This window comes from Paraburkholderia sp. NMBU_R16, assembly GCF_013282575.1.
Lineage (GTDB): Bacteria > Pseudomonadota > Gammaproteobacteria > Burkholderiales > Burkholderiaceae > Trinickia.
Genome location: NZ_JAAAYE010000024.1, coordinates 1 through 56,616, shown reverse-complemented (window position 1 = coordinate 56,616; position 56,616 = coordinate 1). Strand labels below are relative to the sequence as shown.

The following is a 56,616-nucleotide window of genomic DNA, read 5'->3' as shown; positions in this document are numbered from 1 at the left end:
AAAGACCGGTTCGAGCTGATCGAGAAAATTCCGCTCGCCTGCGCGCTTGCGCCGATAGGCGCCCAGCACGAGGTTGTCCTCCACCGACATCGTCGAAAACAGCTCGCGCTTTTCCGGAACGAGGCATAGGCCGAGCGCAACGCGGGCTTCGATGGGCAAACTCGTCACGTCGGCATCGCGATACCGCAACTCGCCCGCCGAGTGGCCCGTCAGCGGCAGCGCACCCATGATCGCATTGAGCAGCGTCGACTTACCCGCACCGTTGGGACCGATCACGCTGACGATTTGCCCCGGCCACACGGCAATCGAGACATCGTGCAGTGCTTCGACTTTTCCGTAGCGCACCGATAAACCCGCCACAGCGAGGATCGGCCCAGCCATCGTTGCGTCCATGTCAATCCACTCCGCCGAGATAAGCCTCGAGGACCGCTGGATCGTTCTGAATATCCCGCGGCAGCCCTTCGGCGATGCGCGTGCCGAATTCCATGACCACGAGCCGGTCGGCAAGATTCATCACGAAATCCATGTCGTGTTCGACGAGCAGCACACTCATGCCTTCCGCCTGCAATTTGCGCAGCAACTCGGCGAGTCTTTGCTTCTCCTGGTATCGCAGGCCGGCCGCCGGCTCGTCGAGCAGCAGCAGCGCCGGATCGCAGCACAGTGCACGTGCAATTTCCAGGATGCGCTGCTGCCCTAGCGAAAGGCTGCCTGCCTCCTCGTACAAGTGCGCCTCCAGACCGACTCGCGCCAGCTGGCGCGCGGCCTCGGCCATCAGGCGCGCTTCCTCCGCGCGATTGAGCCGCGCGATGCTACGCCAGACGCCGGCCGATCCGCGCAAGTGCGCGCCGATCGCAACGTTTTCGAGCACGGTCATCCCGGGCAGCAGCTTGACGTGCTGAAACGTGCGCCCGATCCCCCGCCGAACGATTTCGCGCGCGTTGAGCGTATCGATGCGTTCGCCCGCAAACCGAATCGTGCCGTGCGTCACCGGCGACACGCCTGTCACGAGGTTGAACGTGGTCGACTTTCCGGCGCCGTTCGGTCCGATGAGTCCGACGATCTGCCCCGCTCTCACCTCGAAACTGACATCGTCGACGGCCACGAGACCGCCGAACGTCTTGCGCGCCCGCTCGACGACAAGCAACGGTTCACCGGCCTTTGGTTTTGTGCGTTGCGGCAAAACTGCTGCCTGTTCAGGCACGCGCGCGGCCGGGGCCCTCGGGAAGGCCCGTGCCACGAAGGGCCAGACGCCTTGCCGCGCATGCTGCAGTAGCAGCACCATGAGAATGCCGAATACGATGACTTCGAAATTGCCGCTTTGGCCGAGCAGCACGGGCAGGATCGATTGCAAATAGTCCTGGAGGATCGTGAGGATGGCGGCGCCCAATATCGCACCCCAGACGTGCGCTACGCCGCCCACGACCGCCATGAACAGATATTCGATGCCGTGGTTGAGCCCGAATGGCGTGGGATTTACCGCACGCTGCAAATGCGCATAGAGAAACCCGGAAATCGAGGCAAGCACGGCCGAGTAGACGAAGATCACGACGCGCATCCACGCCGTATTGACGCCCATGGCCTCCGCCATCGTGCCGGCGCCGCGCAGCGCGCGGATGGCGCGTCCGGGCCGGCTGTTCAGCAAGTTCTGCACGGAGAGTACCGCTGCGAGCACGACGATCCAGATGACGTAGTAGATGCTGCGGCCCGAAGCGAGCGACACGCCGAACAGCGAGAGCGGCGGGATACCGCTGATCCCGTCGTATTTGCCGAGCGCTTCCAGATTCCCGAACAGGTAATACAGCGAGAGCCCCCAGGCGATGGTCCCCAGCGGCAGGAAATGCCCCGATAGACGCATCGTGACCGCGCCGATGACGAACGCGACGAGCGCCGTCAGCGCGATGCCGACAAAGAGCGCCACCCACGGGGAGATGCCCAGCCGCGTGGTCAGAAACGCACTCGCGTAGGCACCCACGCCGACGAACGCCGCCTGGCCGAAGCTCGTCATGCCGCCGATGCCGGTCAGCAAGACGAGGCCGATGGCCACGATCGAATAGAGTCCGATGTAGTTGAGCAGCGTGATCCAATACTCCGGCGCACTCAGCGGCCCCGGCAACACCGGTAGCGCGAAGATCGCCACGAGAAAGAACCAGAACGGCTTGGCGAGCCAGGCCGGGCGCCTCGTCGCAGTCATGTCAGTCTTCGTCCTCTTCGACGTGCGGGCTTGCCAGGCTGCGCCAGAGCAGTACCGGGATGATGACGGTGAACACGATCACCTCTTTGTAAGCACTCGCCCAGAACGACGAATACGATTCGAGCAGTCCGACGAGCAGCGAGCCGGCGGCCGCGAGCGGATAGCTGACGAGGCCGCCGATGATCGCCCCGACGAACCCCTTCAGGCCGATCAGGAAGCCCGAGTCGTAATAGATCGTGGTGAGCGGCGCGACGAGCACACCCGACAAGGCGCCGAGTGCGGCTGCCAGCGTGAACGCGAGCCGTCCGGCTTGCGCGGTGCCGATGCCGACGAGCCGCGCCCCCAGACGGTTCACCGCGGTGGCGCGCAAGGCCTTGCCTGAAATCGAGCGGTCGAAATAGATGTACAGCGCGACGATGAGCGCAAGCGTCGTCAGCACGACCCATACGCTCTGCCCCGCCATCGTCAGCGCGCCGACCGTGAATGTCGCATCCGAGAACGGCGTCGTGCGCGATCCTTCCGCGCCGAACATCCACAGACCGAGCCCGACCATCGCGAAGTGCACCGCGACGGCAACGATCAGGAGCAGCAGCGTCGAGCCCTGCGCGATCGGCTCGTACGCTAGCCGGTAAATGAACGGCCCCATCGGCACGACGATAAGCAGCGTCAACGCCACTTGCGCGAGCATCGGCATCGGCTGCGCGCTCAAACGCACGTTGACCAGATAGACCGCCAAAGGAAAGATCAGATATCGGCCCGCAAGCAGCGCGACATGGCGAATCATGCCCTGCGTGCGGCCAGGCCGACGCAGCAGCCCCAGCGCTTGCGTGACGAAGCATGCCGCGCCGAGCGCCATCAGCAGGAGCGTCGTGGGCGGCAACTTGTTTGCCTGCAGCGCCGCGAGCGTGAGTGCGCCGTAGGAGACGAACTCCCCTTGCGGGATGAAGATGACGCGCGTCACCGAAAAGACAAGCACGAGCGCCAGCGCGAGCAGCGCATAGACGGCACCCGTCGTCACGCCATCCTGAGCCAGGATGGCCGCGATCGATAGATCCATGCTTCGTTGTCCCGACCTATTCGCCGACGACCTTCCACTTCCCATCGACGATCTGCACCATCACGCGTGCACGCTTGTCGAAGCCGTTGTGATCGGTCGGGGTAATCGTCATGATGCCGTGCGAAACGGGCAGGCTTTTGATTCCTTCGAGCGCGGTGCGCAACGCCGCGCGGAACTCCGGCGTGCCGGGTTGGGCGCTTTTCAGCGCGACGGGGATCGCCTGCTGCAGCATCTGGCCCGCGTCCCACGCGTGGCCGCCGAACGTGACGACCGACCCGGCGCCGTACTTGCCTTCGTAGGCGCTCTTATAAGCGAGCGCCGACTTCTTCACGGGGTTCGCATCGGGCAGTTGATCCGCTACGAGGATCGGACCGACCGGCAGCACTTCCCCGTCGCAGTCCTTACCGCACACGCGCAGAAAATCGTTGTTCGCCACGCCGTGCGTCTGATAGACCTTGCCCGTGTAGCCGCGCGCCTTCAGTTCCTTGGCCGGCAACGCGGCCGGCGTGCCCGAGGCCGCGATCAGCACCGCATCGGGCCGCACGCCGATGGTCTTGAGCACCTGCCCCGTCACCGAGGTATCCGTGCGGGCATAGCGCTCGTCACTGACGAGCTTGAGCCCGTGTTCGCCCGCGGCTTTCGTGAACGCCTGATGCCAGCTTTCGCCATAGGCGTCGGTAAAGCCGATGAAGCCCACCGTCTTGACCCCGTGCGAGCGCATGTAGCTTGCTATCGCATCGGCCATGAGACTGTCGTTTTGCGGCGTCTTGAACGCCCAGCTGCGCTTGGCATCGACGGGCTGCACGATGTTGGCCGAAGCGGCCATCGAGATCATCGGCGTTTTCGCTTGGGAGACGACATCGAGCATGGCCATCGAGTTCGGCGTGGTGCTCGAGCCGACGATGACGTCGACGTGGTCCTCGTCGATGAGCTTATGCGCGTCCTGAACAGCCTTGGTTGTATCGGATGCATCGTCGAGCACGATGTACTGCACGCTCTTGCCGCCGATTTCCTTCGGCAGCAGCTCGATGGTGTTTTTCTCGGGAATGCCGAGCGATGCCGCCGGCCCCGTGGCGGACAAGACAACGCCGACTTTCACCTGCGCGAACGCGGTACCCCAGGCGCAGACCAGTGCCGCGATCGTGCCGTTACATACCCACTGCTTCATCGTCATTGCGGATCTCCAGACGCTTCGTTCGAAAGCGTTGTTGTTGTAGCCGGTCTGTCCGGCGATCTGAATCGATTCGTACACCGAAAGAAAAACGCCAATCGTAGCGTGAAGCGCGGCGCGCAGCGGCAAAAACACGCAAGCGTTGCCGCACCGCGGGCCACACTGGCGCGACGGCGCTGGAAAAGAAAAGGAAACGGGGGGAAAGCGGTGCGTTTCGTTCGATGGCGAAACGCAACGATGCGAATGGCGACCGGCCTCGGCAGCTCGCGTGCCGGTGCTGAAAAGCGAACGGCAAAATAAAAGCGCTGTTGGATCTCTCCAACAGCGCCTTCGTCCGGGCACTGAGTGCCTCGATTGTCTCCTCGTTCTCCACCTGCAAATTCGGTGCATCAGAACTGGAACGAAGATTAAACGCCCCCGTCTGGGGCGACAACCTAGCACTTTCCCTAGTGGTGTGCATTCGCGCGCGATTCATACGCATTGCGCACGCGAAACGCACTGACTTCGCACTCACGCACGCAGCATACGCACGCGGGACACGATCTCACCGACGATGCCGCGCCGGAACGCGAGTACGCATACGATGAAGATGAAGCCCACGACGATCGTCGTCGATTCGCCGAGCGTGTTGAACCAGGTGATGCCTGTCGCCGACGCGAGGACCGCGCCGATATCGCCGAGCCGGTCCTCGAGCGTGATGATGATCGTCGCACCGAGGACGGGCCCGAACAGCGTGCCCATCCCGCCAACGAGCGTCATCAGCACGACGAGCCCCGACATCGTCCAATGCGCATCGCTGAGCGTCTCGAAGCCGAGCACGAGTACTTTGAGCGAACCCGCGAGGCCCGCGAGCCCGGCCGAGAGCACGAAGGCGAGCAGCTTGAAGCGGTCGGTGTCGTAGCCGAGCGAAACGGCCCGCGGCTCGTTCTCGCGAATGGCCGTCATCAGTTGTCCGAACGGCGAATGAACGATGCGTACGATCAGCGCAAAGGCGAGCGTCACGACCACGAGCACGAGGTAATAGAGCGCGACATCGGAAGACAGATCGATCGCCTTGAACAACGTTCCGCGCGGCACGCCTTGCAGGCCATCCTCGCCGTGCGTGAACGGCGCCTGCAAATAGATGAAGTAGATCATCTGCGCGAAGGCGAGCGTGACCATCGCGAAATAGATACCCTGCCTCCGAATCGCAAAGAGTCCGACGACGAACCCCAGCAGCGTCGCGGCCGCGGTGCCGGCGATGACACCGACGAGCGAAGGAAAGCCGAGCGACTGTATCGCGAAGCCCGTGACGTAGCCGGCGGTGGCAAGAAACATCGCATGGCCGAACGACAGCAACCCCGTATAGCCGATCAGCAGATTGAAGGCCGCCGCGAAGAGCGCGAAGCAAAGCACCTTCATGACGAACACGGGATAGACGCCGACCCACGGCGCGATCAGGAGGCCCGCGAAGAGCAGGCCATAGAGCGCTTTTCTCTGCATCACCGTTCCTTGCCGAAAAGACCCGCGGGACGCACGAGCAGCACGAGCGCCATGATGACGAAGACCACAGTGGACGAGGCCTGCGGATAGAACACGCGCGTGAACCCTTCGACGACACCGAGCATCAAACCCGTCAGGATCGAGCCCATGATCGAACCCATGCCGCCGATCACCACGACCGCGAACACGGTGATGATCATCGATTGCCCCATCAGCGGCGAGACCTGAATGACGGGCGCCGCCAGCACCCCCGCGAAAGCCGCGAGCGCCACCCCGAAACCGTACGTGAGCGTGATCATGAGCGGCACGTTCACGCCGAATGCCTCGACGAGCTTCGGGTTTTCGGTGCCCGCGCGCAGATAGGCGCCAATGCGCGTCTTCTCGATGACGAACCAGGTGACGAAGCAAACGACGAGCGAAGCCACCACGACCCATGCGCGATAGTTCGGCAGCAACATGAATCCGACGTTCGTTGCGCCCGCAAGCAACTCGGGAACGTCGTAGGGCTGCCCCGAGGAACCGTAAAGCGAGCGGAATATCCCTTCGATGACGAGCGTGAGGCCGAACGTCAGCAGCAGACCATAGAGATGGTCGAGCCGGTAGAGCCAGCGAAGCATCGTGCGCTCGACCACGATACCGAACGCGCCCACGACGAGCGGCGCCAGCACGAGCATCGCCCAGTAGGGCAGGCCGAGATAGTTGAACCCCATCCAGGCGAGCATCGCGCCAAGCATGAACAACGCGCCGTGCGCGAAGTTGATCACGTTGAGCATGCCGAAGATGACCGCCAGCCCCAGGCTCAGGATCGCGTAGAACGATCCGTTGACGAGCCCGAGCAAGAGCTGGCTCAGCATCGCGGGCAACGGAATGCCGAAGATGTCCATTTAACCTGCCGTCGAAAAAGGGTAGCCGCGCGCGAAAAGCGCGGCGCGCATCGTCATCGCGCGCCGCGCACTACGTCTACTTCCAGAGGTCGCACTGCGTTTCCGCCTTCGTACCGAACGCCTGGTCGCCCGGGATCGTCGCCTTCAGCATGTAGTAGTCCCATGGCTTCTTCGACTCGCCCGGCGTCTTCACCTGGAACAGATACATGTCGTGCTGCATGACACCGTCGGGGCGCACCGTACCCTTCGCATAGAAATCGTCGATCGGCTGCTTGTGCAACTGAGCCATGACCTTGTCGGGATCGGTCGAACCGACGGCCTTCACGGCGTTCAGATAAGTCATCGTCGCGGAGTAGTCGGCCGCTTGCAGGCTCGAAGGCATCTTGCCCGTCTTCTTGAAGTACTTCTCGGCCCATTCGCGCGACTTCGCGTTCTGATCCCAATACCAGCTGTCCGTCAACAACAGACCTTGCGCCGTCGGCAGCCCGACGCTGTGCACATCGTCGATGAACATCAGCAGTGCCGCGATCTTCATCGTCTTCGTGATGCCGAACTCCTTCGCCGCCTTGAGCGAGTTCACGGTGTCGCCACCCGCGTTGGCCAAGCCGAGCACCTGAGCCTTCGATGCCTGAGCCTGAAGCAGGAACGACGAGAAATCGGAGGCCGAGAGCGGATGGAAAGCATGACCCAGCACCTTCCCGCCGTTCTTTTCGACGACCTCGGTCGTATTCTTGTCCAGCGATTTGCCGAACGCATAATCGGCCGTCAGGAAGTACCACGTCTTGAAGCCCTGCTTCACGATCGCGGAGCCCGTACCGCGTGCGAGCGCGGTCGTGTCGTATGCGTAGTGGATCGTATAGGGCGTGCACTGCTTGTTCGTCAGCGCATCGGTGCCGGCGCCGATCGAGAAGTACGGCCGCTTCTTCTCCTTGATGACCTCGTCCATCGACAAGGCGGTCGCCGAGTTCGTCCCGCCGATCAGCATATCGAGACCTTCGGTGTCGATCCACTTGCGCGCTGCGGAAGCGGCGATGTCGGCTTTGTTCTGGTGGTCCTGGGTCAGCAGCTTGATCGGCAACCCATTGACCTTGCCCCCGAAGTCGTCGATGGCCATCTGGATCGCCGTCGCGCCACCCTTGCCGTCGATGTCGGCATACAGTCCCGACATATCGGTGACGAAACCGATCGTGACTTGAGTCTCAGCCGCGGTAGCCTGCTGCGCCGCGAGCCCGGCGGCGAGCGCGGTGGCGGTCAGCGCGAGTGTGCGTGCAGTGCTTGCGAACAAACTGCTTCTCATCAGAATCTCCTTCGCTTATGGTTGTTCGTGCAACTATTTTGACGCATGCGCCGCGCCGCGCCGCATGCAAGGAAACGCTTGTGGGGCCTTAAACGCCGAGCAGATCGTGCAGCACGGGCATCTTGCGTTCGAGCTCGCTCGCTTCGAAGTGCTCGACGATGCCGCCGTGTTCCATGACATAGAACCGGTCCGCAAGCGGTGCCGCGAAGCGAAAGTTCTGCTCGACCATGACGATGGTATAGCCGCGCGCCTTCAGTGTCAGGATCATGCGCGCCAATGTCTGCACGATGACGGGCGCGAGCCCCTCGGAGATCTCGTCGAGCAGCAGCAGGTTCGCCCCGGTGCGCAAGATACGCGCCACGGCCAGCATCTGCTGCTCCCCGCCCGACAGCCGCGTGCCCTGGCTTGCGCGCCGCTCCTTCAGGTTCGGGAACATCGTGTAGATCTCGTCGATCGGCATCGCGTCCTTGCCTGCGCCCACCGGCGGCGGCAGGATCAGATTCTCTTCGCAGGACAGGCTCGAAAAGATACCGCGTTCCTCGGGGCAGTATCCGACACCGCAGTGCGCGATCTTGTGCGTGGGCAAACCGATCGTCTCGCGCTCGCCGATGCGTATCGAACCTGTACGGCGCCCCGTGAGGCCCATGATCGCGCGCAGCGTCGTGGTGCGCCCTGCGCCGTTGCGGCCAAGCAGCGTCACGACTTCGCCGCGGTTCACCGTGAGATCGACGCCATGCAGGATGTGCGACTCGCCGTACCACGCTTGCAGGCCCGCAATGGTCAGTGCGGGCGTGCCCTGCGGCGCGGCGGCTGCCGCTCGCGCATCGGCTTCTACGTTTTGATGCGCCATCTGGTTCATCCGTGCGCCCCTGTGAGGGCGGCCTCGGCGCTGCCCATGTACGCCTGCATCACGAGCGGATTCTTCGAGACTTCCGCATAGCTGCCTTCGGCCAGCACCTCGCCGCGCTGCAAAACCGTGATCGTATCGGAGATGCCCGCGATCACGTTCATGTTGTGCTCGACCATGAGGATGGTCCGGCCCGCCGAGACCTTCTTGATGAGCGCGGTCACGCGATCGACATCTTCGTGTCCCATGCCCTGTGTCGGCTCGTCGAGCAGCATGAGTTCCGGCTCCATGGCCAGCGTCGTCGCGATTTCGAGCGCGCGCTTGCGGCCGTACGACAACTCGACGGTCGGCGTGTCGGCAAAATCGGTCAGACCCACTTGCGACAGCAGATCGTGGGCCTGCGCGTCGAGCGCCTCCAACGTGCGCTCCGAGCGCCAGAAGTGGTATGCGGTGCCGAGCGTACGCTGCAAACCCACGCGAACATTCTGCAAGACCGTCAAATGCGGAAACACGGCCGATATCTGGAACGAACGAATGATGCCCCGCCGCGCAATCTGGGCGGGCCGCTCGCGCGTGATATCGACATGGTTGAAAACGATTTGGCCCGCGCTGGGTTCGAGAAACTTGGTCAACAGGTTGAAGCAGGTCGTCTTGCCCGCGCCGTTCGGGCCGATCAGCGCATGGATCGAGCCACGGCGCACGCGCAGGTTCACGCCGTTCACGGCCGTGAATCCTTTGAATTCCTTGGTGAGCCCGCGCGTTTCGAGAATCGTGTCGCCGAGAATCATGTCCCCTTCCATGCCGAAGTTGGGCGTTGCGCCGCTTTATCACGCGCGCCGGGTGGGCGCGTCGCATCGGAACGGGGTTTGGGTGTCAAGACGCAAGCCCCGCCATTTTTTGGCATGGTGCATCATTGCGGGAAGGTCGGCCCCGCACCATGCGGCATCGGGAATTGTCCCCCCAATGATGCAGCGCATTCATCGGGATTTGCACTTAGGTTTGTTTACGTAATGCGGGACACGAAACGCCGGCCTATTCCTGTTCGGGCGTAATGGCCGCCTGCTCCAGCGAGCGAGCGAGCGCCTCTCTGACCGGGACAGGCAATTTTAGGGACTCGATGGAAATGTCGGCGAGCAATCCCGGATCGACCTTTGGATTGGACGAACCGTCGCCTCGGCCGAGCATCGAAAGAATTTCCGCGTAATGCGCGGCGCGGAGTTTCCGTCCGTCCCATGCCTGTCGTGCAGCTGATAGCGCCTGGCGTTGCTCGCTTTGCTCGCCTTGCGAAGGCGGCAGCATGCCGGCAATCCGGACGAGCGCTGCGAGCCAGTGACGCTGGCTATGGGCGGGGAGGTGCGATGACAATGCCAGCATGTCCGAAAATATCGTCCGCAGCTCCTCGACGTTGCTCGGGTCGACGGCTCGATGGGCCGGATGCTCGACCGCCCCCTTCCGGGCGCCGCCCGGAACTTCGCCGAGCGGCGGCGGTTCGTCGAACAGCCCGTCGAATGTGATCGAACGCGCGATCGAGTCCAGGATTTGAGCGTAGCTGCCGTCGTCCATCGTTGCTGCTCCCCAGGACTGCCGCGCGCGATCGAGCGTCTTTGCGCGCAACGCGGCCGCGCGTGCCTCCTCCTTTGTTGCTGAAACCCGCAGACCGCGCATGGCACCGCCGATTCCCCGTACCGGACCGAGGAGTTTTGCGAGTGCACCGTTATTCGCACGATGCGTCGGCGCGTGCGCCGGTGTTTCGGGAGGGTGATTCACCGGATGAGCCGGCTCACCGTCACCTCCGCCCGTCGCACGGGGGCCAGTCCGTCCAATATCGTTTCCCATCAGCGAAGCTCCGCACTGTTTGATTTCGACAGTGGGAACTCTAGCCATTGCGCCAACGCAAATGGCCGGTTTTCACGAAGCGAACACCGCTGCACCGAAAAGGTTTTCATCGTCGCTCGCCGTGCATTGGCTATGGGCTATGTCTTCGCGTCGGTGAGACGCCCGACTAATTGGCCAGCCAATACGTCCGCTGTACCGGGCGCAACCTGTGGATCGGCATTAATTGCGGATATGCCTTGATCCGCTCGCCGGTCGGCGCGTCATCTCGCTCGCACGCTCCGCGATCATCAATGTCGGCGAATTCGTGTTGCCCGATGTGATCGTCGGCATCACCGACGCATCGACAACGCGCAGCCCCGCTACCCCGATCACGCGCAAACGGGAATCGACGACAGCGGCGGGATCGTCGGCGACGCCCATGCGGCAGGTTCCGACCGGATGAAAGATCGTCGTGCCTACCGCACCGGCTGCCTTGACGAGCTCGTCCTCGGTCTGGAATTCGATGCCCGGGATGATCTCCTGCGGCATGTAGCGCGCGAGCGCGGGCGAAGCCACGATGCGCCGCGTGAGCCGCAGTGCATTGGCGGCCACATGGCGATCGTAGTCGGTCGACAGATAGTTGGGTGCAATGAGCGGCGGCGTGCTCGCATCGGGCGATTGGATATGGATACTGCCGCGCGAAGTCGGCCGAAGATGGCAAGCCGATGCGGTAAACGCATTGAAGCGATGCAGCGGCTCGCCGAAGCGGTCGAGCGAGAGCGGCTGCACGTGATATTCGATATCGGGACGCGTGATCGACACATCGTCGGGGCACGACTTGGCGAACGCGCCAAGCTGCGAAGGCGACATCGACATCGGGCCGCTGCGCGAGAACGCATATTGCGCGGCGATCCACAGCTTGCCCCACCAGTGGGCCGACAGCGTATTGAGCGTGCGTACGCCTTGCACGCGGTAGGCCATGCGCAACTGCAAGTGATCCTGCAAGTTCTCGCCGACGCCCCGCAGATCCTGCACGACACCGATACCCAGCCGCTGAAGACGCGCGCCATTGCCGATGCCCGACAGCTCGAGCAGCTGCGGCGAATTGACGGCACCGGCTGCGACGACGACCTCGCCGCGCGCACGCGCGACGAACTCGCGCATTCCCCCGTCACTGCCGCGGCTGCCGCGCCGATAGGCCACCCCGACACACCGCCTGCCCTCGAACACGAGCCGATTCACGTGCGCATCGGTGACGATCGTGAGATTGGGCCGAGCAAGCGCCGGCCGCAGAAACGCCTTGGAGGCATTCCAGCGCACGCCGCGCTTCTGATTGACTTCGAAATACCCGACGCCGGTGTTGTCCCCGCGATTGAAATCGTCGGTGGCGGGAATGCCCGCTTGCCGAGCGGCCTCGTGAAATGCCTCGAGCACTTTCCACTTCAGGCGTTGCCGCTCGACGCGCCAGGGACCGCCCACGCCGTGCCATGTGTCGCCGCCGGCGTGGTGATCTTCGCTGCGCTTGAAAACCGGCAGAACCGCATCCCACGACCATGAAGCGTCGCCTGTGATGCGCGCCCATTCGTCATAGTCCTCGCGCTGACCGCGCATATAGATCATGCCGTTGATCGACGACGAGCCGCCGAGCACACGTCCGCGCGGATACGATAATGCGCGCCCGTTCAGGCCCGGTTCGGCGCAGGTGCGATAGAGCCAATCGGTGCGTGGGTTGCCGATGCAGTACAAATAGCCGACCGGAACATGAATCCAGTGATAATCGTCCTTGCCGCCCGCCTCGATCAGCAGCACGCTTGCGCTGCTGTCCTCGCTGAGCCGCGCGGCAAGAACGCACCCCGCGGTGCCCGCGCCGACGACCACATAGTCGAATTCGCCGGCTGAAATCGTCTCTTTGTCCATGGCGCACTCCCCGCGGTTGCTCGTCGCTCGCAAGCGTACGCGCCCGTGATCGTGGAAATCCAATGAGTTCTGTTCAATTGCGATATAAGCCGCGCTAATATCGCGGCATGGACCTGACATTGCTGCGTGCGTTCGTCACCGTCGCCCGCGTCGGCAATCTGACGCGGGCGGCCGCGCAGCTGCACCTCACCCAGCCGGCCGTCAGTCTGCAACTGAAGAATTTGCAGGAAACGCTCGGCGTGGCGCTGTTTTCACGTACGGCGCACGGGCTCGTTCTGACGCGCGACGGACAAGTGTTGCTGCCCCATGCGGAACGCGCGCTCGCGGCGGCCGGCGATGTCGAGCGGGCGGCGGCGGCACTACGTCAGGAAGTGCGCGGCAAGCTGCGTATCGGTACGATTCTCGATCCCCATTTCCTGCGCCTGGGCGGGTTTCTGAAGCAGCTCGTGGAAACCTATCCTCAGATCGAAACAGCGCTACGCCATGGGATGTCGGGCTGGGTGGCGCAGGAGATCCGCGCCCGCGAGCTCGATGTCGGCTACTACATCGGCCAACCGGTCGAAGACGGCATGCCCGAAGGGCTCTTCCATACGGCCACACTCACGCGCTTTCAATACCGCGTACTGGCGCCGGCCGGCTGGAAGGACCGTGTGAGCCGGGCAAGCGATTGGCGCGCGCTGGCCGCCCTGCCGTGGATATGGACGCCGGCCGCATCGGCGCATCAGCGCTTGTTGTCGCGCCGCTTCGCCGAAGCCGGGGCAAGCCCCGTCAAAGTTGCCGAGGTCGATCAGGAAACGTCGATGCTCGATCTCGTGAAATCCGGCGTCGGGCTGACGCTCGCGCGCGATTCGATCGCCCTTGCGGAAGCACACGCGCATGGACTGACGATAGTCGAAGGCATTACGGTGCCGACCGAACTCACGTTGATCGCGCTCGCGGCGCGCATGGACGAGCCGCCTATCGCTGCCGCGTTCAAGCTCGCGGAAGCGCAATGGGCGACTTGAGCGATCGAGCCGATCAGCCGGCTTTGCGGCGCATGTCCGACGAAAAGCCGCGCTGGGCACATCACTGCGGGATCTGTGAAAAAATGCCTGTTGGGCTGGCGACCGTCGCGGCGAGGATAAGCGCCGCCGGGCCGCCCCACTGAGAGGAAATTCCCATGATTCATAAGCTGACTTCCGAGGAACGTGCCCGGCAGATGACCGAGCTGCAGGGTTGGCTGCCCGTCAACGGCCGCGACGCCATTCACCGCCAGTTCAAATTCGCCGATTTCAACGAAGCGTTCGGGTTCATGACCCGCGTGGCCATCAAGGCCCAGGAAATGAACCACCATCCCGAGTGGTTCAACGTCTATCAGACCGTGGATATCACGCTATCCACGCACGAAGCGCAAGGCGTCACCGAGCGCGATCTCGTGCTCGCACGCTTTATCGACGACGTAGCGCGTACGATGCAGCGCAACTGAGAAATCAGCGCGGGCAGCTCATCACCACGTCATCACCAGGCCATCAACCGTCGCTCCGCCCCGCCTCGCCGTCCATGGCCTGGCGATACCCATCCCAGGCCGCGCGGGCGGGCGGCTCCAGCGCTTCCACCGGGATATGCGCCCGACGCTGTACAATCAGCAACGCATACGGCTTGGAGAGCGCACTGGCCTCCTTGCACAGGCTGAGTTCGTCGCCGCTCGATGGCGAGCGGGCGCGCCAGAAGTTGATCGCCGCTTCGAGTTCGTTGATCGTGATATCGGACATGGTTGAGGTGACGGCTGCATGGGTGCCCGGGCGGACCCGGCTTGGCAAGCGGCTCGCGCTCGACTGTGGCGACGAGGCTCCAGCGAACCGCGTGCCGGCACGTTGACCCCAGCGCGCGTTGAATGCGTAACCCATTGTACTTGAGCGACTTCCATGCGACTCCTCCTGATCGAAGATGACCGCCCGATCGCGCGCGGCATCCAAAGCAGCCTCGAACAAGCCGGATTCACCGTCGACATGGTTCACGACGGGATTTTCGCCGAACAGGCTCTCACGCAAAACCGCCACGAGTTGATCATCCTCGATCTCGGCCTGCCCGGTATCGACGGCATGACGCTGCTTTCGCGGTTCCGGCAGGGCAACCGCCACACGCCCGTGATCGTGCTGACGGCACGAGACGACCTGAGCGACCGCGTGCAAGGCCTCAATGCCGGCGCCGACGATTACATGCTCAAGCCGTTCGAGCCCGCCGAGCTCGAAGCGCGCATCCGTGCCGTCATGCGCCGCAGCGGCCCCGCCAACGACGTACCGCGCCCGGAAGTTTCGCTGGGCGGCGTGCGCCTGTCGGGTGTCGATCGCCGCATCTTCAACGAAGACAAGGCGCTGGAGCTTTCGCCGCGCGAATTCGCCGTGCTCGAAATGCTGCTGCTGCGCCATGGCCGGGTCGTCAGCAAGGCGCAGTTGCAGGACCATCTGACTCACTTCGGGGGAGACCTCGGGGATACGGCCATCGAGGTCTACGTGCACCGGGTGCGCAAGAAGCTCGAAAACTGTCGCGTCGAAATCGTGACGGTGCGCGGCTTCGGCTACTTGTTGCAGGAGATTCGTCAGGCGTCCTGAATGTAGGGCCCTGGCCGGTCGAACATGCCTCACGCCGCCGCGACAAGCTTGCGTCGTTCTCTCTTGCGGCGGCTGGCGGCGCCGCTGTGTCTGCTCGCGCTGATGAGCGGCCTCATCGCGTATTGGCTCGCGTGGCAATACACGCAGCACGTCATCGATCGGTCGCTCGCCGACCTGGCTACCGCCATTTCCAAGCAAGTCCAGATCGCCGGCCCCAACGCGCGCATCGTGGTTCCGCCGCTCGCGCGCGCGATGTTCTCCGATCCCCCGCAGCATTTGATCTACCGCATCAACGACGGCGAGCGCGATCTTGCCGGCGATCCCGATCTTCCGCTCACGGGCTCGAGCGTGCGCGACACACGTTACGCATCGATCTTCGAAACGCATCATCACGACATGCTGGTGCGCGTCGCCCAAGTTCGCGTCGCGCAGGACGGCGGCAAAAAACCGATCGTCGTCGAGGTCGCGCAACCGCTACGTCACCGCTATCGCATCGCGGCGGAATTCCTGGTCGCGATCATGATGCCGCTCCTGCTGCTGCTGCTCGCCGGCTGGGGCATCGTCTGGCGCGTCGTCAATCAGCAACTGGGCCCCCTCACGACGCTTGCCGATTCGCTGAACCGCCAGACGCACATGTCGCTCGAGCCCGTCGACGAAACGCATGTGCCGCTCGAAATCCGCCCGTTGACGAGCGCGTTGAACGCCCTGCTCGACCGCTTGAAGACCGCACTCGACGCCCAACGAAAATTCATCGCGGATGCCGCGCATCAGTTACGCACACCGCTGACGGCCGTCAAGCTGCATGCGGAACAAGCCGTGAAAGCCCGCGATCTCGCGCAATCGCTCGCATCCGTGCGTGAGTTGCGCGTGGCGGCGGATCGCGCCGTGCGGCTCTCGAATCAATTGCTGTCGCTCGCACGCGCAGAACCGGGGGCGCAGGCCACGCGTTTCGTCGATGTCGATATCGCGGCGCTCGCATTCGAAACGGGGGCGGAGTGGGTGCCGCGCGCGCTCGCGGCGCGCGTCGACCTTGGCTTTCAGCGGCTCGACGATCCCACGAACGATTCGTCGCTCGTGGTAAAGGGCAATCCGGTGCTGTTGCGCGAAGTGATCGCCAATCTGCTCGACAATGCGCTCAAGTACGTGCCGAGCACCCGCCTCGATGGCGCAAGGGTCACCGTCACCGTTACGCGCACCGTGACGCCGGCCAATACGCCTATTGCCGAGATTGCCGTCGAAGACAACGGCAGCGGCGTACCCGTGGCACTACAAGCCGATCTGTTCAAGCGCTTTTTCCGCGGCGACCGGCAAGACAGCGCCGACGATGCGGCTGACGGCGGCGCGGGTCTCGGGCTCGCCATCGTGCGCGACATCATGGATCTGCACGGCGGCAGTGTTGATTACGCCGATGCCCCGGACGGCGGCGCACGTTTCGTGGTGCGCATTCCGCTTGCGCCCAACCATGACGATCGCGAGCCGAGCCGCGAATCCGGTCCCGTTCGCGAGGAACGGACGAGCTCTTACCGGCTCTGATCAAGCCTTGCCGTTTCGCTTCGGCGCGAGCATCGTGCCCCGACACTTGCGTGCCCCGCAATGGCACGCGTATTCCTTCTTGAGCTTCTTGGTCTGGCGCTCGTCGATGACGAGCCCGTAATCGTAGAACAGCTCCTCATCGGCGGAAATGTCGCGCAGCGCCTGAATGAACACGCGCCCTTCGATTTCCTCGGCCTCACAGTTCGGCGCGCACGAGTGATTGATCCACCGTGCGCTGTTCCCGTCCACGTTACCGTCGATCACACGCCCATCTTCGAGTGCGAAATAGAACGTGTGATTCGGTTCGTCCGGATTGTGCGGATGCCGGCGCACCGCCTCTTTCCATGAGATCCGTTGCCCTTTGTATTCGAGCAGGCGCTCGCCAGCCCTGAGCGGTTGAGCGGCAAAAACCCCCTTGCCATGCACCCCCGAGCGGCGCACGACCAACTTGCGTGAACTCATCGACGAATCCTCTGAATAGCTTGCATGTCGCCATCGCGGCGCGGGAGCGTCGCCGCCTATGCGAGCATTTTCGATCACGGGATCGCTGGTGGGACCAGAACAGCGATCGATATGAAACGCGGCGCCCAAATAGGCGCCGCGTCGACACACGACGTGACACACGTCACAAAGCGAAATCGTACACGTTGACAACATCTTCGTTCAACGTTGTCCGCAATAAAACGGGAAACGGACCACCGCGGGCCATAATCGCCGGGCTCGAGCGCGCCGCGCGAGAAGCCTCGCCGCGCGAAGTCTGTCAGGTCTGTTGCGCGAAGATCTTCCAGATCTTCTTCTGCGTGGGCAAATCGGCCAGTTCGTGGCGCTCGCAATCGAGGCGTAGATTGATGTCGCCGATGTCCTGCCCGAACGCAGTGCATCGATGCGGCGTCTTCTTCGGGTTCTTGCTCGCGGCGAGGTGGCAGCATGTCATGCACATCCGATGCGCGGGCATGTCGCCTTGCACCTCCAGATGACGAATCATCTTGAGCAGCGTACGGTAAAACACGGCCTGTTCGTCGTCGGCCAGTTTGCCGACCGCCGAATTCAGAAATTCCGGCCACTGCTGCGCCCGCTTGGCCGCCGTACGGCCCCGCGCCGTCAAGCGAACCGCCAGTGCGCGGCCATCGTCGAGCGCACGCCGCTTTTCGATCAGCCCTTTCGCCTCCAGCGTGCTCACCGCATCGCTCGTCGTGGCGGCCGTCAGCGCCGTTTCGCGCGCGATCTCGCCAAGGCGCAGCGGCGCCTTGCGCTGCATGAGCAGCATGAGGATTTCGCCTTGCGTCGGCGTGAGTCCCACACTTTCAGCCCATTCCCACGCCTGGCTGCGCATTGCCGTGCCCAACCGTAACAGGCTGTGGGTCACGCGCCCACTCGCCCGTTCTGTAAAAACACCTTCACTCATAGTCATTGTTCGCTTTCGCCAGTGACAGCATTGCCGCTGCCGATCCGGTTACGCGCGCGCAGTGCCTCTCGACACGCCGCAACCTTCCGTGGGACGACCCGCCCCCTCTCTTGGGGCCAACTGATTTTACTCTTCGATACTTCGCGACAGGACGCGGAAAAAACGCCCATTTTCGCGACGATCGGCGAAAACGTGCCGCCACAGCATGCCGATGCGCCGTTCGAGCTTATGACGCCATATCGGTCCAAAGCGACGAACGCGCCATTTTAAGCGAGTAAAGCCGACCGCACAGCCACGTATTGGCAACCAAGCTGTGGATAACGTTTGTATAACCGTGCTGGCCGATTGTGGCGTCTTTCTTGATAACCTTGCCGCCTAAGAAATTGCGCCAAAGTTATCTGCAGACCAAAAGCGCTGCGCACCGCTCGTCCACCCGGTTATTGCAACGCTATCCCCTTGAGACCGCACGCAAAATCGAGGTTGTCCACAGAAATGAGCGTCGCTTGTTAACTACTACTACGTTTGTATACGAGTCACCACGGTAAACCTAAACACTGCGCCACTGGATGCATTGCTGGCGGACAACTTCGTGCAGCGACTTTTCTTTCGATGCCACGTCGCGCAGCCACGCGGCATCGTTCACTTGCCCGGTGGCGATTGCGGCGATTTCGTTGAGCGCGGCCGTCGATTGAAGTGCGCGCGCATGCGGCGCAATGACATCGAGCGTTTGCAGGATATCTTCGAATATCGTGCGTCGTTCGCCGGTTTGCGGATTGATGCAGGTGCCGCCCAATCCGAAGCGGCACGCCTCGAAACGGTTGAACGTATAAACGAGGTAGTCGTCCTCTTTCGGAATGAACGGTTTGTCCGTGAGCAAGTGACGCGCGAGCGTCTGGATATAGCAGGCGATCGCCGCAGCCCGATCGACCGATAGCGGCGTGTCCATCACCCGCACCTCGATGGTGCCGTAACCGGGCTTAGGCCGGATGTCCCAGTAAAAATCCTTCATGCTGTTGACGACGCCTGTCGCGACCATCTTCGAAAAATATTCTTCGAAGGCATCCCAGGTCAGCACGAACGGCGCGCGCCCCGACAGCGGGAATGCGAATACCGAGTTCAGGCGGGCCGAATGAAACCCGGTATCGACACCCTGCACATACGGCGACGATGCCGAAAGCGCGATGAAATGCGGGATGAAGCGCGACATCGAGTGCAACAGAAAGAGCGCACTGTCAGGATCGGGGCAGCCGATGTGCACGTGTTGGCCGAAAACCGTGAACTGCTTTGCGAGGTACCCGTAGAGTTCGGACAGATATTGAAAACGCGGCGCATCGAAAATTTGCCGTTCGCTCCATTGCTGGAACGCGTGCGTGCCGCCCCCGCAAAGACCGACGTTGAGATGATCGGCCGCCGCGACGAGCGTGTCCCGGATCGAGCGCAGCTGCGCGAGCGCCTCTTCATGCGAGGTGCAAATGCCGGTCGAAAGCTCGATCATGCTTTCCGTGATCTCGGGCGTGATGTTGCCCGGGCCTTTGTAATCCTTGACGAGGCGCATGAGGTCCGACGCCGCTTTGGTCAGATCGTAGTCGTGCGTATTGACGACCTGGATCTCGAGCTCGACGCCGAATGTGAAAGGCTTGGAATTGACAAAGGTTTCGAGTGCCATGTGCGTGTCCTGTTATGCGGGCAGATACGAGCAAAAGATGCGGCGTGCAGCGCAACCCGGACGCCGGCGCGCCGGGCGCAGCGGCGCTTACTCGCGGCGCTCGCCGACGAGCGTCAGGCTGCGGTAGACGATCCACGGTCCCACGATCTGCAGCACCACGATCGAACACATGACGATGGCACGCAGCGTCGGATCGAACTGCGGGTAGAGCTGATAAGTGTCGTCGGCCAGCAGGTAGGCAAGCGCCGACATCGGCGCGAGCGAGACCCCGAGCGCGATGCCCTGGTTCCACCCCAGACCGCTCGGTTTCGCGAACGCCAGCACGCCGACGAGCTTCGCAACGAAGCGCGCGACGATGAGGCCGAGCGCCGCCACGCCACCGAGCACGATATCGTGCCACTCGAACGAAGTCAGCGTCAGCACGAAGAGAATCACCGTCAGCAGCCATCCGGCCGTGCCGAAATGCTGAGGCCACAGTTGCGGCTTCTGCTCGAGGTTTTTGACGATGATGCCGGCGGCCAGGAGGCTGAGGATCGTCGAAAGCTTGAAAATATTCGCGATCGCGATCGCAAGCAGTACGAGGCCGAACAGCGCAACGAACGAATGCTCGTCCTGCATGTTCATGCGTTTGAAAAAGAACATGCAGGCGCGCGCGAGGAGATAGGCGACGACGAGCGAGCCGACAAGCAGATAGACCGGCTGGATGATCGTGGCAAAAACGTTTCCGTACACTTCCTGGTGCAGCCAGCTCGAGACGAGCTTTTCGACGACGACCGCATACATGCTGTTGAGCGCCGTCAACGTGAGAAGCCGCTGCGTCACCTGCCCTTCCGCGCGCAACTCCGTCTTGAGCTGAATCACCATGGCAGGCGAAGTCGACATCGAAATGGCGGCCAACACCGTTGCGACGGGCGGCGCCACCTTGGCGAACAACAAGACGATCAGCACGAGGGCGAAGGTGAGCGTCGCCTCGGCGAGGCTCGAGGCGATGAGCCATGGGTTACGGCGAATCCACCGAAGATCGAGACGGCTGCCCAGTTCGAACAACAGCAGGCCCAGTGCGACGTCGAGTAAAAGCCGCGACGTCGCGCCCATGCCGGCATCGATGGCGCCGACCCCGGCCGAACCGGCGATCAGGCCGATGACCGCATAGCCCGAAATCCGCGGCAGGCGCCATGCGCGATAGCAGAGCTCGCCGCAGAGCCCCGCGACGAGCAAGGCGAGTCCTGCCCAGAAGACCGCATTCGTCGCGAACGGCCAGCTCGGAAGGAAGGAAAACGCCGATTTCATGAGATAGCTTCTCCTTTACGGACAGTCCGCTCCGCGTCAGAGGCACGAAGCGGCATGTCGGATCTGTGTATTTGCCGAACCGGCGCACCGCGCCGGCGGGTTCGATGAGGGTCGCGGGCGCTGGGCTTCGAGCCGCGCGCACCGACGGTGTGCCGGCGAGCTCGCTCCCCGGCGGGACAATTAGGACGGGACGCTGCCGCTCTCGTCTGTGATTCCGATTCGGCTGGCGCCGTTCCGTTGGCGAGTGGTGCCTCGATTCGCCAACGCTCAACTCATGCTGGAAGAAACGCGGATTGTGCCACAGCTTGCTCGATTTGGAACGAATCCACATCGAACGGCTGTCAATTCGGTAGAAATGATCGTCAACGAGAACCGAACAGGAAAATTCATCCGATGGTTGCGGTCGATATTGCACCCCTGCGGCTCGTCGTTTCCTGCAGCGGCACGCGTGCCTCTAGGGTTTACAGGTTTACGTATGTATACAAGTAGTAGCAGTTAACAAAGCCCGCCCATTTCTGTGGATAACACCCGTTTACCGAGACGAATCAAACAGTTGTCGACCGCATAACCGCACGGGCAGCATGTGCGGACGACGGCCGTTTCCGAGAACAACTTTCAACGCTTCTGCCGAATCGGCAAGTTGTCCCGTTTACGTCCACGCGCCGTTCACAGCCATTTCATGTCGGCTTCAACGGCTTATCCACAGCTCTCGGTGGATAAGCTCGCTCTCGTCGGATTCCGTCTGCGTCCGAGATCGCGGGCTTCACTGCAGGTTCATGACGGCTGCACACTGCCCCGCCGCAAGGCCCTCAAAAGGTAGCGTGCAGGATCCAGGTCTTCCGCCAGCTCGCGTTCGATGGGCCACGGCTCGCCTTCCAGCTGTGAGGCGACCAGCTCGGCGGCGAGCGTCGACCAGACGAGTCCGCGCGAACCGAGAGCAAATGCCCCATAAAGGCCCGGCGAGCGATGCAGATCGAGTGGCCACGCACCGGCCAATGCGCTGGCGTGCCGCGCGCACAGCGCTTCATCGGCGAGCGGCCCGACCATCGGTAGGCGATCGCTCGTCACGCAGCGGAATGCGACACGGCTGGGCAGACTCGATGTGTCGAGCGCCGCAAGTTGCTCTCCCCACGCCGGCACGAGTTGCGCGAGCCGGGCTATGTTTTCCGCGTTATCGAGTTCGCGTGAAGTGCTGTCGGCGTCGTCGATCCCGTAGGTTGCGCCCGCAAGCAACCCATCGGCGAGCGGCACGGCATAACCTTCGCCGATCAACGGCACACGCAGCTGCGTACCGATAGGTAGCCGCGTCAATTGCCCACGCACGATCCGTGTTGGGGCGTGACGCAGACCGGCGATCCGCGCCGCTTCGTGAGCGTTGGCGAACACGACGACTTCGGCGCGGGCGAGGACCTGGCCGGTTTCATCGAGCACGCTCCAAGCGGACCCTTCGCGTTCGATTCGCGAGACCCGGACTCCCGCACGCCAATCGAGCGCGGTGCCGGCCTCGGCGCACAGCGCGGCACATAGCGAGGCGGGATCGAGCGAGCCGCCTCGAGGGTAGAACCAGCCGTCGTGACTGAGCGTCACACCGGCGAGGTCGGTGGCTTCGATGGACGACACATGTCGAACGAACGTCTCCGGATAGCGATAGGAATCGATAGCATCGGCCAGCGAGCGCGCTTCGTGCGCATCGGACGGCAGATGCAGCAGGCCTCGATCGGTACGGGTGAAATCGTGACCGCGCGCTTCGAGCGCGCGCCAACTCTGCAACGCCATGAGAAAGCCCGCGCGCGAGATGCGCGTCGCGACGCTTTCATCGCGCGAGAGCAATGGATGAAAGACGGCGGCCGGATTGCCCGACGCTTCGCTTGCCATTCGGGTGTTCCGGTCGAGCAATGTGACGTGCCACCCTCGCGCGGCCAATCGCTCGGCGAGCGCGCAGCCGGCCATGCCCGCACCGATGACGACGGCGTGACGTTGCACAACCGAAAACGGCAGCGGCGGTTCGTGCCGGCGAACACGCCAGCGGGGCGCAAAGCGGCCGACGAGCATTTCGCGCTTGCCGGCGAAACCGGCCGCTTTTTCGCAGGCGAAGCCGGCGCCTTCAAGCCCCCGCCGAACCTCTCCCGCGCAAGTGTAGGTGGCGAGCGTGGCGAAGGTGCCGGCCACATGCGTCAGCGACTTGAAGACGGATGGCGCCCACATATCGGGATTCTTGGCCGGGGCGAAGCCATCGAGATAAAAGGCATCGGCGCGCAGCCACAGCTTGGGCAGCCATTCGAGCGCATCGCCGAACACGATCGTCAGCGTCACGCGGCCGCCTTCGAACGAGAGCCGATGGACGCCACCGATGAGCGGCGGCCACGCTTTCACGAGCTCGGCGGCGAGCGGCCCGATGGTTGTGTCGGCAACGAGCTTGTCATGCAAAATGCCCAAGTCGGCGGCGGAAAACGGATGCTTTTCGACTGAGACGAACGCAAGCCGCTCGCAACGCGCGGGATCGGCACGCCATGCGGCCCAGGTGGCGAGGAAATTGACGCCGATGCCGAATCCTGTCTCGAGGATCGTGAAAAGGCGTTGTCCTTGCCAGCGTTGCGGCAATGCATTGCCGCCGATGAACACGTGCCGCGCCTGCGCGAGTGCGCCTGACGCGCTGTGATAGATGTCGTCGAAGCGTGGCGAGTATGGTGTGCCGTCGCCGCGAAAAGCGAGGGTGGCGGGCACGAGTGGATGTGTCATGGCAGGGAGAACATGCAGCGGTTGCGGCCGGCCCGGCTCGATCCGGGCATGCGGCACGAGGTTCGAATGAGTGCGAAGCGGCGGCGGGCGCCCTCCTCCGGGCTTTCCCAGAACGTTGGCAAAATCCAACGTCGCAGCTCGCCGATACCCCGAAAGCCCTTGGCAGACGGGCTTTTCGGGTACGACAATGCGGGAAACCCAGCACCGGCAAGGTTAAGAAGCGTTAAATTCTTTGAAACCCTTGCCGTTATTGGGTTTGCGCTGAGCTATCATAGCAAGCGCCGCACGACGGCCGCGCGCTGGGTTCGCGGCAGCCGGGGGCGCTCGCTTCGCCACAGCTACTCGACGGCACAGCTTGCGTACGTATAACGGCGCGTGTTCGCGCTGTCCGTGTCATTTCAATCTGATAAAGAGGAACGTTAATGAACAAACAGGAACTGATCGACGCCGTCGCGGCTCAGACGGGCGCTAGCAAGGCTCAAACCGGCGAAACGCTGGATACGCTTCTCGAAGTGATCAAGAAGGCAGTCTCGAAGGGCGACGCGGTTCAGCTGATCGGCTTCGGCAGCTTCGGTTCGGGCAAGCGCGCTGCCCGCACCGGCCGTAACCCGAAGACGGGCGAGACCATCAAGATTCCGGCCGCGAAGACGGTCAAGTTCACGGCTGGCAAGGCATTCAAGGATGCGGTCAACAAGCGCTGATGCTTGCAGCTCGACGTTTGTTCGAGACCCGCCCTCAGGCGGGTTTTTGTTTTTTATTGAGTGCGTAAGCGTCGCGCCGCTCGGCCCTCGTTGCTGACGAGCGATTCCTAACGAACGATCTGCCCCGTGCCGCCGTGCTCTTCGTCATCGGCGTCGAGGTCCCAGGCCGGGAATGGATCGGTAAGCGCGGGCCAGCCAAGCGGTCCGAGCGCATATTCGTCGTCGGTCAAAAGACAGGCATCGAGCTTGGCCTGCCACTCGCCGGCGTCGAGCGAGACGCCGATCAAGACCAGTTCCTGGCGACGATCGCCGATCGACATATCGTCCGGTGCGCCGAGCCAGTCGGCCGCGATTTCCGCAGCGAGTTCCTCATCGTCGGGCCACTCGTCGCGTGGCTGGGCAGCCCACCAGAAGCCCGCCGGCCCGTGGCGGCATGCACTGCCCGCTTGCGAAAACGAACCTACGACGTCGTTACGCGTGGCGAGCCAGAAAAAGCCCTTGCTGCGCAGCACGTTGCGCCATGACGCGCTATCGTGCAGCAGTCCCCAGAGCCGCTCGGGCGAGAAGGGTCGCCGAGCGCGGTAAACGAAGCTGTCGATCCCGTATTTTTGCGCTTCGCCATGCGGTTCATGCAGATGCCCATGCTCATGCGAACCGTCATCGTGCGCATGATCGTGTTCATGGTCGCTGTTGAGCGTTGCGAGCCAGCCGGGTGCGCTTGCCGCTTCGTCGAAATCGAAACGCCCCGTGCCGACGACCTCGGCGAGCGGAACGGCACCGAAGGTGCTGACGATCTGCCGCGCGCGCGGATTGAGCCCGGCGAGTATGCCTTGCAAGCGCGCGAGCGAATCGGCATCCACGAGATCCGCCTTGTTGACGATGAGCACGTCGGCGAACTCGACTTGCTCGACGAGCAATTCGACGAGCGTGCGGTCGTCCTCATCGCTCGATGCGAGTCCGCGCTCGGCGAGCGCCTCGGACGATTCGTAGTCGCGCAAAAAGTTGAGTGCGTCGACGACGGTGACCATTGTGTCGAGGCGCGCCACATCGGTGAGCGTGGCCCCGTCGTCGTCCGCGAAGGCGAAGGTCTCGGCGATCGGCATGGGCTCCGCCACGCCCGTCGATTCGATGACGAGCGCATCGAATCGGTGCTCGTCGGCAAGACGGCGCACTTCGGCGAGCAGGTCCTCGCGCAGCGTGCAGCAAATGCAGCCATTCGACAGTTCGACCAGCCGTTCCTCGGACTGCGAGAGCGCGGCGGCACCGCGCACGAGCGAGGCGTCGACGTTGACCGAGGCGAGATCGTTGACGATGACCGCCACGCGCATGCCGGCGCGATTGGCGAGAATGTGGTTGAGCAGCGTGGTCTTGCCCGCGCCGAGAAAGCCCGACAACACGGTGACGGGCAAAGTGGGCTGGTTCATGAGGGTGGACATCGAGTGGGCGAAAAGTGCAAGACGCCCGGAAATGAGGCGGCGCAGCGAGCATTGTGCACCAAACGCCCGAAGGCCGGTGCCGCCGGCCCTGCGCTGCGCGCTTATCGCGACGCGGAAACGAGCTTCCAGCGCGTGAGGATATCGGCGATCTGCCGCGCGTACCGGTCGCGCAGCGAGGGTGTTTCGGAGTGATAGGCGCCGATTGCCTGCCAGCTGTTGCCGTATTTGTTCATCTTCTGGCGCAGGTGCCAGGCGGCAACATAAACGTTCTTGCACGGCTCCATCAGCGTGCCGGTGGAGATACCGTACTGCGATAGCGTGGGCAGGTGAACCGAATTGATCTGCATGAGGCCGTAATCGACGGAGCCGTTGTCGTTCTTATGGAGCGCGTCGGGATGGTTATGCGATTCCTGCCAGGCGATCGCGCGCAACACGAGCGGGTTGACCTTCTGGTAGCGCGCGGCTTCGTCGAAGCAATCCGCGCGCGCGGCACCGCTTGCCGACCAGCCGGCCAGGCCGAATACCAGAATGACGATTGTCCGTTTCATCGCCGGACCGACCCTCCCAAGCTATTGTTGTTCGAATTACCCGGATGGCATATGCGCGCGCCGATCGAGGGAAAACCCGAGGCCCGCGCGAGCGTGCGATCCGAAATACCGCTCGTATCATAGCGGCTGGCGCCGTATGCGCACAGCAGGCCAGCAGACATAAGACCGTTGCCCGCCGACAAAAAGGTAACGATCGGTTAGCGCGCGGCGACGCCGACATTTTCCTTACGATGGCGCACCGAGGCTTGTCTCGCGATCGCCAGCCCGTGAATCGATGCCCAAGTTCGGGGTTTGTGATTGTCGGGACATGAAAAGCTGCTAATGTTCGACCTGAACTTTCGGCGGCGGCATGACCGATGGCGCGAGGGGGGCTTTGTGCCAATGGCCGCAACCTAGCAATCTCGCATTGATTCCTATTCCATGATAAGAAACCGTAAGGCATTGCGCCGGATCGCAGCCGCGTTGCTGATGGCCAGTCTCGTCGTTGCGCAGGGCGCGCATGCGGAAGTCACGCTCAACTTCGTCAACGCCGACATCGACCAGGTGGCCAAAGCGATCGGCGCGGCCACGGGCAAGACCATCATCGTCGACCCGCGCGTCAAAGGGCAGTTGAATCTCGTCTCGGAACACCCCGTCCCTGAAGAGCAGGCGATCAAGACGCTCGAATCGGCGTTGCGCATGCAGGGGTTCTCCCTCGTGCAGGACCACGGCGTACTGAAGGTCGTGCCCGAGGCCGATGCGAAGCTGCAGGGCGTGCCGACCTACTTCGGCAATTCCACGCCGGCGCGCGGCGATCAGGTCATCACGCAGGTCTTCGAGCTGCATAACGAATCGGCGAACAACCTGCTGCCCGTTTTGCGGCCGCTCATTTCGCCGAACAACACCATTGCCGCCTATCCCGCCAACAACACGCTCGTCGTGACCGATTATGCCGATAACGTGCGGCGCATCGCGTCGATCATCGCGGGCGTCGACAACGCCGCGGGTCGTCAGATCGAGGTCGTGCCGCTCAGGAACGCGATCGCCGTCGATGTGGCCCAGCAGCTTTCGAAGCTGCTCGACCCGGGCGCGATCGGCAGTACCGACGCAACGCTGAAGGTTTCGGTCACGCCCGATCCGCGCACGAATTCGCTGCTCTTGCGGGCGTCGAACAAGGCGCGGCTCGCCGCGGCGAAAAAACTCGCGCAGCAGCTCGACGCGCCCAGTTCGCAGCCCGGCAACATGCACGTCGTGCATCTGCGCAACGCCAACGCGGTCCAGCTCGCGAAAACGTTGCGCGGCATGATGGGCAAAGGCGGCTCCGAGGGAACGAGCGGTTCCAGCGCCGAATCGAACGCCGCCGGCTCGTTCAACGAGAGCGCCGCAGGCGGCGGTTCCACCTCGACGGGAACGCCCGGCGTGCCGCCGCTACCGACGTCGTTCGGCAGCTCTTCGAGTTCGGGTTCGATGGGCGGCAACTACGGCGCCGGTGCCGGTGGAGGCGGTGGCGGCCTGGGCGGCAATCGCAGCTTTTCGAGCAATCGGCAAGGCGGCGGCAACGAGGACAACAATCCGCCCGGCGGCATGATTCAGGCCGACGCGGCCACCAATTCGCTGATCATCACGGCGTCCGATCCGGTCTACCGGAACCTGCGGGCCGTAATCGACCAGCTCGATGCGCGCCGTGCGCAGGTGTATATCGAAGCGCTGATCGTCGAGCTGCAAGCGTCGAGCGCTGCCAATCTCGGCATTCAATGGCAAGGCGCGCTTCTGTCGAACAGCGGCAACAACGGTGTGTACGGGGGGTCGAATTTCGGCGGAAGCACGAGCAACATCGTCAATCTGACGGCGCTGGGGGCAGGCGTCGCGTCATCGGGCAACCTCTCGAGCGCGCTCAGCACGTTGAATCCGGGATCCAGCACCCCGATTTTGCCGAATGGGCTGAACATCGGCCTGCTGCATCGCTTCGGCAACATCTTCGGGCTGGGCGGCTTGCTGCAGGCCCTCAGTCAGTCGAGCGACGCGAACGTGCTGTCGTCGCCGAACCTCATGACGCTCGACAACGAGGAAGCGAGAATCATCGTCGGCCAGAACGTGCCGATTCCCTCGGGGTCCTACACGACGAATACGAGCTCGGCGACGGGCGTCAATGCCTTCAATACATTCGACCGGCAAGACGTCGGCACGGTGCTGCATATCAAGCCGCAAATCACCGACGGCGGCATATTGAAGCTGCAGCTGTACACGGAGGTATCGTCGGTCGATCAGGCGACGATCAACAACAGCGCGTCGAACGGCGGTTTTTCGATCAACAAGCGTTCGGTGCAATCGACGGTGCTTGCCGACGACGGATCGATCGTCGTGCTCGGTGGGCTCATCGGCGACAACTACAGCGCGAGCAACTCGAAGGTGCCGCTGCTCGGCGACATTCCCTGGATAGGTCAGTTGTTCCGCAGCGAAAACAAGAACCGGCAAAAGGACAATCTGATGATTTTCCTGCGCCCGGTCATCGTGCGCGATCTGGAAGACAGCACGGCCATCGCGGAAAACCGCTATGACCTCATGCGCGATCAACAGCTCGGCTATCAAACCGACAACCGCCTGATCCGCGACAAGAACGTGCCGCAGTTGCCGACCGTCCCGCCAGGCCCGACCGAGGGCGCCCGGCCATCGAGCAACCTGTTCGACTTGCGGCGCATGACGCCGCAGCCGAGCGCGGCGATGGCGGCTCCGCCCGGGGCCGTTCAGCAAGGTGGCGCGGCACCGGGCACGGGCAATGCGAATCCGTCTGTCGGCGGTGCCCCCGCCACGGCGGATCCGTCGACGGCGAATCCGCCTCAGCAAGGCGTTCGCCCGTCGAACCCGGGCGTCTCGCAAGGAGGAAGCTGATGGTCACGCAGGCGGCGTCGGAACCGGTGACCGAGCGCGAGGCGCCCTCGCCGCTCGCCGCTCGCCTGTTGCCGTACGGCTTTGCCCGCAACGGCCAGGTTCTCGTCGCTCATCAAGGGCCGGAAGGCATCGAGGTCTGGATCAGCGACCGCACGAACGCAGCGGCACTTGCGGAAGTCGCGCGTAATTTCGGTGCGCTGACCGCGGTGCGCTTGCCCGCCGACGAGCTCGCGCAGGCCATCAACCGCGCCTACGAGCGTCATGACGGCAGCGCCGCGCAGGTCGTCGGCGAAGTCGAAGGCGAAGTCGATCTCTCGCGTCTCATGCAGGACATTCCCGAGGTCGAGGACTTGCTCGAATCGGAAGACGACGCGCCGATCATCCGCATGATCAACGCGCTGCTCACGCAGGCGGCGCGCGAGCATGCGTCGGACATCCATATCGAGCCGTTCGAGAATGCCTCGGTCGTGCGATTTCGCGTCGACGGCACGCTGCGCGATGTCGTGCGCCCGAAAAAGGCGTTGCATGGCGCATTGATCTCGCGCATCAAGATCATGGCCCAACTCGATATCGCGGAGAAACGGCTACCGCAAGACGGACGCATTACCTTGCGCGTCGGTGGCCGCGCCGTCGATGTGCGCGTGTCGACCCTGCCTACCGGGCACGGCGAGCGGGCGGTACTGCGCCTGCTCGAGAAGGACGCCCAGCACCTGAATCTCGAGGCGCTGGGTATGGGGCCTGATACGCTCGAGCGCTTCGATCGCCTGATTTCGCGGCCGCACGGCATCGTCCTGGTGACGGGCCCGACGGGCTCGGGTAAGACGACGACGCTTTATGCCTCGCTGTCGCGGCTCGAGACGGCCTCGAGCAACATCATGACTGTCGAGGATCCGATCGAGTATGACCTGCCGGGTATCGGGCAGACGCAGGTCAACGAGCGTATCGGTATGACGTTCGCTCGCGCGCTTCGCTCGATCCTGCGCCAGGATCCGGACATCATCATGATCGGCGAGATCCGCGATCTGGAAACCGCGCAAATCGCAGTGCAGGCGTCGCTCACGGGCCACCTCGTGCTTGCGACGCTGCATACGAACGACGCCGCATCGGCCGTGACCCGACTCACCGACATGGGCGTCGAACCGTACCTGCTTGCCTCGTCGCTGCTTGGCGTGCTCGCGCAGCGGCTCGTGCGACGGCTTTGCCCCGTTTGCAAGGAAGAGCGCGTCGAAGAAGGACGCACGCACTGGCATCCCGTCGGCTGCGACAAATGCGCGCGCTCCGGGTACTCGGGCCGGCGCGGTATCTATGAGCTGCTCATCATCGACGATGCGATTCGCACGATGATCCACCACAATGCTGCCGACGCCGAGATTCTCAAGGCTGGCCGCGCCCAAGGCATGCGTACGCTGCGCGAGGACGGCGAACGATGGCTCGCGTCGGGCGTGACCTCGCTTGAAGAGCTGATCCGCGTGACGGGCGGGGCTTAACGCGCATGCCGGCATTTCGATTCGAAGCCATCGATACGGTCGGGCACGCCCAAAAAGGCGTGCTCGATGCCGACAGCGCCCGTTCCGCACGCGCGCAGCTGCGCACGCAGGGCCTGACGCCGCTCGTTGTCGAACCCGCGGGTAGCGCGGCGCGCGGCGAGCGCAGCCGGCGCCTCGCGCTCGGACGCAAGCTGTCGCAGCGCGAGCAGGCGATTCTCACGCGTCAGCTCGCGAGCCTCCTGACGGCGGGGTTGCCGCTCGACGAGGCCCTGGCCGTGCTGACCGAACAGGCCGAGCGCGACTACATCCGTGAGCTCGTCGCCGCGATTCGCGCCGAGGTGCTCGGCGGACATTCGCTCGCCAACGCGCTCGAGCAGCATCCGCGCGATTTTCCGGATATCTACCGCGCGCTGGTTGCCGCGGGCGAGCACACGGGCAAGCTGGGGCTCGTGCTTTCGCGGCTCGCCGATTACATCGAGCAGCGTAACGCACTCACGCAGAAAATCGTGCTGGCCTTCACCTATCCGGCCATCGTCACGATGATCGCATTCGGCATCGTGACGTTTCTGCTCAGTTACGTCGTGCCGCAAGTCGTGAACGTGTTCGCCAGCACCAAACAGCAGTTGCCGTTCATCACCGTGTTCATGATGGCGCTCTCCGGGTTCGTGCGGCATTGGTGGTGGGCGATTCTGATCGGGGTGGGTCTCGTCGTGTTCGGGGTGCGCGGCATTCTCGCGCAACAAGCGCCCCGCCTCGCGTTCGACAGATGGCTGCTGACCGCGCCGCTTGCGGGCAAGCTCGTGCGCGGCTACAACACCGTGCGCTTCGCCAGCACGCTTGCGATTCTGACCGCGGCGGGCGTGCCGATCCTGCGCGCGCTTCAGGCAGCCGGTGAAACGTTGAACAACCGCGCGATGCGAGGCAATGTCGACGATGCCATCGTGCGCGTGCGCGAAGGGACCTCGCTGTCGCGTTCGCTCGGCAACGTGAAAACGTTTCCTCCAGTACTCGTGCACCTGATTCGTTCGGGCGAGGCGACGGGGGATGTGACGACGATGCTCGATCGCGCGGCCGAGGGCGAGGCGCGCGAACTCGAGCGCAGGACAATGTTTCTGACGAGCCTGCTCGAGCCGTTGCTGATTCTTGCGATGGGCGGCGTCGTACTCGTCATCGTGCTTGCGGTGATGCTGCCGATCATCGATCTGAACAATATGGTTCAGTGATCGCGACCGCGAGCGCGTGACGACGCGAGCAAGCGTATCGGGTGTACCTTGTGGACCGGCTATTCGGGTTGGCGGCGTTTCAGCGCACGTAGATCGTGGGGCCCGTGACGGTACTCGGCAAAAATACTTCGGAGCGTGCGCCGTTGTGATCGACGATGATCGAACGCGCGCGCACTTGCGCAAGCGTCGAGTCTTCGCCGAGCCGGCCGCCGAGCGAAATCGCGTGCGGCGGTTCGTCGCCGACACTGACGATGGCGGCGGCGCCTTTGCTCAGCGCGAGAATGCCGAAAAGCTTGATGCTCCGGTTCACTTCGCGCGTGAGCTTGCCGCCGAAAAGCGTCGTGGCGTCTTCGACGGACACGGCCGGCGCCACCGATGCGGCGGGCGGCGCGGCGGGCGGCCGGGCGGTGAAAAGCACGGCCCAGTACGTCAGTGTCGCGCAAAGAATCGCGAAGGCGACGAAAGATAGCAGGCGGACTTGTAGAGTGTTCATGCAGCCATTGTACGAAGTATTGATCGGTTTGCGCGTGACCTGGCGCGCGGACGGTCCGACATTACAATCACGGGCCGAATCGAGCGCCGGACGCAGCGGCGTTTTTGGCCCAACTTTTTGAGAACGAGGTAGGAATGATGCAACGATGGACCCGACGTCATATGGAGCTGGAATCGGCGCGTGCACGGCGCCAGCGCGGTTTTACGCTGATCGAAATCATGGTCGTCATCGCGATTCTCGGCATCCTGGCCGCGCTGATCGTGCCCAAGATCATGAGCCGTCCCGACGAGGCACGCCGCGTCGCCGCCAAGCAGGACATCGGCTCGATCAAGCAGGCGCTCGATCTGTACCGGCTCGACAATGGCCGCTATCCGGCGCAGGACCAAGGGCTGCAGGCGCTCATCAGCAAGCCGACGACCGATCCGGTGCCCAATAATTGGAAGGACGGCGGTTATCTCGACAAGCTGCCGACCGACCCCTGGGGGCATCCTTACCAGTATCTGAATCCCGGCGTACACGGCGAAATCGATGTATTCAGCTTCGGCGCCGACGGCAAAGCCGGCGGCGAAGGCAACGACGCCGATATCGGGTCGTGGCAGTAAGCCCGTTGCGATGCCCCATGGACGCTGCATCCTGGTAACCGACGATGCCCGATTCGACGACGAGCAGCCCCTGTTTTCGTGAAGCCACGTACGCGCGCGGGCGTGGCTTCACGCTGCTCGAAATGCTCGTCGTGCTCGTGATAGCGGGGCTGCTCGTGTCGCTCGCGTCCGTGTCGATCACACGTAATCCGCGCACGGACCTCAAGGAGCAGGCGCAGCGCCTTGCGTTGCTGTTCGAATCGGCCTCCGACGAAGCCCAGGTGCGTGCGCGGCCGATTGCATGGCAGCCGGTGGCGGGCGGCTACCGATTCGACATCCGTACCGACGACGGTTGGCGACCGCTGCAGCGCGACGAGCTGTTGCGCGAAAGGCGGTGGGAAGCCGGCATCACCGACGTCGCGATCGATTACCCCGGCTCCGATGTCCATCCCGATCGCATCGTATTCGGGGTGGAAAGCATCGGTGCCGCGGTGACCGTCACGCTTTTTTCGGAGGTCGGCCGCGTCACGGTCGTCGGCACCGGAAACGGCCGCTTCGAGGTGCGCTGACGATGCCTGCCCGCCTACTCTTGCTGACCCGGCGCGCAAGCCGCGCAAGACGTCCTGTCCGACCGACCGGTTTCACGATGATCGAGGTGCTCGTTGCGCTCGCGATCATTGCCGTCGCCTTGGCGGCGGCGTTGCGCGCGAGCGCCATGCTCGCTACGGACGAAGCCGGCCTGCACCGGCGTCTGCTTGCCGGATGGAGCGCCGAGAACGCCCTCGCGCAACTCTATCTCGCCCGGCAGTGGCCCGATATCGGCGCACGCACGTTCGATTGCTCGCAGGGCAACCAACCGTTGTCATGCACCGAGCGCGTCGCGGCGACGCCCAATCCGGTCTTTCGGCGCGTCGAGGTCTCCGTGACGGTACCGGGGGAAGACGGCGTGCTCGCCCAACTCGTCACGGTGGTGGCCAATGAGACGAACCGTGCGCTCTGATGCCGCGCGGCGCTCGCGGCGCACCGGCGGGTTCACGTTGATCGAGCTGATGGTCGCGATCGCAATTCTCGCTGTCATCGCCGTGCTCTCATGGCGCGGGCTCGAGCAGATCATTCGCGCACGGCAGACGATCACCAATGCGATGGAGGACGAGCGGGTCTTCGTCCAGCTGTTCGATCAGGTTGGCATCGATGCGCGCGAAGCTGCCACCGACGACGAGGTCGGGCAACCCTCCGTGTCCGTCGCCGGCAGTACGCTGCAAATCGTGCGGCATTTCGGCATCGCAGGCGAAGCGCCGCGCTTGCAGGTGGTCAGATATCAGATCGCGAACGGGCGCGTGACGCGCTACGCCTCGCCACCGGTCGCGACGGCCGGGGACCTGCGCCGGCTGGTCGATGCCTCGAGCGGCGCCGGTGCGTGGAGCGCGGTACCGTTGATCGGCGGTGTCGGCGCGATCAACGCGCGGCTCTTCGTTCCGCGGGTCGGATGGACCACGCAGATGAGCGAGGTCAGCGACGAAATCGCGCGCAACGCCAACAATCTCAAAGTGCCGCAATTCGGCAACGCGCCGCTCGATCGTGCGGTCAAGGGGCTCGAACTCACCATCGGCGCCACGTCCCTGCATGCGCCGATCAGGCGCGTCTTTCTGGTCGGAGAGTGACGATGCGCCTTCGCGTTCCTGCCGTTCGCCGCCGCATGACGTCGCGCGCCCCTATTGGCGCGCCGCGTGGGCGCGCGAACGAGCGCGGCGCGGCGATCGTCACCGCGCTTTTCGTCGTCACCCTGGCGGCAATACTCGTCGCAAGCGTGCTTTGGCGGCAACAGATCCAGGTGCGCCGCATCGAGAACCAGCGTCTGCTGGCGCAGGCGCAATGGGTTTCGCGCGGCGCGCTCGACTGGACGCGGCTCATTTTGCGCGCCGAAGCCGATACGTCGCCGACCGTCACGTATCTTGGCGGGGTCTGGGCCGTTCCGATTGCCAAAACGAGGCTTTCGGACTTTCTCGGCAAAATCGGCGTCGCACAGGCGGGGCAAGGTGAAGACACCTATGTATCAGGCTCCATCGAAGACGCCCAGGGCAAGTTCAATCTCCGCAACCTCGTCTCCGTCCCGGCGCCCGGGCAGCTGCAGATCGACATTCAGCAGACGCTCGCCTTCCAGCGCTTATTGCAATCGTTCGGCTTTGCCGGGCAGCAACTCGCGAGGAAAACGGCCCTTTACATACGCGCTTCGCTCAAGCAATCCGCCACGCGTTTTCAGACGCAGAACAATCCGTTGACGGGCAACGCTCAGCCGCAGCAACTCGGCGGCGCGGTGGGAGGCAACAATTTCACGAGCAAACCCGGGCTTCAGGATACCGACGACGACTCGGGCGACGTACCGCTGCAGATGACGAGCGTCGATTCGCTGCTGAACGTCCAGGGCTTTACACCGGAGATCGTCGAGCGGCTGCGCCCGTTCGTGACGGTGTTGCCGACGCAAACGCCGATCAACATGAATACGGCTCCGGCTGAAGTGGTCGCCGCCATTACGCCGGGCATGACGGTTTCGACGGCACAGGCATTCGTTTCGCGACGCCAGACCGTATTTTTTCGAAACACCGGCGACGTGACGCTCGCCTTGCGCGGCGCCGGCGCGCCGCCGCAGGCGGCGGACGCGAATTCGATTCCCATCGACGTCACGACGAGCTATTTTTTCGTCCATGGCCGCGTGCAGCATCGGCGCGCCGAAGTCGATCGCACGACCCTCGTCTATCGCGACCCATTGACGCATTCGACGCGTATCGTGCGCGTCGAGGACGCGCCTTGAGGCGGGTTTGCGAAGACCTGAGCCAACCAGGAGATAACGGCCTTTGAGCACGTTGATCGTATTTTTGCCGCCGCGCGACCCGGCGGTGCCGTCGCAGGAGTGGCAACTGCCCGAGATGCCCTTCGTCCTGTTCGACAAGGGCGGCCGCAAGGAACGCGCGGGCCGCGCGGAGCTCGCCTTTTTGCCGCGCGCATCGACGACCGTCCTGATCGTCGCCGCGCGCGACGTCCTGATGCTCGCGGCGATGCTGCCGCCGCTCAGAGGACCGCGTCTCAGACAGGCGCTGCCGAACGTCGTGGAGGATCAGCTGATCCAGGACGCGGCGACGTGCCATATCGCGCTCGATCCGCAGCCGCTTCCAACAGGCGCGCGCGTGCTCGCGGTCATCGACCGGGGATGGTTCCGTTTCATCGTGGAGGCGTTTGCGGCGGCGGGACATCGAAGCTTGCGTGCCGTTCCGGTGACGCGATGCCTGCCCGCGCCCGCAGGCGCCGCTCCGATCGCCGAGCCTGAACCGGCGCTTGCCGAAGCCGGGCTCGCGCCGGCGGCAGCACCGCTGCAGCCCGCCGCATCCGTGGCCTCCGCACCGCTCATCGCGGAGCCCCAGCCTGTCGTGGCGGCGCTGCTCGGCGCGGTCGGCGAGACGGCACCCGCCATCCTGGCCGAGACGGCCGCAGGCGGCTCCCCCGCGCCGCTCGCGGCGAACGAGTCGCGGGTCGAAGTAGCCATCGCACGCGGTGCACTCGGCGAAGGTCTCGCCGTGCCGGCTTCGATGCTCGCCTCGACGCTGTCGGCGCTGGCGGGCGGTCATGCGTTCGAGCTCTTCGAGCTCACCGGCTTGCCCGGAAGCGAGCCGCGGCTCGATGCGGCGGCGCCATACGGTACCCATGTTGCCGCGTCCGCCACAGCCGCCGCGTTGCCGTTCGAGAGCCTTGCCCGAACGGCACTCGACGCTCGCTTCGATCTTTGTCAGTTCGAGTTCGAGTCCCGGCCATGGCGGCTCGACCGCGCGACCGTGAGGCGGTTGCGCGTGCCGATCGGCCTCATCGCCGCGTCGCTCGTCGTGGCCATCGTCGGTGCGAATGTGCAGTGGTTCATGCTGGCACGCGAGCGCGACGCGCTCAACGCGCAGATGACCGAATTGTTGCTGAACGCGTTTCCGAAGACGGCCGCCGTGCTCGATCCGCCGGCGCAGATGAAATCGCAGCTCGAACGCCTGCGGCTTGCTGCGGGCCAGATGTCGCCGGACGATTTCCTCTCGCTGGCATCGCGGCTTGCCGCTGCGTTCGGGTCCCTGCCCGTCAATGGCATCGCGGCGCTCGACTATCACGACCGCCGGCTCGAGTTGACCTTCAAACCGAACGTCAGTGCCGATCCGGACTTTTTGACGCGGCTCGCGCAACACGGCCTTGCGGGCCAGTTCGACAGCAACACGGGCAAATGGACCATCAGAAACCGGAGCGGACAATGAAGACCCTGACCGTGCTCGCCAACGCTTGGGCGGGGTTCTGGGCCGGACGCACGGCCCGCGAGAAAACGCTACTGACATGGGGCGGCGCTCTGCTCGCTGTCGTGATCGCCTACTCCGTGCTTTGGGCGCCGGCTCAGCAAGGCCGTGCCGAGCTGCGCGCGGCGTTGCCGGCCATGCAGCGCGAGCTCGCGCAAATGACGGCCGAGGCGGACGAGGCCCGCGCGCTCGCGCCGGCCGCGCAGGGAGCGGCGCCCACGGGGCTTGCGCTCAAGGATGCGCTGGCCGCTTCACTGACGCAGGCCGGCTTCGTCTCACCGCAGGTGCAACTCGCCGGCGACGCCGTGCGCATCGAATTGAAGAATGCGTCGTTTGCGGCCTGGGCGATGTGGCTCGACGATGCCCGACGGCAATTCAAGGTCCAGGCGGTGGAAGCGCATGCGACTGCCCTCAAGGTCGACGGCCAAGTCGATCTGACGGCATCGTTGCAGCCCCCGTCGGCCGCGCGTGCGGGCCACTGACACGCAGCGAAACGTTTCCCAAGAGAACGACGAATGAACATCTGGATGCGCCGCATCGCCGCGGCGTTGCCCTGGCTCGCGATTGCAGGCGTGGCCTGTACCGCCGTGCTGCTCGTGTTGCTTCCCGCCGCATGGATCACCCCCCAGGTGGCCAAGGCGACACAGGGGCACATCAATTTCATCGAGCCGCAGGGCTCGCTTTGGAGCGGCTCCGCGACACTGATGCTCGCAGCCGGCCCGGACGCGAGCGGCGCGACGGTCTTGCCCGGGCGCATCGAATGGCAAACCGCATTTTGGCCGTTGTTGACGGGACGGTTGCACGTCCGCGTGAGGCAGACCGATGCGATGCCGCGGCCCATAACCCTCGATGCGACGTTCGGCGGCGCCAGGCTCTCCGCGAGCGATATGGCGCTCCCGGCGGCTTTGCTGAACGGCCTCGGGGCGCCGTTCAATACGCTCGACCTCAAGGGCAGCGTGCATGTCACGTGGACGGAGTGGCACCTGATTCGCACGAACCTCTTCGGCCGCTTCGATGTGAGACTCAACGATATGGTCTCGCGCGTCTCGCAGGTGAAGCCGCTCGGCTCCTACCGTGTCGTGCTGCAGGCGCAGGGAGCGGCGTCCACGCTCGATCTGTCGACGCTCAAAGGTCCGTTGCTGCTGAGCGGCCACGGAACGCTCGCGGGCGGCGGCGTATCGTTTCATGGCGATGCGAGCTCGGCCCCCGAGGCGCGCGACAATCTGGCCGGGCTCTTGAACCTGCTCGGACGCCCGACGGGTACGGGCACGGTCGCGCTCGACTATACGCGGTAGGTAGCGTAACGCGCTCGATTACCGCGCGAGCGGTGCCGAGGTGGGCGCGGCGCCCGCCGCAGTGGCGGCTTCGTCCGCCATGCGCGCGACATCCCAGCCGCCGCCGAGCGCCTTCACGAGCCCGACCGACGACACCATCCGCTGCCCCGCGATATTGGCCAGTTTTTGTTCGGCGGCGAATGCCGTGGTTTGCGCGGTCAACACATTCACATAGCCCACCGTCCCCGCCCGATACTCGTTCGTGACGATGGCGAGCGCCTGCCGGGCCGAGTCGACCGCCTGCCGCTGCACGACGATCTCGCGCGCGAGAATACGCTGCGAGGCGAGATTGTCTTCGACGTCCTGGAAGGCCGTGAGCACCGTCTGCCGATAGGCCGCGACCTGCTGGTCGTAGGCGGCGCGCGCGGCTTCGGTCTGCGCATGCCGCAGCCCTGCGTCGAAGAGCGTGGCCGCAAGCGTAGGGCCGACCGACCAGAACCGCGAAGGCAGCGTGAGCAGCTTCGAGAACACGGAGTTCTCGAACCCGCCCTGTGCCGAAAGCGTCAGCGAGGGGAAGTAAGCCGCCATCGCAACGCCGATCTGCTCGTTGGCCGCGGCCGCCTTGCGCTCGGCGGCGGCGATGTCGGGCCGCCGTTCGAGCAGCGAGGAAGGCAGCTCGAGCGGGACTTCGGGCGGCTCGGCCTCGAGCGGGATCGGTTCGATCGAGAACGTCGACGCCGGCACGCCCACCAGTACTGCAATGGCATGTTCGTTTTGCGCGCGTGCGACGCCGTTGTCGATCGCGGCGGCCTGGGCCGATTGCAACTGGGTTTGCGCCTGGATGACGTCGGAACGCGCGGCAACGCCTTGCTTGTAACGGTTTTGCGTCAACTGCAGCGCCTGCTCGTAGGCCTTCACCGTATCGTCGAGCAGTCTTTGCGTCGAGTCGAGGGCGCGCAACTGAAAGTAGGTTTGGGCCAGCGTCGCCTGCGCGGAGAGCCGGGCGTTCGCGAGTTCGGCTGCCGCGCTTTGTTCGCCGGCCCGCTCGGCGCTGACGGAACGGCTGACCTTGCCCCAGAGATCCGGCTCCCAGGTGGCGTCGAGCCCGATCTGGAAACTGTTCGAAACACGCGAGCGCGTCGTGCCGAACGCCGATGTGCTCGAAAGTTGCTGGCCCGAACGTGTGGCGCTGCCGGACAGGCCCAGCGTGGGGAAATACGCGGCGCGCGCTTCGTTTACGAGCGCGCGCGCCTGACGGTACGCGGCCGCGAATTGGGCCACCGATTGGTTTGCCGTGTCGAGCTGGGTCATCAGTGCATCGAGCCGCGCATCGCCGTAGAGTGCCCACCACGGGCCGCGGTCATGGCGATCGGCGGGCTCGGCCACTTTCCATCCGGGCGGCGCCTCCTTGAACGACGAAGGTACGGACGCCGCGGGCCGGTGGTAATCGGGACCGACGGCGCAGCCGGCGAGCGCGAGCGCGGCAGCCAGCGCGGCCGCCTTGGCGACCGGCAGGAAAGGAAGCATCGACAGGCGGCCGCCCGCGGCGATGCGCGCATGAATTCGAGAGGACTGCATAAATGGGACTCGGCTTGCGATGCGGCGATGGTAGCGCAGTGCATGCCCCGGCCGGGTTACGCGTCATTACAGCAGGACACAGTCGCCGCGCGCCCCGATAAAATGATTGCATAGCTGAATATTGACATGGCAACCAATTGGCGCGATATTGTCGGCCAGCTCGACAAGCAGGCGTCATCTGCGGCACGACGCTGTGGCGATGAACCATTCAAGGGGATATGAATGAGCAACGCTGCTTCCTCGACGGCTTCGCCTCGGCGAGCCGACCCGCCCGCTCCGCTCACGGGCGCTCCTCTGGCGCTTCTGACGGTGGGCCTGGCGTTCGGCACCTTCATGGAGGTGCTCGACACGTCGATCGCCAATGTGGCGGTGCCGACGATCTCGGGCAGTCTGGCCGTTGCGGCGAGTGACGGCACCTGGATCATCTCGTCGTACTCCGTCGCGGCCGCGATCGCCGTGCCTCTGACGGGCTGGCTTGCGCGGCGTGTTGGCGAAGTGCGGCTGTTTACGCTGGCGGTGCTCGCATTCACGATCGCTTCGGCGCTGTGCGGCCTCGCCGCGAACTTCGAATCGCTGATCGCATTCAGGTTGCTGCAAGGGCTCGTTTCGGGTCCGATGGTGCCGCTCTCGCAGACGATCCTCATGCGCTCGTACCCACCGCAAAAGCGCGGCCTTGCGCTTGGGCTGTGGGCGATGACCGTGATCGTCGCGCCGATCTTCGGTCCGGTGATGGGCGGCTGGATCACGGATAACTACAGCTGGCCGTGGATTTTCTACATCAATCTGCCGATCGGCCTCCTCTCCGCGTCGTCGGCGTTTTTTCTGCTGCGTGGCCGCGAGACGTCCACCGCGCACCAGCGCATCGATGGCGTGGGCCTCGGCCTGCTCGTAGTGGGCGTGGGCTCGCTGCAGATGATGCTCGACCTCGGCAAGGACCGCGATTGGTTCAGCTCGCATGTCATCGTGGGCCTCGCGTTGACCGCGGCCGTGGCGCTGGCGTTCCTGCTGGCATGGGAGGCGACGGAACGCACGCCCGTCATTGACCTCACCCTTTTCAAGGACCGCAATTTCGCACTCGGCGCGATGATCATTTTTTTTGGATACATGGCGTTTTTCGGATCCGTGGTGATCTTCCCGCTCTGGTTGCAGACCGTCATGGGATACACCGCGGGCCTCGCCGGCCTGGCGACCGCGCCGGTCGGCTTGCTCGCGCTCGTGCTCTCGCCGATCATCGGGCGCAACATGCACCGGCTCGATTTGAGAATGGTGGCGAGTCTCGCATTCACCGTATTCGCGATCGTCTCGCTCTGGAACGGGACCTTCACGCTCGACGTGCCGTTCAGTCACGTCATCTTGCCGCGCATCGTGCAGGGTATCGGCGTTGCCTGTTTCTTCGTGCCGATGACCACGATCACGCTCTCGAGCGTGCCCGACGAACGCCTCGCGAGCGCATCGGGACTTTCGAACTTTCTGCGTACGCTGGCTGGCGCGATCGGTACCGCGATCAGCACGACGTACTGGGAAAACGATGCCGTCTATCACCACGCGGTACTGTCGGAATCGGTCAATGCCTACTCGGCCGCCACGCAACACTATCGCGACGCGCTGAGCATGCTGGGCATGGCAGGCAGCAGTGCCACGGCTCAGATCAACCAAGTCGTCACGCAGCAGGGCTACATGATGGCGACCAACGACTTCTTTCGCATCTCGTGTATCGCGTTCGTGCTGCTCGCGATGCTTGTCTGGGTGACCAAGCCAAGGCGCGGTGCGGGCCCGGCGATGGCGCACTGAGTTCGGCGCTCAATTGGCCGGCGCCGCGCCGGACTTGACGAACTGTTTGAACTGGGCGGCCGCCTGCCACGGATCGGGCCGGCAACCGATCATGGCGTCGCAATGGGCGGCGAAGCCGATCGTCTCGGAGCCGTCGGCGTTGGCCGTTCTCGTAATTTGATAGGCCAGCTTGCCGCTGCCCCCTTCGGGGCCCGTCGTCACGATCAGCGAGTCGCTCGCCGTTTGCACGGGGTATTCGCTGTGGCGGGTGACCCACTCCTGGGCACGGGCCCACCAGCGTGCGCATTCGTCGGCATGCGCGCAGATGAGCGGTGCGGTGGCGGCCTGCATCGTGTCAGGGGTCACGCGATCCGTCGTCGAACAGCCCGCGGCGAGTACGCACGCGGCTACCCATGGCATGGTCTTCATTCGGAACCGCCCCTCGTTGGTTGGCATGCCGGTTCGACGCACAATGCGCCTCGGCGTTCGCGCCGGATCGCGGCAGTCTTGCCGTCGATCGGTGAACGACGGTGGCAGGCCACCGTCGGCATCCACGGCGTTCGATCGTCCTCAAACGCTGAAGCGTTCGAGCGTATAGCTGCGGTAATCGTTGACGAATGCGTCGAAAGAATCCGGGTCCGTATCGCGCTCGAGCGCTGCCTGTTCCTGGAGCGAACGTTCGGCGAGCTCGATGGCCGCGCGCGCCTCGTCGGCAGCAGGCGGCCGCGCGCGAAAGTAGGCGTCGTGCGCGCGGCTTTGGGCCAGTCCGAACGCGAGGAAATCCTGTTTGTGCTCGCGCATCGCGGCGAGCACGCGCGCAGACGGCGTGGTCTCGGGCGCCGCGAGTTTCGCGCGCTGCGCATCGAGCGCGCGCCGATGCGCGTCTCCTCCGGCCACTGCGTCGAGCGCATCGGCGGCGAGTCCGATTTTCGCCAGCCATTCGTCGGCCCAATCGACGAGCGGCACCTCGCGGCCGTCGCGTGTGAGCCGCATGTCCGGCTTGCGCCCCTCGAGCGTGACGCGTCCGAAGTTCGCATTCGCCTCGATATAGGCGGCATGGGGCAACGGCGGGCTGTCGTCGAGCGCGCACACCAGCAAATAAGCGTCGAGAAAACGTGCCGTTTCGAGCGAGATGCCGCACGGCTCGAATGGATCGATGTCGAGACAGCGTACCTCGACATACTGGACGCCTCGCGCCGCAAGCGCATGCAGCGGCCTTTCACCGGAGCGGGCGACGCGCTTGGGACGAATCGTCGAATAGAACTCGTTTTCGATCTGCAATACGTTGGTATTGATCTGCACCCACTCGCCGTTGCGATGGGTGCCGATGGCTTCATAGGGCGCGTACGGCTCGCTCACCGCGCGTGCGAGCGCATCGAGATAGCCGGGGAGCGAATCGTAGTCAGGCTTCAAGGCGGCCTGGGCCGTCGTGTTCGAGTAGCCGAGATCGCTCATGCGAAGGCTCGTCGCATAAGGCTTGTAAAGCGTCGTGGCATCGAACGGCTCGAGCGTGTGCGGCCGCCCGCGCAAGAAGCCGCGATCGAGCACGGGCGATGCGCCGAACAGGTACATCAGCAGCCAGCTCGTGCGGCGGAAGTTGCGAATCAGCGCAAAGTAGCGAGCCGACTGGAAGTCGACGGCGGTGGCAGGCGACGGCTCGGCCGCGTGCAGCAGGCGCCACGCTTCCTCGTCGAGCGAGTAGTTGTAGTGGATGCCCGCAATGCACTGCATCGTTCGGCCGTAGCGCAACGCGAGCCCGTGACGGTACACGTGCTTGAGCCGGCCGATATTCGACGTGCCGTAGTGCGCGATCGGGATTTCGTCGTCTTCGGGCAGCGCACCGGGAATCGAGTCGGTCCACAGCATTTCGTCGCCGAGCTTCGAGTAGACGAATCGATGAAGCTCGTCGAGGCGTGCAAGTGTGCCGGCGGGATCGCGCTCGGGTGGCGTGATGAGCTCGATCAGCGCTTCGGAGTAGTCCGTCGTCAGCGACGGATGGGTCAGCGCCGAGCCGAGCGAGCGCGGATGCGGCGTCATCGCGAGCGAGCCATCCGATGTGACGCGCAGGCTCTCCTTCTCGATGCCTCGCAGGCCGCGCGCGAGCACATCGCCTGCCTTGGGCGAACTCAGCACGGACAAGCGCCGCGCGAACGTCTCGGAGCGGATCGAAGATGGGTTGTCTGACATCGAAGCCGGCCCGGAATTCGCACGTTTCGCGAGCGATGCCGGGCAATCGTTTTTGAGTAGCGGGCACTTTAACACCGCGCCGGGAAGCGCGCTTGGCGCATCCTCGGAGTACCGTGCCGGCAAGCAGCGCGGACGCGCTTAGCCGCCGCGTGCGCCGGCCGCACGGTCTGCCGTCTCGTTCCAGAGATGCATCGCGGCGTAAGCGCGCCAGGGGCGCCAACGGGCCGTGCGCGCATGTTGTGCGGCGGGGCGGGCGCACGATGCGTCGCGCGCGCTCAGCCACTGCATCAGCACCAGGTCCGTCGCCGGCCACGCATCGGCATCGCGCCAGGCCCGCATGGCGATGTACTCGACAGTCCACGGGCCGATGCCCGGCAATGCGAGAAGCGCCGAGCGCAGCGTGGCGAAATCGGCGCCGGGAGCGCGCGGGTCGTCGGGGCGTTCGATCCGAACCGCGCCGGATGCCACCGCTTTCGCGAGGCCTTGCAGCGCCGCCACGCGCTTGCCAGGCATCCCGATTTCGTTCAGATCCGCCGCGGCGAGGGCCGCCGGGGTTGGAAACCGCCAGGCGGTGCCGTCGTGCGCATGGTCTTCGATACGCGCGCCGGCGCGCGCCACGAGCCGGCCGATCAGCGTGGTCGCCGCCTTGACGCTGACTTGCTGGCCGACGATCGCACGCACGACGAGCTCGAACGCCGACCACGCGCCCGGCACGCGCAGGCCAGGCGCCGCTTCGACAAGGGGCGCAAGCAGCGTGTCGCGCCCGAGATGATCGCCGATGCGGGCCGGATCGGCGCCGACATCGAACATGACCGCGACGTGCGCGGCGAGCGCATCGGCATGCCGGCTCACCGGTCCCTGAACCGTGACGACGAGGCAATGCCGACGCGGATGCCGGCGCACGGCGAGTGTACCGGTTTCGCCATGCCATTCGATGGCGCGGCGATAGACGCCGTCTTCGACGACCTCGACGCCGGGCGTTGCACGGCCCGCGAAAAAGCGCAGCACACGCGGCCAATCGTAGGGCGCCTTGAACCGAAGCTCGAAGGTGACTTCCGGCGCGGCATTCAAGCGGCGTCGTCCATATCGGCAAGTTTGTCTTCGGCCGCGGCGGCCTGCGGCGCGCGACTCGCCCCGCTGCCGCGCCGCCTGGCTTCCGCTTCGAGCAAAGCCGCTTTGCGTTCGAGGCCCCATCGGTAGCCCGCCAATGCGCCGCCCTTTTGGATGACGCGATGGCACGGAATGGCGAGCGCGACCGGATTCGAGGCGCACGCGCTGGCCACGGCCCGCACGGCTCGCGGCTCGCCGAGCGATTCGGCGATATCCGTGTATGTCCTCGTTTCACCGTACGGGATGCGCCGCAACGCGTCCCAGACCCGTTGCCGAAACGCCGTTGCGGCCACATCGAGCGGTAACTCGAACGCCTCGCGCGAGCCGCTCAGGTAGGCCTCGATCTGAGCGATGAACGGCGCGATGCGAGCCGGGTCTTCTTCGAGCGTGGCATTCGCGAGCGCGCCGCGCAATTCGGCGACCAGCTCCCCGGCGTCGTCCCCGAACGCAATGCGGCAGATGCCTTTATCGGTGGCCGCGACGAGCACATGGCCGAGGACGGTCGGCGCGCAACCGTAGCGAACGGCAAGACCGGCACCCTTGGACCGGTAGGTCGAAGGCGCCATGCCGAGATCGCCGGCGACATTGCTGTAAAGGCGCGACGAGGAGCCGAAACCCGCGTCGAGTGCCGCGCGCGTGACCGGTTCCCCACGCTGCAAGGCATCGCGTAGCGCCGCGCCGCGCCTTGCCGCCTGATATTGGCGCGGCGACAGGCCCATGACGCGCGTAAACAGTCGTTGCAGGTGGAACGGGCTCACATGCACCGCATCGCTCAACTGCGCGAGCGTCATTCGGGCCGACGGATCCGCGTCGAGGGCTGCACGCGCGCGCTCGACGATCGCGAATTCGCGCGGCAGGCCGCCCGGCCGGCACCGCTTGCACTCCCGGAAACCGGCCGCGCGCGCCTCGTCGGCAGTCGCGAAGAAGGCGACGTTTTCCCGGCGCGGCAAGCGCGACGCGCAAGACGGCCGGCAGAACACTCCGGTCGTGGATACACCATAGAAAAACGCGCCGTCGGCCTTGGCGTCGCGAGCCGACACGGCGCTCCAGCGTTCGTCGTCGGATCGGTAGGCGGAATCCATGTTGGTCCTCGCAAAAGAAGATCGATGAGCTTCACTGTATGCCTGCGCCGGGTCGGCCGCGCGCCGCATCTTGCGGTCTAATTCGAGCGGCCGGAAACGCGGGGGCAACGCTCACCGTGCACCTTTCAATGTTCCGACAAAAGATATATTGCATTGCACCATGACTTTGTGTATAGTGTGACTTGTCTCCTCCATGTCTCCTCCTGATATGGATTCAACCCGCTCGTTTTCGAGCGGGTTTTTTTTCGCCCGCTTTCCGGGCTCCCGCGCTTGTATTCCGGCCGTGCTCTACACTGGGCCACGATATTCGATCGAACCGATGAAAGGAGGTGTGCCGATGAAGCCGATCATCCGCGATATCGACCATGTGGTAATTCGCGCCGCCAACCCCGAGGCGTTGAAGCGCTTTTACTGCGATGCGCTGGGTTGCGAGTCCGAGAAGGACCAGCCCGAGTACGGGCTGACGCAGCTTCGGGCCGGGCGTTCGCTGATCGATCTGCTGGCCGTGGGCGGCCCGCTCGACCGGGCCGACAGCGGTGCGCCGGGCACCGGCCGCAACATGGACCACCTTTGCCTGCGCGTCGAGAACTACGATCCCGCGCGGCTGCGCGCTCATCTCGAAGCGCACGGTGCAAGACTGGGCGAGGAAGGCCGGCGCTACGGTGCCGAGGGGTACGGCCCCTCGCTTTATCTATTCGACCCCGAAGGCAATATGCTCGAGCTCAAGGGGCCGCCCGAAACGCTTGCGTGAGTACTGCGGCCGGTCAGCCGGCCGCCGGTTTGAGCTCCGTCCACTCGACTGCCACCGGCTCGGCTTCGCCGCCGCTCACCCATGCGGAGCCGTCTTGAACCGTCACCTGAAGCCGCATCGTCCGTTCGGCAAGTCGCGCGAGCGCAGCGGCGGTCCCTTCCGCCAACGACCACACACGCAAATTGGCGAGGCGCTCGGCCTTGCCGCGCACACCCTGCCACCAGATATCGGACGTTCGGCCGCCATATGCGATGACGACGACATGGTCGGAGCGCCCGCAGGCTTTGGCCATGCGCCGCTCGTCGGGCTGGCCGAGCTCGATCCATGTTTCGATGGCGCCGGTCAAATCCCTTTGCCACAGATCCGGCTCATCCGTATCGGAAAGGCCTTTGCAGAATTCGAGCCGTTCGCTCGCGAAGAGCGCGAACGCGACGATGCGTACCATCATCCTTTCGTCGGTTTCAGATGGATGGCGGGCGACAGTGATGGAATGGTCGGCGTAGTAATGCCGATCCATGTCGGCGATTTGCAGCTCGGCTTTGTGGATCGTCGATTTGAGAGCCATACGGCACCGGAAAAATAGCGTTTCGCGGGCCGTGGCGCACCTTTGCGGAGCCGCAAAGGTGCATGACGCTGGGAGCTACAAACACGACACCGCGCCGGCATCGCATGCCGGCGCGTGATGATAGCGGATCAGGCAGGGGTGCTACTGCTTGATGAACCGATCGTGTGTCCAGAGGCCTTGTGTATCGCCATTGCCCGCGTTGACGAATTCGACGTCATGGCCAACGACTCGAACCGCCCGGAACGACGAATGTTCAGGCGTGGACAAGCATTCGTAGCCCGCGAAGAATTCCTGCATTTTCTGTTGCTCGCCGGCCTGTGCGTGCCGATCGGCCGCATCGAACTTGTCTTTCGACAGGCAGCCGTAGGCGCCGGATCGGAGTTCGAAGGTTTGCTGCGGCTTGATGACGTTATCTTGCGCCTGTGCAATCGAGACAGCAGTGCCAAAACCCACCAACACGAAAAGCGATGCGACGTACTTCCTCATTTCCTGCCTCCAAATGCGGGTTTTTACTTAGGTTAGCTATGTGTTTAAAGGCAAACTAAAACCCACGGTTTTGAACATAGAACAGGCGCGAAAAAGAACAAGCACAATTTGTGTGCGGTTGCAAAAGCGACGGATTGTCGCAGCTGCGGCGCAGCGGCTAAAGCATGCCGATTGCATCGTTAAGCAGCGGCCCGGCGCCACTGGTGCAAGTGCGCTGGACACTGCGCATAACCGCACTGCAAGGCTTTGCGGCGTGAGCGACCTTCATCGGGCCGGTAATACGCAACCCGCTTAAAAGACCGGAATCGATATTGGTGCAATGCACACAAGGATGCGTCGAGCACCACGAAAATCGCGCGAACGAATTAGCTGGTTACTGAATAAAAAGAATGCCTAGTCCTAAATGGACGGCGGCGCCCGTCCGCGCGTCGGTGATCCGGCATCGCGGTCGGTTTTTTGTTGCATTGCGCATCGACTCATGGATTAATCGGGTTTTCCCTTGGGGATTTCTCATGAGCTTTGCGCACTGGCTGCCATTCGCAATCGCATCGGCAATCGTCATCGTCATTCCGGGACCGACCGTCTTGCTGGTCGTCTCTTATGCGCTCGGCCACGGTCGCCGCTATGCGCTCGCCACAACTGCGGGCGTCGCATTGGGCGACTTGACGTCGATGACGGCCTCGATGGTCGGCCTCGGTGCCGTACTCGCAGCGTCGGCCACCTTGTTCACCGCGATCAAATGGGTGGGGGCGGCTTACCTCGTCTATCTGGGCGTGAAGCTGTGGCGCGCGCCTGTCGTCGAACGCGATGCGCCGGACGTATCGGAAACGCGCACCGCCCGTGTATTCGCTCACGCGTATGCGGTGACGACGTTGAACCCGAAGAGCATCGTTTTCTTCGTTGCATTCGTGCCGCAGTTCATGGACCTGCACGCGCCGATGTGGCCGCAAGCCGTCGTCCTCGAGGCCACCTTCGTCGTGCTCGCCTCGTTGAATGCGCTGGGCTACGCCCTGCTTGCGTCGAGCGCGCGCCGCGCCATCCGCAGCCGCAAGGTTCAGCGCGCGGTCAACCGCACCGGCGGCACGATGCTCGTCGGCGCGGGTCTGCTTGCGGCAAGCTGGAAGTCGGCCAGTGCCTGACGCGCGAGGTGCGGCGCTGCTGCACGCCAGCGCTGTGCACGCAGCTTGCGGCGCCTCGCGCTCTGCGCCGAATGCGCGCTGCGACGCTTAGCGCTGCACGTTGCATCCGGTCGGCGTGGCCGCGCTGCACTACAATGAGTTGCATCGATTGCCACGGGAACAGGACGGAGGTTCATCGTGATCGAGCACTTCATATTGGGAACCTTTCTCGTGTTGCCGCTGGTCATCGTCGCGTTTCTTTTCTCCGACGAATTGTGGCAGGAGCATCGCAAAGAAACCCGCGTGCCGGGCACGCGGCGTATCGATTGGCGCCACCCGCTGCGCAGTCTCCTGCACCGTCATTGACGCCCGCAATCTTGTCCTGACGCGTCCTCACTCAGAGGTTCTGCGCTGCCTCCCCGTGCGCCCGACACGTATAAAAATCCGATCCTAGGGTTGTGTAGGGAAACACCGACAAGTCGTAGCCGGTTGGTTCTAATCGCTCGCCGGTTGATATTTTTTTCTCATAAGTATGACGAGTAGCTCAAGCCGGCGATTGTCGTGCCGTTGACCAGTTTGTAGCCAGAAGAGCGGCTGCCACGTCCGACGCGCTGAGAGAGCAGTGCGTCGGCTCGTGCGTTGATCGGGACTTTTAAAGGCGTCATAAAACATGAACTTATCCCACACGAAGGTAGCGACCCGGCTCGGCATCGGTTTCAGCTTGATTTCATGCTTGCTGGTCGCGGTCACCGTATTCGCGCTTTATCGAATGGCTCAACTCGAGTCGTCGATGGTCGAAATCACCGATATCAATGCCGTCGAAGCCGGACTGGCGAATCAACTCGATCACACGATCTCCAATCGCGCACTCGCGCTGCGCAACTTGATCCTTCTGCAAACCGATCAGCAAGATCAGATCGCGATAGAGACGACGCGCTTCGACAAGGAAACGCAGACCTACGAGGACGCGCGCGCCAAGCTGTCGACGATGTTCCAGAACCCGCAAACGACACCCGAAGAGCGCGCGCTGCTCGAACAGATTCGTCAGCAGGGTGAGCTCTCGTTGCCGCTGATGATGAAGGCCAAGGAGCTCGCGATGGCCGGTCAGCGCGAGGCGGCCTATCATGTGCTGCGCGCCGATCTGCGTCCTGTGCAGGCCAAGTGGTGGAAGGTCGTCCGCGAATTGCGCGAGCTCGAGCGCAAGCAGAACGACAGTGAAACGGCCGGCGCCAAGCAGCTGTATGACATGAGCCGCACGCTGATGATCGCACTCACCGTGCTCGCTGTGGTTCTGAGCGTCGCATCGGCGTTGATCATTACCCGCAGCGTGCTCAAGCAGCTCGGCGGCGAACCCGCAGCCGCCGCGGAAGCGGCCAACCGCGTGGCCACCGGCGACCTGACTGTTCGCGTGGCAACGCAGCCCGGAGACGACGCCAGCCTGATGTACGCGATGAAGACGATGCGCGACAGCCTCGTCGGCATCGTGGGCCAGGTTCATCGCAGCACCGGCGCGATTGCGACCGCGGCGAACCAGATCGCGAGCGGCAATCTCGATCTCTCGTCGCGCACGGAAGAGCAGGCCGCATCGCTCGAACAGACCGCCGCATCGATGGAAGAGCTTACCGCCACCGTGCGCCGCAACTCCGAACACGCGCGCCAGGCAAACGTGCTCGCCACGTCGGCATCGGGTGTATCCGAGCGGGCGGGTTCGGTCGTGTCGGAGGTCGTGCAGACGATGGGCAGCATCCACGAGGCCTCGCAAAAGATCGTCGAAATCATCAGCGTCATCGACGGTATCGCCTTCCAGACGAACATTCTCGCGCTCAACGCGGCTGTCGAGGCTGCGCGCGCCGGCGAGCAGGGACGCGGCTTTGCCGTCGTCGCGAGCGAGGTCCGCTCGCTCGCTCAGCGTTCGGCCACCGCGGCCAAGGAAATCAAGGCACTCATCGGCGGCTCCGTCGAGCAGGTGGCGCTAGGCAACAAGCTCGTACAGGAAGCCGGCACGACGATGAGCGAAGTGATGGATAGCGTGAAAGGCGTAACGCAGATCATGGTCGAGATCATGAGTGCGAGCGAAGAACAGGCTACCGGCATCGAGCAGATCAATCAGGCGCTCACGCAGATGGATCAGGTCACGCAGCAAAACGCGGCGCTTGTCGAGGAGGCTGCGGCTGCCGCCGAGTCGATGCGCGAGCAAACCGCAGCGCTCGTCCACGCGGTCGGCGTGTTCAAGCTCGAGCAGCCTGGCGGCGCATACGAGGTCGAGGCGGCGGCGCATAGCATGCCCGCGTCGGCGAGCGCGCCCCGGCGCCTCGCCCGGCCCGCGGCGGCGCTCATCGCGCACGACGTGCAGCCGGCCTGAGTATCGCTATCCATTTTCATCATCCTTTCGCTCGAATGGCCGCCGCGCGCGATGCAACGCGCCGGCTGCGGTGCCGCGACCATGCGGCACGGGCAATGGCGGCCATATAGCGCGGGTTGAACTCGAAGGAAGGGACCGTTCATGAGCTGCAAAGCGCTGAGCTCCTCCTCTGGCACCGAACACACCGAGACCCACGCACAGGAGCGGCATGCGACGGTGAGTGCGTTCGGGCCGACCGCCGAGCGCCGCGAGCCGTGCGCACCGGCAAATGTGTTTTGGCACGCGGGCACCGTTTCCGGCGAAGCGCGCGCGCGCCGCTTCGGCTGCGCACCGCTCACCTTCTGGCTGACCGGCTTGAGCGGTGCCGGCAAGTCGACGATCGCGTACGAGCTCGAGAATCTGCTGATTCGCGATGGGCAGCCGTGCGCGGTGCTCGATGGGGACAACCTGCGGCACCGACTGAACTGTGACCTCGGCTTTTCGGAGCGCGATCGCCATGAAAACGTGCGGCGCACGGCCGAGGTCGCCCGGTTGATGAACGAGAACGGGTTGGTCGTCGTAGCATCGCTCGTATCGCCGTACCGCGCCGATCGAGAGGCGGCCAAGGCGATAGTCGGTGACGAGCAGTTCGTCGAAGTCTATGTGAGCACCTCGCTCGATGTATGCGAGTCGCGCGATCCGAAGGGACTCTATCGTAAGGCGCGCAGCGGCGAGCTTCGGGGGTTCACGGGCGTATCGTCGCCCTACGAGCCGCCCGCTGAGCCCGCGCTGATCGTCGATACGGCCGCGTTGACGCCGGCCAGTGCGGCGGCGGTTCTTCACGCCTACCTGCGTGAGCAAAACGGAGGCGTCGATCGTGTCGTTCATGGCTGATAGCGCGAGCAGCACGCCCGAGCCCCATGCGGCGCGGGCTTACGACGTCTTCAACGGCGACGCCGATGGTATATGCGCCTTGCATCAACTGAGGCTCGCGCGACCGTTGTCGGCCGCATTGGTGACGGGCGTGAAGCGCGATATCTCGCTGCTGGAGCGGGTGCCGCGAAGCGCGGGTATCGACGTCACGGTGCTCGACATCTCGCTCGATGCGAATCATGCGGCGCTCGTCGATCTGCTCGATGCAGGCGCGCGCGTCGTCTATTTCGACCATCATGCGGCGAGCCGTGCGTTCGAGCATACGCAGTTGCGTTTCGTATGGGACGACTCGCCCGACATGTGTACGAGTCTCCTCGTCGATCGCGAGCTCGGTGGGCGCTTTCGCCGCTGGGCGATCACGGCCGCATTCGGTGACAACCTCGATGGCGTCGCGCGGCGGCTGGCAGCCGACGATGGATGCACGGCGAACGAGATCGATGCACTCGAGGCGCTTGGCCGCATCCTCAACTACAACGCCTACGGCGAAACGCTCGCCGATCTGCACGTTCCTCCGGACCGGCTTTATCGCGAGCTGCACCCGTACGACGATCCGCTCGCCTTCATTGCCGATGCCGACTGCTACAAGGCGCTGGCCGCCGGCTATCGCGCGGATCTCGCGCGCGTGGCGACCGTCGAACCGTATTGGCGGTGCGAGGGGGCATCGGTCTATATGCTGCCCGATGCCAGTTGGGCGCGGCGGATTTCGGGCGTGCTCGCGAACCGGCTTACGCAGTGCGAACCGGGGTGTTCGTTCGCAGTCCTCACTGAATGCGCGAGCGGTGCCTATGGGGTCAGCGTACGCTCGGGCGACGCGCGGGCGCGGCCTGCCAACGTGCTGTGCGAGCGCTTCGCGAGCGGCGGCGGGCGGCGTGCGGCAGCGGGCATCAATCGATTGCCCGCGGATGAAATCGAGGCTTTTCTTGCTGCATTTCGCAGCTATTTCACCGGGACCGATCCGAGCGGGAGAGCGCTGGGACCGGGACCCGATCCAACCCAACCCACTCATTCGACCGAGACCAAACGATAAGGACTCCTGTCTATGAACAAGAGCAATCCGACCGGGGGAAACGGGAACCGTCCGGTGCCCGTGCTGATGATTCCGCTGCGCCGCTGTGGATCGCACGCGCTGCGGCTGCGACTCAATTTCAATCCGCAGTTCTACTCGCCGTATCCGCTGCATATCGTCGACTTCATGCCGCTTTTGCCGCTTTACGGCGACCTCGAAGACGACCACGCCTACTTCCGTCTGGTGAGTGACGTCGTTGGCCTGCAGGCTGTCAGCATGGTCAAGTGGCCTGGCGTCGTGTTCGATCCGGTCGAAATATTCGAGGCCATCCGCCACGCGCCGCGCAGCGTGCATCGCATCGTGTGGGAACTGCTGCTGCGCTCGGGCGAGGCACGGGGCGCACGCATCGTCATGGACAAATCGCTCGACAGCGTTCACTACGCCGACGAGCTGATGCGGCTCATGCCCGATATGCGGTTCCTGAACGTCGTGCGCGATCCGCGCGCGCAAATCGCTTCGATGAACAAGGCGATCATTCACGACTTCGATACGCTGCTCAATGCGCGGACATGGGTGGAAGCGCATCGGGCTGCCGATCTGCTGCTCGAGCGCTATCCGGAGCGCGCGATGACGATTCGCTACGAGGATTTCCTCGAGGACCAGGAGGCTACGCTGAGGAAGATCTGCGGCTTTTTCGGCATCGACTATTTGCCGCAAATGCTCGACGTGTCCCGCTCGGCGGAGGCAAAGCAGATCGCACAGATGTCGGCGCTTTGGTCGTCGAACTGTTTTGCGCCGATTCCGGCGAATATCGACAAGTACAAAGCGCAACTGTCAGTCGACGAGATCGGGATCATCGAAACGCTGACCGCGCGGTATATGCGGCGTTACGGCTACGAGTTGGCGACCGATGCTGCGGTCGATATCGATACGTCCGCCTTCGATGTGGCGCGCCGTCTTTCGGATGAGCGTAAGCACGAAGCATGGCGAACTCTGGAGGCAACGAATTTCCGCGACTATGTATTGCGACGCCAGCGCGCCGAGTATCTCGCGAGCGTGCGCGCTCGCATGGAGGCCTTGCGCGCCGCGCGCCAGGCGGCGGGCGTAGCGGACCGGCAGCGGCTCGATGAGCTCGTGACGCCGTTCGAAGTGACCGACTGAGCGCACGATCGATTCCGGCGCATCGTCCATACGGACCCAAGGAGGTTCCCATGTCAGTGCCATTGTCCTGGCTGCAAGCGCAAATCGCGCTTGCCGGCGCATCCGGCTTGTCGATCGGTTTTACGCTCGGGCTCGTCGGCGGCGGCGCCGGCACGCTTGCGGTCCCGCTGTTGCTGTACGTCGTGAAGATTGGCGATCCGCATCTTGCGATCGGCACGACGGCCGTGGCGATTGCGTTGACGGCGCTCGTCAATCTCATCGCCTATGCGCGCGCCGGCCTCGTGCATTGGCGCACGGGCGCATTGTTCGCGACGGCGGGCGTGGTGGGCGCGTTTGCCGGCTCCACGTGGTCATTGCGCGTCGACGGCAGCGCCATGCTGCTGCTGGCCGGCATCGTGGCGCTTGTCGGCGCGCTGATGTTCTCGCGTGCGCACGGCGGCAGCGCGTCCGAGCCGGGTCCGCTGCCGCGCGGGCGTGGATTGGCAACCGCGGGGGCGGGCGTTGCCGTCGGTAGCGTATCGGGCTTTTTCGGCGTGAGCGGCGGCTTTCTTTCCGTACCCGCGCTGCATCTGATTGCGCGCATTCCGATGCTCGAAGCGGTGGCGTCGTCGCTTGTTTCCGTTGTCGCGTTCGGCACGACGACGGGCCTCAACTATGCGATGGCCGGCAAAGTCAGCGTGCCGCTTGCGCTATCGCTCGTCGGCGGCGGGCTGGTGGGCGGGCGCGCAGGCATGCGCATGGCGAAGACCCTTTCGCAGCGCGGTGCGCTCCTGCGCCGGCTATTCGCCCTGGTGCTGATCGCAATCGCGGCCTATATCGCCTATCGTAGTAGCGCGCCGCGGTGAACCGCCGGCTCCCATCCAACGAACAATCGTAGAACCTGAGACGAACACATGAGTACTATTTATCGACCGGAAGAGTCGGTCATGGCGATGCACACGGTCACGACGAACCGCATGGACCACCTGGATTGGCTGGAAGCGGAATCGATCCACATTCTGCGCGAGCTGGTAGCGGAATGCGCCAAGCCGGCGCTGCTGTTTTCGGGCGGCAAGGATTCCGTCGTGGTGCTGCACCTGGCGCTCAAGGCGTTCGGGCTGGGCGCGAACCGCAAGACGGTGCTGCCGTTTCCGCTGGTGCACATCGACACCGGCCACAACTATCCGGAAGTGATCGAGTTTCGCGACCGGCGCGCGGCCGAGCTCGGCGCCGAACTCGTGGTGGGGCATGTGGAGGATTCGATCAAGCGCGGCACGGTGCGGCTGCGCCGCGAGACGGACTCGCGCAATGCCGCGCAGGCCGTCACCCTGCTCGAGACGATCGCGCAGCACGGCTACACGGCGATGATCGGTGGAGCGCGTCGCGATGAAGAGAAGGCGCGTGCCAAGGAGCGCATCTTCTCGTTTCGCGACGAATTCGGCCAGTGGGACCCGAAGGCGCAGCGCCCGGAGCTGTGGAGTCTGTTCAATGCGCGGCTGCACGCGGGTGAGCATCTGCGCGTGTTTCCAATCTCGAACTGGACGGAGCTGGACATATGGCAGTACATCGGGCGCGAGCAGCTGGAGCTGCCGTCGATCTACTACGCGCATGAGCGCGAGATCGTGCGGCGCAACGGGCTGCTGGTGCCGGTGACGCCGCTCACGCCGCTGCGCGAAGGCGAGACGAGCGAGAAGGCGCGGGTGCGCTTTCGCACGGTGGGCGACATCAGCTGCACGT

General features: G+C 64.1%; 54 protein-coding genes (1 of these 54 only partly in view). 26 read left to right on the top strand and 28 right to left on the bottom strand.

Annotation, left to right across the window (positions count from 1 at the left end; all coding sequences use genetic code 11):
* From GWC77_RS14385 to GWC77_RS14330, 12 genes are all read right to left on the bottom strand, one after another.
* Positions 1-393: the 5' portion of an ABC transporter ATP-binding protein gene (locus tag GWC77_RS14385; protein WP_173257836.1), read on the bottom strand. 366 nt of this gene lie to the left of the window's left edge; only the first 393 of its 759 coding nucleotides appear in the window; it begins with the start codon at positions 391-393; the stop codon falls past the left edge of the window.
* A gap of 1 nt (position 394) precedes the next feature.
* Entirely contained in the window at positions 395-2,191 is a 1,797-nt protein-coding gene (locus GWC77_RS14380; protein ID WP_173257834.1) for an ATP-binding cassette domain-containing protein, read from the bottom strand.
* A gap of 1 nt (position 2,192) precedes the next feature.
* The gene (locus GWC77_RS14375; RefSeq protein ID WP_173257832.1) at positions 2,193-3,248 is read right to left on the bottom strand and encodes a branched-chain amino acid ABC transporter permease; all 1,056 of its coding nucleotides are present in this window, start codon (positions 3,246-3,248) and stop codon (positions 2,193-2,195) included.
* A gap of 16 nt (positions 3,249-3,264) precedes the next feature.
* Positions 3,265-4,422 carry an ABC transporter substrate-binding protein gene (locus tag GWC77_RS14370; RefSeq protein WP_173257831.1) on the bottom strand — a complete coding sequence of 386 codons (1,158 nt, stop codon included), beginning with the start codon at positions 4,420-4,422 and terminating at the stop codon, positions 3,265-3,267.
* On the bottom strand, positions 4,397-4,852 hold the full coding sequence (locus GWC77_RS14365; RefSeq protein ID WP_173257829.1) for a hypothetical protein: 456 nt from the start codon (positions 4,850-4,852) through the stop codon (positions 4,397-4,399). The genes GWC77_RS14370 and GWC77_RS14365 overlap by 26 nt, the downstream gene beginning before the upstream one ends.
* Before the next feature lie 77 nt (positions 4,853-4,929).
* Complete coding sequence (locus GWC77_RS14360) at positions 4,930-5,901, bottom strand: branched-chain amino acid ABC transporter permease (RefSeq protein WP_173257827.1); 972 nt, start codon at positions 5,899-5,901, stop codon at positions 4,930-4,932.
* The gene (locus tag GWC77_RS14355) at positions 5,901-6,785 is read right to left on the bottom strand and encodes a branched-chain amino acid ABC transporter permease (protein WP_173257825.1); all 885 of its coding nucleotides are present in this window, start codon (positions 6,783-6,785) and stop codon (positions 5,901-5,903) included. Before GWC77_RS14355 ends, GWC77_RS14360 begins: the two co-directional genes overlap by 1 nt.
* 76 nt (positions 6,786-6,861) lie before the next feature.
* On the bottom strand, positions 6,862-8,082 hold the full coding sequence (locus tag GWC77_RS14350; protein ID WP_173257823.1) for an ABC transporter substrate-binding protein: 1,221 nt from the start codon (positions 8,080-8,082) through the stop codon (positions 6,862-6,864).
* Positions 8,083-8,170: 88 nt separating this feature from the next.
* Positions 8,171-8,932 carry an ABC transporter ATP-binding protein gene (locus GWC77_RS14345; RefSeq protein ID WP_173257821.1) on the bottom strand — a complete coding sequence of 254 codons (762 nt, stop codon included), beginning with the start codon at positions 8,930-8,932 and terminating at the stop codon, positions 8,171-8,173.
* A gap of 5 nt (positions 8,933-8,937) precedes the next feature.
* Positions 8,938-9,717 (bottom strand): ABC transporter ATP-binding protein, encoded by a 780-nt coding sequence (locus GWC77_RS14340; protein WP_173257819.1) that lies wholly within the window; start codon positions 9,715-9,717, stop codon positions 8,938-8,940.
* A gap of 244 nt (positions 9,718-9,961) precedes the next feature.
* The gene (locus tag GWC77_RS14335) at positions 9,962-10,765 is read right to left on the bottom strand and encodes a hypothetical protein (RefSeq protein ID WP_173257817.1); all 804 of its coding nucleotides are present in this window, start codon (positions 10,763-10,765) and stop codon (positions 9,962-9,964) included.
* Positions 10,766-10,984: 219 nt separating this feature from the next.
* Positions 10,985-12,661 (bottom strand): GMC family oxidoreductase, encoded by a 1,677-nt coding sequence (locus GWC77_RS14330; protein ID WP_173257815.1) that lies wholly within the window; start codon positions 12,659-12,661, stop codon positions 10,985-10,987.
* 107 nt (positions 12,662-12,768) lie between these two features.
* Between GWC77_RS14330 and GWC77_RS14325 the strand changes: the two genes are divergently transcribed.
* Positions 12,769-13,665, top strand: coding sequence for a LysR family transcriptional regulator (locus GWC77_RS14325; protein WP_173257813.1), 897 nt, complete (start codon positions 12,769-12,771; stop codon positions 13,663-13,665).
* 155 nt (positions 13,666-13,820) lie between these two features.
* Entirely contained in the window at positions 13,821-14,126 is a 306-nt protein-coding gene (locus tag GWC77_RS14320; RefSeq protein WP_173257811.1) for a 4a-hydroxytetrahydrobiopterin dehydratase, read from the top strand.
* A 43-nt stretch (positions 14,127-14,169) separates the two neighbouring features.
* Here the strand turns inward: GWC77_RS14320 and GWC77_RS14315 are convergent, their stop codons facing one another.
* On the bottom strand, positions 14,170-14,412 hold the full coding sequence (locus GWC77_RS14315; protein ID WP_173257808.1) for a DUF3717 domain-containing protein: 243 nt from the start codon (positions 14,410-14,412) through the stop codon (positions 14,170-14,172).
* A gap of 153 nt (positions 14,413-14,565) precedes the next feature.
* Between GWC77_RS14315 and GWC77_RS14310 the strand changes: the two genes are divergently transcribed.
* Positions 14,566-15,252 (top strand): response regulator transcription factor, encoded by a 687-nt coding sequence (locus GWC77_RS14310; RefSeq protein WP_173257806.1) that lies wholly within the window; start codon positions 14,566-14,568, stop codon positions 15,250-15,252.
* A 24-nt stretch (positions 15,253-15,276) separates the two neighbouring features.
* The gene (locus tag GWC77_RS14305) at positions 15,277-16,785 is read left to right on the top strand and encodes a sensor histidine kinase (protein WP_173257804.1); all 1,509 of its coding nucleotides are present in this window, start codon (positions 15,277-15,279) and stop codon (positions 16,783-16,785) included.
* On the opposite strand, the gene GWC77_RS14300 is transcribed toward GWC77_RS14305, so the two are convergent.
* The 5 genes from GWC77_RS14300 to mnmC form a co-directional block, all read right to left on the bottom strand.
* Positions 16,786-17,247 carry an SET domain-containing protein gene (locus tag GWC77_RS14300; protein WP_173257802.1) on the bottom strand — a complete coding sequence of 154 codons (462 nt, stop codon included), beginning with the start codon at positions 17,245-17,247 and terminating at the stop codon, positions 16,786-16,788. It abuts the gene before it with no gap.
* Positions 17,248-17,545: 298 nt separating this feature from the next.
* Complete coding sequence (locus GWC77_RS14295; protein ID WP_173257800.1) at positions 17,546-18,190, bottom strand: MarR family winged helix-turn-helix transcriptional regulator; 645 nt, start codon at positions 18,188-18,190, stop codon at positions 17,546-17,548.
* A 547-nt stretch (positions 18,191-18,737) separates the two neighbouring features.
* Positions 18,738-19,856: a YbdK family carboxylate-amine ligase gene (locus GWC77_RS14290; RefSeq protein WP_173257798.1), complete on the bottom strand. Its 1,119-nt coding sequence runs from the start codon at positions 19,854-19,856 to the stop codon at positions 18,738-18,740.
* Positions 19,857-19,943: 87 nt separating this feature from the next.
* Complete coding sequence (locus GWC77_RS14285; RefSeq protein WP_173257796.1) at positions 19,944-21,146, bottom strand: cation:proton antiporter; 1,203 nt, start codon at positions 21,144-21,146, stop codon at positions 19,944-19,946.
* 774 nt (positions 21,147-21,920) lie between these two features.
* Complete coding sequence (gene mnmC / locus GWC77_RS14280; protein WP_173257794.1) at positions 21,921-23,885, bottom strand: bifunctional tRNA (5-methylaminomethyl-2-thiouridine)(34)-methyltransferase MnmD/FAD-dependent 5-carboxymethylaminomethyl-2-thiouridine(34) oxidoreductase MnmC; 1,965 nt, start codon at positions 23,883-23,885, stop codon at positions 21,921-21,923.
* Between the two features lie 422 nt (positions 23,886-24,307).
* Here mnmC and GWC77_RS14275 point away from each other — a divergent pair, with 422 nt between their 5' ends.
* Positions 24,308-24,586 (top strand): HU family DNA-binding protein, encoded by a 279-nt coding sequence (locus tag GWC77_RS14275; RefSeq protein ID WP_006401505.1) that lies wholly within the window; start codon positions 24,308-24,310, stop codon positions 24,584-24,586.
* A gap of 107 nt (positions 24,587-24,693) precedes the next feature.
* Here GWC77_RS14275 and GWC77_RS14270 read toward each other — a convergent pair whose 3' ends face one another.
* A complete protein-coding gene (locus tag GWC77_RS14270; protein WP_173257792.1) occupies positions 24,694-26,010 on the bottom strand; it encodes a GTP-binding protein in 1,317 nt (438 codons plus the stop codon).
* A gap of 113 nt (positions 26,011-26,123) precedes the next feature.
* Entirely contained in the window at positions 26,124-26,570 is a 447-nt protein-coding gene (locus GWC77_RS14265) for a lytic transglycosylase domain-containing protein (protein ID WP_173257790.1), read from the bottom strand.
* A 420-nt stretch (positions 26,571-26,990) separates the two neighbouring features.
* On the opposite strand from GWC77_RS14265, the gene gspD reads away from it, so the two are divergent.
* Genes gspD through gspF form a run of 3 tightly spaced genes read left to right on the top strand, consistent with a single transcriptional unit; the run spans position 26,991 to position 32,148 of the window.
* Positions 26,991-29,438 carry a type II secretion system secretin GspD gene (gene gspD, locus GWC77_RS14260; protein ID WP_173257788.1) on the top strand — a complete coding sequence of 816 codons (2,448 nt, stop codon included), beginning with the start codon at positions 26,991-26,993 and terminating at the stop codon, positions 29,436-29,438.
* Positions 29,438-30,925, top strand: a complete 1,488-nt coding sequence (gspE, locus tag GWC77_RS14255) for a type II secretion system ATPase GspE (RefSeq protein ID WP_173257786.1) — start codon at positions 29,438-29,440, stop codon at positions 30,923-30,925. Before gspD ends, gspE begins: the two co-directional genes overlap by 1 nt.
* A 5-nt stretch (positions 30,926-30,930) precedes the next feature.
* The gene (gene gspF, locus GWC77_RS14250) at positions 30,931-32,148 is read left to right on the top strand and encodes a type II secretion system inner membrane protein GspF (protein ID WP_173257784.1); all 1,218 of its coding nucleotides are present in this window, start codon (positions 30,931-30,933) and stop codon (positions 32,146-32,148) included.
* A gap of 79 nt (positions 32,149-32,227) precedes the next feature.
* Here the strand turns inward: gspF and GWC77_RS14245 are convergent, their stop codons facing one another.
* Positions 32,228-32,641 carry a general secretion pathway protein GspC gene (locus GWC77_RS14245; protein WP_173257783.1) on the bottom strand — a complete coding sequence of 138 codons (414 nt, stop codon included), beginning with the start codon at positions 32,639-32,641 and terminating at the stop codon, positions 32,228-32,230.
* Positions 32,642-32,778: 137 nt separating this feature from the next.
* Between GWC77_RS14245 and gspG the strand changes: the two genes are divergently transcribed.
* The 8 genes from gspG to GWC77_RS14205 are packed head-to-tail and all read left to right on the top strand — an operon-like array spanning position 32,779 to position 38,833.
* Positions 32,779-33,243 (top strand): type II secretion system major pseudopilin GspG, encoded by a 465-nt coding sequence (gspG, locus tag GWC77_RS14240; RefSeq protein ID WP_173257895.1) that lies wholly within the window; start codon positions 32,779-32,781, stop codon positions 33,241-33,243.
* A 44-nt stretch (positions 33,244-33,287) separates the two neighbouring features.
* The gene (locus GWC77_RS14235; protein ID WP_173257781.1) at positions 33,288-33,791 is read left to right on the top strand and encodes a GspH/FimT family pseudopilin; all 504 of its coding nucleotides are present in this window, start codon (positions 33,288-33,290) and stop codon (positions 33,789-33,791) included.
* Between the two features lie 2 nt (positions 33,792-33,793).
* Positions 33,794-34,222: a type II secretion system minor pseudopilin GspI gene (gspI, locus tag GWC77_RS14230; RefSeq protein ID WP_173257779.1), complete on the top strand. Its 429-nt coding sequence runs from the start codon at positions 33,794-33,796 to the stop codon at positions 34,220-34,222.
* Complete coding sequence (locus GWC77_RS14225) at positions 34,200-34,883, top strand: type II secretion system protein J (RefSeq protein ID WP_173257776.1); 684 nt, start codon at positions 34,200-34,202, stop codon at positions 34,881-34,883. The genes gspI and GWC77_RS14225 overlap by 23 nt, the downstream gene beginning before the upstream one ends.
* 35 nt (positions 34,884-34,918) lie before the next feature.
* Positions 34,919-36,031 carry a type II secretion system minor pseudopilin GspK gene (gene gspK / locus GWC77_RS14220; RefSeq protein WP_254366964.1) on the top strand — a complete coding sequence of 371 codons (1,113 nt, stop codon included), beginning with the start codon at positions 34,919-34,921 and terminating at the stop codon, positions 36,029-36,031.
* Between the two features lie 43 nt (positions 36,032-36,074).
* Entirely contained in the window at positions 36,075-37,502 is a 1,428-nt protein-coding gene (gspL, locus tag GWC77_RS14215; protein WP_173257772.1) for a type II secretion system protein GspL, read from the top strand.
* Entirely contained in the window at positions 37,499-38,020 is a 522-nt protein-coding gene (gene gspM / locus GWC77_RS14210; RefSeq protein WP_173257770.1) for a type II secretion system protein GspM, read from the top strand. Before gspL ends, gspM begins: the two co-directional genes overlap by 4 nt.
* 33 nt (positions 38,021-38,053) lie before the next feature.
* Positions 38,054-38,833 (top strand): type II secretion system protein N, encoded by a 780-nt coding sequence (locus GWC77_RS14205; RefSeq protein WP_173257768.1) that lies wholly within the window; start codon positions 38,054-38,056, stop codon positions 38,831-38,833.
* A gap of 18 nt (positions 38,834-38,851) precedes the next feature.
* Here GWC77_RS14205 and GWC77_RS14200 read toward each other — a convergent pair whose 3' ends face one another.
* Positions 38,852-40,339 carry an efflux transporter outer membrane subunit gene (locus tag GWC77_RS14200; protein WP_173257893.1) on the bottom strand — a complete coding sequence of 496 codons (1,488 nt, stop codon included), beginning with the start codon at positions 40,337-40,339 and terminating at the stop codon, positions 38,852-38,854.
* Positions 40,340-40,612: 273 nt separating this feature from the next.
* Here GWC77_RS14200 and GWC77_RS14195 point away from each other — a divergent pair, with 273 nt between their 5' ends.
* Entirely contained in the window at positions 40,613-42,181 is a 1,569-nt protein-coding gene (locus GWC77_RS14195; protein WP_173257766.1) for a DHA2 family efflux MFS transporter permease subunit, read from the top strand.
* 9 nt (positions 42,182-42,190) lie between these two features.
* On the opposite strand, the gene GWC77_RS14190 is transcribed toward GWC77_RS14195, so the two are convergent.
* The 4 genes from GWC77_RS14190 to ada form a co-directional block, all read right to left on the bottom strand.
* The gene (locus GWC77_RS14190) at positions 42,191-42,589 is read right to left on the bottom strand and encodes a hypothetical protein (RefSeq protein ID WP_173257764.1); all 399 of its coding nucleotides are present in this window, start codon (positions 42,587-42,589) and stop codon (positions 42,191-42,193) included.
* Between the two features lie 141 nt (positions 42,590-42,730).
* On the bottom strand, positions 42,731-44,347 hold the full coding sequence (gene gshA, locus GWC77_RS14185) for a glutamate--cysteine ligase (RefSeq protein ID WP_173257762.1): 1,617 nt from the start codon (positions 44,345-44,347) through the stop codon (positions 42,731-42,733).
* 138 nt (positions 44,348-44,485) lie between these two features.
* Positions 44,486-45,418, bottom strand: coding sequence for a DNA-3-methyladenine glycosylase (locus GWC77_RS14180; RefSeq protein WP_173257760.1), 933 nt, complete (start codon positions 45,416-45,418; stop codon positions 44,486-44,488).
* On the bottom strand, positions 45,415-46,539 hold the full coding sequence (ada, locus tag GWC77_RS14175) for a bifunctional DNA-binding transcriptional regulator/O6-methylguanine-DNA methyltransferase Ada (protein WP_173257758.1): 1,125 nt from the start codon (positions 46,537-46,539) through the stop codon (positions 45,415-45,417). The genes GWC77_RS14180 and ada overlap by 4 nt, the downstream gene beginning before the upstream one ends.
* Positions 46,540-46,876: 337 nt before the next feature.
* Here ada and GWC77_RS14170 point away from each other — a divergent pair, with 337 nt between their 5' ends.
* Entirely contained in the window at positions 46,877-47,290 is a 414-nt protein-coding gene (locus tag GWC77_RS14170) for a VOC family protein (RefSeq protein ID WP_173257756.1), read from the top strand.
* A 13-nt stretch (positions 47,291-47,303) separates the two neighbouring features.
* Here the strand turns inward: GWC77_RS14170 and GWC77_RS14165 are convergent, their stop codons facing one another.
* A complete protein-coding gene (locus GWC77_RS14165; RefSeq protein ID WP_173257754.1) occupies positions 47,304-47,855 on the bottom strand; it encodes a YaeQ family protein in 552 nt (183 codons plus the stop codon).
* A gap of 141 nt (positions 47,856-47,996) precedes the next feature.
* On the bottom strand, positions 47,997-48,341 hold the full coding sequence (sap1, locus tag GWC77_RS14160) for a surface attachment protein Sap1 (protein ID WP_173257752.1): 345 nt from the start codon (positions 48,339-48,341) through the stop codon (positions 47,997-47,999).
* A gap of 512 nt (positions 48,342-48,853) precedes the next feature.
* Here sap1 and GWC77_RS14155 point away from each other — a divergent pair.
* From GWC77_RS14155 to cysD, 8 genes are all read left to right on the top strand, one after another.
* Entirely contained in the window at positions 48,854-49,480 is a 627-nt protein-coding gene (locus GWC77_RS14155) for a LysE family translocator (RefSeq protein WP_173257750.1), read from the top strand.
* 177 nt (positions 49,481-49,657) lie between these two features.
* Positions 49,658-49,825, top strand: a complete 168-nt coding sequence (locus tag GWC77_RS14150; protein WP_173257747.1) for a hypothetical protein — start codon at positions 49,658-49,660, stop codon at positions 49,823-49,825.
* 304 nt (positions 49,826-50,129) lie between these two features.
* Entirely contained in the window at positions 50,130-51,821 is a 1,692-nt protein-coding gene (locus tag GWC77_RS14145) for a methyl-accepting chemotaxis protein (RefSeq protein ID WP_173257746.1), read from the top strand.
* A 141-nt stretch (positions 51,822-51,962) separates the two neighbouring features.
* Entirely contained in the window at positions 51,963-52,694 is a 732-nt protein-coding gene (cysC, locus tag GWC77_RS14140; protein WP_173257744.1) for an adenylyl-sulfate kinase, read from the top strand.
* Entirely contained in the window at positions 52,687-53,760 is a 1,074-nt protein-coding gene (locus tag GWC77_RS14135; RefSeq protein ID WP_173257891.1) for a DHH family phosphoesterase, read from the top strand. The genes cysC and GWC77_RS14135 overlap by 8 nt, the downstream gene beginning before the upstream one ends.
* A 12-nt stretch (positions 53,761-53,772) precedes the next feature.
* The gene (locus tag GWC77_RS14130) at positions 53,773-54,900 is read left to right on the top strand and encodes a sulfotransferase (RefSeq protein ID WP_173257742.1); all 1,128 of its coding nucleotides are present in this window, start codon (positions 53,773-53,775) and stop codon (positions 54,898-54,900) included.
* 50 nt (positions 54,901-54,950) lie between these two features.
* Positions 54,951-55,745, top strand: coding sequence for a sulfite exporter TauE/SafE family protein (locus GWC77_RS14125; protein WP_173257740.1), 795 nt, complete (start codon positions 54,951-54,953; stop codon positions 55,743-55,745).
* A 48-nt stretch (positions 55,746-55,793) separates the two neighbouring features.
* Positions 55,794-56,616: sulfate adenylyltransferase subunit CysD (gene cysD, locus GWC77_RS14120; protein WP_367949050.1), on the top strand; the 823-nt coding region annotated here is incomplete at its 3' end.

What these genes read in the sequence shown, in the direction of transcription:
- GWC77_RS14310 (WP_173257806.1), top strand. Translation starts at nt 14,566, where the DNA reads ATGCGACTCCTCCTGATCGAAGATGACCGCCCGATCGCGCGCGGCATC.
- GWC77_RS14130 (WP_173257742.1), top strand. Translation starts at nt 53,773, where the DNA reads ATGAACAAGAGCAATCCGACCGGGGGAAACGGGAACCGTCCGGTGCCC.
- GWC77_RS14360 (WP_173257827.1), bottom strand. Translation starts at nt 5,901, where the DNA reads ATGCAGAGAAAAGCGCTCTATGGCCTGCTCTTCGCGGGCCTCCTGATC.
- GWC77_RS14380 (WP_173257834.1), bottom strand. Translation starts at nt 2,191, where the DNA reads ATGACTGCGACGAGGCGCCCGGCCTGGCTCGCCAAGCCGTTCTGGTTC.
- GWC77_RS14335 (WP_173257817.1), bottom strand. Translation starts at nt 10,765, where the DNA reads ATGGGAAACGATATTGGACGGACTGGCCCCCGTGCGACGGGCGGAGGT.
- GWC77_RS14200 (WP_173257893.1), bottom strand. Translation starts at nt 40,339, where the DNA reads ATGCTTCCTTTCCTGCCGGTCGCCAAGGCGGCCGCGCTGGCTGCCGCG.
- gspK (WP_254366964.1), top strand. Translation starts at nt 34,919, where the DNA reads ATGACGTCGCGCGCCCCTATTGGCGCGCCGCGTGGGCGCGCGAACGAG.
- GWC77_RS14235 (WP_173257781.1), top strand. Translation starts at nt 33,288, where the DNA reads ATGCCCGATTCGACGACGAGCAGCCCCTGTTTTCGTGAAGCCACGTAC.
- gspE (WP_173257786.1), top strand. Translation starts at nt 29,438, where the DNA reads ATGGTCACGCAGGCGGCGTCGGAACCGGTGACCGAGCGCGAGGCGCCC.
- GWC77_RS14345 (WP_173257821.1), bottom strand. Translation starts at nt 8,932, where the DNA reads ATGGCGCATCAAAACGTAGAAGCCGATGCGCGAGCGGCAGCCGCCGCG.
- GWC77_RS14340 (WP_173257819.1), bottom strand. Translation starts at nt 9,717, where the DNA reads ATGATTCTCGGCGACACGATTCTCGAAACGCGCGGGCTCACCAAGGAA.
- GWC77_RS14285 (WP_173257796.1), bottom strand. Translation starts at nt 21,146, where the DNA reads ATGAAATCGGCGTTTTCCTTCCTTCCGAGCTGGCCGTTCGCGACGAAT.
- GWC77_RS14315 (WP_173257808.1), bottom strand. Translation starts at nt 14,412, where the DNA reads ATGTCCGATATCACGATCAACGAACTCGAAGCGGCGATCAACTTCTGG.
- gspM (WP_173257770.1), top strand. Translation starts at nt 37,499, where the DNA reads ATGAAGACCCTGACCGTGCTCGCCAACGCTTGGGCGGGGTTCTGGGCC.
- GWC77_RS14330 (WP_173257815.1), bottom strand. Translation starts at nt 12,661, where the DNA reads ATGGACAAAGAGACGATTTCAGCCGGCGAATTCGACTATGTGGTCGTC.
- GWC77_RS14275 (WP_006401505.1), top strand. Translation starts at nt 24,308, where the DNA reads ATGAACAAACAGGAACTGATCGACGCCGTCGCGGCTCAGACGGGCGCT.
- GWC77_RS14170 (WP_173257756.1), top strand. Translation starts at nt 46,877, where the DNA reads ATGAAGCCGATCATCCGCGATATCGACCATGTGGTAATTCGCGCCGCC.
- gspD (WP_173257788.1), top strand. Translation starts at nt 26,991, where the DNA reads ATGATAAGAAACCGTAAGGCATTGCGCCGGATCGCAGCCGCGTTGCTG.
- GWC77_RS14225 (WP_173257776.1), top strand. Translation starts at nt 34,200, where the DNA reads ATGAGACGAACCGTGCGCTCTGATGCCGCGCGGCGCTCGCGGCGCACC.
- GWC77_RS14245 (WP_173257783.1), bottom strand. Translation starts at nt 32,641, where the DNA reads ATGAACACTCTACAAGTCCGCCTGCTATCTTTCGTCGCCTTCGCGATT.
- GWC77_RS14305 (WP_173257804.1), top strand. Translation starts at nt 15,277, where the DNA reads ATGCCTCACGCCGCCGCGACAAGCTTGCGTCGTTCTCTCTTGCGGCGG.
- GWC77_RS14165 (WP_173257754.1), bottom strand. Translation starts at nt 47,855, where the DNA reads ATGGCTCTCAAATCGACGATCCACAAAGCCGAGCTGCAAATCGCCGAC.
- GWC77_RS14195 (WP_173257766.1), top strand. Translation starts at nt 40,613, where the DNA reads ATGAGCAACGCTGCTTCCTCGACGGCTTCGCCTCGGCGAGCCGACCCG.
- gshA (WP_173257762.1), bottom strand. Translation starts at nt 44,347, where the DNA reads ATGTCAGACAACCCATCTTCGATCCGCTCCGAGACGTTCGCGCGGCGC.
- gspF (WP_173257784.1), top strand. Translation starts at nt 30,931, where the DNA reads ATGCCGGCATTTCGATTCGAAGCCATCGATACGGTCGGGCACGCCCAA.
- ada (WP_173257758.1), bottom strand. Translation starts at nt 46,539, where the DNA reads ATGGATTCCGCCTACCGATCCGACGACGAACGCTGGAGCGCCGTGTCG.
- GWC77_RS14155 (WP_173257750.1), top strand. Translation starts at nt 48,854, where the DNA reads ATGAGCTTTGCGCACTGGCTGCCATTCGCAATCGCATCGGCAATCGTC.
- GWC77_RS14205 (WP_173257768.1), top strand. Translation starts at nt 38,054, where the DNA reads ATGAACATCTGGATGCGCCGCATCGCCGCGGCGTTGCCCTGGCTCGCG.
- GWC77_RS14355 (WP_173257825.1), bottom strand. Translation starts at nt 6,785, where the DNA reads ATGGACATCTTCGGCATTCCGTTGCCCGCGATGCTGAGCCAGCTCTTG.
- GWC77_RS14190 (WP_173257764.1), bottom strand. Translation starts at nt 42,589, where the DNA reads ATGAAGACCATGCCATGGGTAGCCGCGTGCGTACTCGCCGCGGGCTGT.
- GWC77_RS14375 (WP_173257832.1), bottom strand. Translation starts at nt 3,248, where the DNA reads ATGGATCTATCGATCGCGGCCATCCTGGCTCAGGATGGCGTGACGACG.
- GWC77_RS14135 (WP_173257891.1), top strand. Translation starts at nt 52,687, where the DNA reads ATGGCTGATAGCGCGAGCAGCACGCCCGAGCCCCATGCGGCGCGGGCT.
- GWC77_RS14265 (WP_173257790.1), bottom strand. Translation starts at nt 26,570, where the DNA reads ATGAAACGGACAATCGTCATTCTGGTATTCGGCCTGGCCGGCTGGTCG.
- GWC77_RS14145 (WP_173257746.1), top strand. Translation starts at nt 50,130, where the DNA reads ATGAACTTATCCCACACGAAGGTAGCGACCCGGCTCGGCATCGGTTTC.
- cysC (WP_173257744.1), top strand. Translation starts at nt 51,963, where the DNA reads ATGAGCTGCAAAGCGCTGAGCTCCTCCTCTGGCACCGAACACACCGAG.
- gspG (WP_173257895.1), top strand. Translation starts at nt 32,779, where the DNA reads ATGCAACGATGGACCCGACGTCATATGGAGCTGGAATCGGCGCGTGCA.
- GWC77_RS14125 (WP_173257740.1), top strand. Translation starts at nt 54,951, where the DNA reads ATGTCAGTGCCATTGTCCTGGCTGCAAGCGCAAATCGCGCTTGCCGGC.
- GWC77_RS14325 (WP_173257813.1), top strand. Translation starts at nt 12,769, where the DNA reads ATGGACCTGACATTGCTGCGTGCGTTCGTCACCGTCGCCCGCGTCGGC.
- GWC77_RS14295 (WP_173257800.1), bottom strand. Translation starts at nt 18,190, where the DNA reads ATGAGTGAAGGTGTTTTTACAGAACGGGCGAGTGGGCGCGTGACCCAC.
- GWC77_RS14270 (WP_173257792.1), bottom strand. Translation starts at nt 26,010, where the DNA reads ATGAACCAGCCCACTTTGCCCGTCACCGTGTTGTCGGGCTTTCTCGGC.
- GWC77_RS14290 (WP_173257798.1), bottom strand. Translation starts at nt 19,856, where the DNA reads ATGGCACTCGAAACCTTTGTCAATTCCAAGCCTTTCACATTCGGCGTC.
- gspI (WP_173257779.1), top strand. Translation starts at nt 33,794, where the DNA reads ATGCCTGCCCGCCTACTCTTGCTGACCCGGCGCGCAAGCCGCGCAAGA.
- GWC77_RS14370 (WP_173257831.1), bottom strand. Translation starts at nt 4,422, where the DNA reads ATGACGATGAAGCAGTGGGTATGTAACGGCACGATCGCGGCACTGGTC.
- mnmC (WP_173257794.1), bottom strand. Translation starts at nt 23,885, where the DNA reads ATGACACATCCACTCGTGCCCGCCACCCTCGCTTTTCGCGGCGACGGC.
- GWC77_RS14320 (WP_173257811.1), top strand. Translation starts at nt 13,821, where the DNA reads ATGATTCATAAGCTGACTTCCGAGGAACGTGCCCGGCAGATGACCGAG.
- GWC77_RS14300 (WP_173257802.1), bottom strand. Translation starts at nt 17,247, where the DNA reads ATGAGTTCACGCAAGTTGGTCGTGCGCCGCTCGGGGGTGCATGGCAAG.
- sap1 (WP_173257752.1), bottom strand. Translation starts at nt 48,341, where the DNA reads ATGAGGAAGTACGTCGCATCGCTTTTCGTGTTGGTGGGTTTTGGCACT.
- GWC77_RS14350 (WP_173257823.1), bottom strand. Translation starts at nt 8,082, where the DNA reads ATGAGAAGCAGTTTGTTCGCAAGCACTGCACGCACACTCGCGCTGACC.